48 protein-coding genes and 3 pseudogenes (2 of these 51 only partly in view) are annotated in these 57,671 nt (G+C 63.7%); 28 read left to right on the top strand and 23 right to left on the bottom strand.

Annotated elements, in window-relative coordinates:
• Positions 1–999, top strand: the 3' portion of a protein-coding gene (locus tag ACNJX9_RS21955) for a two-component system sensor histidine kinase NtrB (protein WP_057756646.1). It extends 171 nt beyond the left edge of the window; 999 of the gene's 1,170 nt are visible here — the last part of the coding sequence; its start codon lies off the left edge, out of view; its stop codon occupies positions 997–999.
• 9 nt (positions 1,000–1,008) lie between these two features.
• On the top strand, positions 1,009–2,451 hold the full coding sequence (gene ntrC, locus ACNJX9_RS21950) for a nitrogen regulation protein NR(I) (protein WP_057754959.1): 1,443 nt from the start codon (positions 1,009–1,011) through the stop codon (positions 2,449–2,451).
• Between the two features lie 188 nt (positions 2,452–2,639).
• On the opposite strand, the gene ACNJX9_RS21945 is transcribed toward ntrC, so the two are convergent.
• A complete protein-coding gene (locus ACNJX9_RS21945) occupies positions 2,640–2,786 on the bottom strand; it encodes a hypothetical protein (protein ID WP_439404128.1) in 147 nt (48 codons plus the stop codon).
• Between the two features lie 175 nt (positions 2,787–2,961).
• Between ACNJX9_RS21945 and ACNJX9_RS21940 the strand changes: the two genes are divergently transcribed.
• Genes ACNJX9_RS21940 through fabI form a run of 4 tightly spaced genes read left to right on the top strand, consistent with a single transcriptional unit; the run spans position 2,962 to position 8,178 of the window.
• Positions 2,962–5,184, top strand: coding sequence for a DUF3141 domain-containing protein (locus ACNJX9_RS21940; protein WP_439404127.1), 2,223 nt, complete (start codon positions 2,962–2,964; stop codon positions 5,182–5,184).
• Between the two features lie 29 nt (positions 5,185–5,213).
• Positions 5,214–6,173, top strand: coding sequence for a phosphate acetyltransferase (locus ACNJX9_RS21935; protein WP_439410103.1), 960 nt, complete (start codon positions 5,214–5,216; stop codon positions 6,171–6,173).
• A 5-nt stretch (positions 6,174–6,178) separates the two neighbouring features.
• Entirely contained in the window at positions 6,179–7,393 is a 1,215-nt protein-coding gene (locus ACNJX9_RS21930; protein WP_439404126.1) for an acetate/propionate family kinase, read from the top strand.
• Entirely contained in the window at positions 7,390–8,178 is a 789-nt protein-coding gene (gene fabI, locus ACNJX9_RS21925; RefSeq protein ID WP_220006847.1) for an enoyl-ACP reductase FabI, read from the top strand. The genes ACNJX9_RS21930 and fabI overlap by 4 nt, the downstream gene beginning before the upstream one ends.
• 6 nt (positions 8,179–8,184) lie before the next feature.
• Here fabI and ACNJX9_RS21920 read toward each other — a convergent pair whose 3' ends face one another.
• From ACNJX9_RS21920 to ACNJX9_RS21900, 5 genes are all read right to left on the bottom strand, one after another.
• Positions 8,185–8,643, bottom strand: a complete 459-nt coding sequence (locus tag ACNJX9_RS21920; RefSeq protein ID WP_057754968.1) for a MaoC family dehydratase — start codon at positions 8,641–8,643, stop codon at positions 8,185–8,187.
• A 12-nt stretch (positions 8,644–8,655) separates the two neighbouring features.
• Entirely contained in the window at positions 8,656–9,306 is a 651-nt protein-coding gene (locus ACNJX9_RS21915; protein ID WP_057754971.1) for a 3-oxoacid CoA-transferase subunit B, read from the bottom strand.
• A 3-nt stretch (positions 9,307–9,309) separates the two neighbouring features.
• Positions 9,310–9,957 carry a CoA transferase subunit A gene (locus tag ACNJX9_RS21910; protein WP_439404125.1) on the bottom strand — a complete coding sequence of 216 codons (648 nt, stop codon included), beginning with the start codon at positions 9,955–9,957 and terminating at the stop codon, positions 9,310–9,312.
• A gap of 93 nt (positions 9,958–10,050) precedes the next feature.
• Positions 10,051–10,647: a hypothetical protein gene (locus ACNJX9_RS21905; protein WP_439404124.1), complete on the bottom strand. Its 597-nt coding sequence runs from the start codon at positions 10,645–10,647 to the stop codon at positions 10,051–10,053.
• A complete protein-coding gene (locus ACNJX9_RS21900) occupies positions 10,644–11,570 on the bottom strand; it encodes an alpha/beta fold hydrolase (protein ID WP_439404123.1) in 927 nt (308 codons plus the stop codon). Before ACNJX9_RS21900 ends, ACNJX9_RS21905 begins: the two co-directional genes overlap by 4 nt.
• A gap of 125 nt (positions 11,571–11,695) precedes the next feature.
• Between ACNJX9_RS21900 and ACNJX9_RS21895 the strand changes: the two genes are divergently transcribed.
• From ACNJX9_RS21895 to hflX, 7 genes and pseudogenes are all read left to right on the top strand, one after another.
• On the top strand, positions 11,696–14,203 hold the full coding sequence (locus ACNJX9_RS21895; protein WP_439404122.1) for an alpha/beta hydrolase: 2,508 nt from the start codon (positions 11,696–11,698) through the stop codon (positions 14,201–14,203).
• A 9-nt stretch (positions 14,204–14,212) separates the two neighbouring features.
• On the top strand, positions 14,213–15,076 hold the full coding sequence (locus tag ACNJX9_RS21890; RefSeq protein ID WP_057754982.1) for an alpha/beta fold hydrolase: 864 nt from the start codon (positions 14,213–14,215) through the stop codon (positions 15,074–15,076).
• 16 nt (positions 15,077–15,092) lie between these two features.
• Positions 15,093–15,263, top strand: coding sequence for a hypothetical protein (locus ACNJX9_RS21885; RefSeq protein WP_439404121.1), 171 nt, complete (start codon positions 15,093–15,095; stop codon positions 15,261–15,263).
• Positions 15,264–15,599: 336 nt separating this feature from the next.
• A pseudogene (locus ACNJX9_RS21880) lies at positions 15,600–18,019 on the top strand (ATP-binding protein).
• Between the two features lie 17 nt (positions 18,020–18,036).
• On the top strand, positions 18,037–19,407 hold the full coding sequence (gene ntrX / locus ACNJX9_RS21875) for a nitrogen assimilation response regulator NtrX (protein ID WP_057754991.1): 1,371 nt from the start codon (positions 18,037–18,039) through the stop codon (positions 19,405–19,407).
• 245 nt (positions 19,408–19,652) lie between these two features.
• Positions 19,653–19,901 carry an RNA chaperone Hfq gene (gene hfq / locus ACNJX9_RS21870; protein WP_007591126.1) on the top strand — a complete coding sequence of 83 codons (249 nt, stop codon included), beginning with the start codon at positions 19,653–19,655 and terminating at the stop codon, positions 19,899–19,901.
• A gap of 11 nt (positions 19,902–19,912) precedes the next feature.
• Positions 19,913–21,295, top strand: a complete 1,383-nt coding sequence (hflX, locus tag ACNJX9_RS21865; RefSeq protein ID WP_439404120.1) for a GTPase HflX — start codon at positions 19,913–19,915, stop codon at positions 21,293–21,295.
• 99 nt (positions 21,296–21,394) lie between these two features.
• On the opposite strand, the gene ACNJX9_RS21860 is transcribed toward hflX, so the two are convergent.
• Positions 21,395–21,853 (bottom strand): GNAT family N-acetyltransferase, encoded by a 459-nt coding sequence (locus tag ACNJX9_RS21860; RefSeq protein ID WP_057754997.1) that lies wholly within the window; start codon positions 21,851–21,853, stop codon positions 21,395–21,397.
• A gap of 14 nt (positions 21,854–21,867) precedes the next feature.
• Complete coding sequence (mazG, locus tag ACNJX9_RS21855; protein WP_439404119.1) at positions 21,868–22,686, bottom strand: nucleoside triphosphate pyrophosphohydrolase; 819 nt, start codon at positions 22,684–22,686, stop codon at positions 21,868–21,870.
• A gap of 128 nt (positions 22,687–22,814) precedes the next feature.
• Here mazG and queC point away from each other — a divergent pair, with 128 nt between their 5' ends.
• Positions 22,815–23,528 (top strand): 7-cyano-7-deazaguanine synthase QueC, encoded by a 714-nt coding sequence (queC, locus tag ACNJX9_RS21850; RefSeq protein ID WP_439404118.1) that lies wholly within the window; start codon positions 22,815–22,817, stop codon positions 23,526–23,528.
• A gap of 113 nt (positions 23,529–23,641) precedes the next feature.
• Here the strand turns inward: queC and ACNJX9_RS21845 are convergent, their stop codons facing one another.
• The 4 genes and pseudogenes from ACNJX9_RS21845 to nthA form a co-directional block, all read right to left on the bottom strand.
• The gene (locus ACNJX9_RS21845; RefSeq protein ID WP_057755008.1) at positions 23,642–24,019 is read right to left on the bottom strand and encodes a nitrile hydratase accessory protein; all 378 of its coding nucleotides are present in this window, start codon (positions 24,017–24,019) and stop codon (positions 23,642–23,644) included.
• Positions 24,019–24,285, bottom strand: a complete 267-nt coding sequence (locus tag ACNJX9_RS21840; protein ID WP_439410102.1) for an SH3-like domain-containing protein — start codon at positions 24,283–24,285, stop codon at positions 24,019–24,021. The genes ACNJX9_RS21845 and ACNJX9_RS21840 overlap by 1 nt, the downstream gene beginning before the upstream one ends.
• A pseudogene (gene nthB / locus ACNJX9_RS21835) lies at positions 24,222–24,650 on the bottom strand (nitrile hydratase subunit beta); the annotation flags it as partial. The gene ACNJX9_RS21840 and the pseudogene nthB, both read right to left, overlap by 64 nt.
• A gap of 23 nt (positions 24,651–24,673) precedes the next feature.
• Positions 24,674–25,303: a nitrile hydratase subunit alpha gene (gene nthA, locus ACNJX9_RS21830; protein ID WP_057756652.1), complete on the bottom strand. Its 630-nt coding sequence runs from the start codon at positions 25,301–25,303 to the stop codon at positions 24,674–24,676.
• Between the two features lie 239 nt (positions 25,304–25,542).
• On the opposite strand from nthA, the gene ACNJX9_RS21825 reads away from it, so the two are divergent.
• The 3 genes from ACNJX9_RS21825 to ACNJX9_RS21815 all read left to right on the top strand — a co-directional run bounded on the left by ACNJX9_RS21825 (position 25,543) and on the right by ACNJX9_RS21815 (position 29,149).
• The gene (locus tag ACNJX9_RS21825) at positions 25,543–27,018 is read left to right on the top strand and encodes a DASS family sodium-coupled anion symporter (protein ID WP_439404117.1); all 1,476 of its coding nucleotides are present in this window, start codon (positions 25,543–25,545) and stop codon (positions 27,016–27,018) included.
• A gap of 357 nt (positions 27,019–27,375) precedes the next feature.
• Entirely contained in the window at positions 27,376–28,494 is a 1,119-nt protein-coding gene (locus ACNJX9_RS21820; RefSeq protein WP_439404116.1) for a methionine ABC transporter ATP-binding protein, read from the top strand.
• Positions 28,484–29,149 carry a methionine ABC transporter permease gene (locus ACNJX9_RS21815; protein WP_057755023.1) on the top strand — a complete coding sequence of 222 codons (666 nt, stop codon included), beginning with the start codon at positions 28,484–28,486 and terminating at the stop codon, positions 29,147–29,149. The genes ACNJX9_RS21820 and ACNJX9_RS21815 overlap by 11 nt, the downstream gene beginning before the upstream one ends.
• Here ACNJX9_RS21815 and ACNJX9_RS21810 read toward each other — a convergent pair.
• Positions 29,124–29,687, bottom strand: coding sequence for a helix-turn-helix domain-containing protein (locus tag ACNJX9_RS21810; RefSeq protein ID WP_439410101.1), 564 nt, complete (start codon positions 29,685–29,687; stop codon positions 29,124–29,126). The genes ACNJX9_RS21815 and ACNJX9_RS21810 overlap by 26 nt on opposite strands.
• Positions 29,688–29,880: 193 nt before the next feature.
• On the opposite strand from ACNJX9_RS21810, the gene ACNJX9_RS21805 reads away from it, so the two are divergent.
• Positions 29,881–30,696 (top strand): hypothetical protein, encoded by an 816-nt coding sequence (locus ACNJX9_RS21805; RefSeq protein ID WP_439404115.1) that lies wholly within the window; start codon positions 29,881–29,883, stop codon positions 30,694–30,696.
• A gap of 63 nt (positions 30,697–30,759) precedes the next feature.
• Here ACNJX9_RS21805 and ACNJX9_RS21800 read toward each other — a convergent pair whose 3' ends face one another.
• Entirely contained in the window at positions 30,760–31,446 is a 687-nt protein-coding gene (locus ACNJX9_RS21800; RefSeq protein ID WP_439404114.1) for a c-type cytochrome, read from the bottom strand.
• A gap of 136 nt (positions 31,447–31,582) precedes the next feature.
• Here ACNJX9_RS21800 and ACNJX9_RS21795 point away from each other — a divergent pair, with 136 nt between their 5' ends.
• Positions 31,583–32,341, top strand: coding sequence for a CBS domain-containing protein (locus ACNJX9_RS21795; protein ID WP_439404113.1), 759 nt, complete (start codon positions 31,583–31,585; stop codon positions 32,339–32,341).
• 42 nt (positions 32,342–32,383) lie between these two features.
• Here the strand turns inward: ACNJX9_RS21795 and ACNJX9_RS21790 are convergent, their stop codons facing one another.
• Both ACNJX9_RS21790 and ACNJX9_RS21785 read right to left on the bottom strand, forming a co-directional pair.
• Positions 32,384–32,521: a hypothetical protein gene (locus ACNJX9_RS21790; protein WP_157083700.1), complete on the bottom strand. Its 138-nt coding sequence runs from the start codon at positions 32,519–32,521 to the stop codon at positions 32,384–32,386.
• 22 nt (positions 32,522–32,543) lie between these two features.
• On the bottom strand, positions 32,544–32,846 hold the full coding sequence (locus ACNJX9_RS21785; RefSeq protein ID WP_057755035.1) for a hypothetical protein: 303 nt from the start codon (positions 32,844–32,846) through the stop codon (positions 32,544–32,546).
• Between the two features lie 372 nt (positions 32,847–33,218).
• On the opposite strand from ACNJX9_RS21785, the gene ACNJX9_RS21780 reads away from it, so the two are divergent.
• Positions 33,219–36,272, top strand: a complete 3,054-nt coding sequence (locus ACNJX9_RS21780) for an ATP-binding protein (protein ID WP_439404112.1) — start codon at positions 33,219–33,221, stop codon at positions 36,270–36,272.
• An 18-nt stretch (positions 36,273–36,290) separates the two neighbouring features.
• On the opposite strand, the gene ACNJX9_RS21775 is transcribed toward ACNJX9_RS21780, so the two are convergent.
• Positions 36,291–39,638 (bottom strand): hypothetical protein, encoded by a 3,348-nt coding sequence (locus ACNJX9_RS21775; RefSeq protein WP_439404111.1) that lies wholly within the window; start codon positions 39,636–39,638, stop codon positions 36,291–36,293.
• Between the two features lie 807 nt (positions 39,639–40,445).
• Positions 40,446–40,652, bottom strand: coding sequence for a DUF1622 domain-containing protein (locus ACNJX9_RS21770; protein WP_439404110.1), 207 nt, complete (start codon positions 40,650–40,652; stop codon positions 40,446–40,448).
• A gap of 346 nt (positions 40,653–40,998) precedes the next feature.
• Here ACNJX9_RS21770 and ACNJX9_RS21765 point away from each other — a divergent pair, with 346 nt between their 5' ends.
• On the top strand, positions 40,999–42,000 hold the full coding sequence (locus ACNJX9_RS21765; RefSeq protein ID WP_439404109.1) for a bifunctional enoyl-CoA hydratase/phosphate acetyltransferase: 1,002 nt from the start codon (positions 40,999–41,001) through the stop codon (positions 41,998–42,000).
• Positions 42,001–42,059: 59 nt separating this feature from the next.
• Here ACNJX9_RS21765 and ACNJX9_RS21760 read toward each other — a convergent pair whose 3' ends face one another.
• The 3 genes from ACNJX9_RS21760 to ACNJX9_RS21750 are packed head-to-tail and all read right to left on the bottom strand — an operon-like array spanning position 42,060 to position 47,087.
• Positions 42,060–43,280, bottom strand: coding sequence for an ABC transporter permease (locus tag ACNJX9_RS21760; protein ID WP_439404108.1), 1,221 nt, complete (start codon positions 43,278–43,280; stop codon positions 42,060–42,062).
• A 1-nt stretch (position 43,281) separates the two neighbouring features.
• Positions 43,282–46,065 (bottom strand): ribosome-associated ATPase/putative transporter RbbA, encoded by a 2,784-nt coding sequence (rbbA, locus tag ACNJX9_RS21755; protein ID WP_439404107.1) that lies wholly within the window; start codon positions 46,063–46,065, stop codon positions 43,282–43,284.
• Positions 46,062–47,087: an HlyD family secretion protein gene (locus ACNJX9_RS21750; protein ID WP_439410100.1), complete on the bottom strand. Its 1,026-nt coding sequence runs from the start codon at positions 47,085–47,087 to the stop codon at positions 46,062–46,064. The genes rbbA and ACNJX9_RS21750 overlap by 4 nt, the downstream gene beginning before the upstream one ends.
• A gap of 397 nt (positions 47,088–47,484) precedes the next feature.
• On the opposite strand from ACNJX9_RS21750, the gene ACNJX9_RS21745 reads away from it, so the two are divergent.
• The gene (locus ACNJX9_RS21745) at positions 47,485–49,623 is read left to right on the top strand and encodes a DUF3141 domain-containing protein (RefSeq protein WP_439404106.1); all 2,139 of its coding nucleotides are present in this window, start codon (positions 47,485–47,487) and stop codon (positions 49,621–49,623) included.
• 46 nt (positions 49,624–49,669) lie between these two features.
• On the top strand, positions 49,670–50,098 hold the full coding sequence (locus tag ACNJX9_RS21740) for a hypothetical protein (RefSeq protein WP_439404105.1): 429 nt from the start codon (positions 49,670–49,672) through the stop codon (positions 50,096–50,098).
• Between the two features lie 398 nt (positions 50,099–50,496).
• Here ACNJX9_RS21740 and ACNJX9_RS21735 read toward each other — a convergent pair whose 3' ends face one another.
• The gene (locus ACNJX9_RS21735) at positions 50,497–51,129 is read right to left on the bottom strand and encodes a hypothetical protein (RefSeq protein ID WP_439404104.1); all 633 of its coding nucleotides are present in this window, start codon (positions 51,127–51,129) and stop codon (positions 50,497–50,499) included.
• A 260-nt stretch (positions 51,130–51,389) separates the two neighbouring features.
• Between ACNJX9_RS21735 and ACNJX9_RS21730 the strand changes: the two genes are divergently transcribed.
• The 5 genes and pseudogenes from ACNJX9_RS21730 to ACNJX9_RS21710 all read left to right on the top strand — a co-directional run bounded on the left by ACNJX9_RS21730 (position 51,390) and on the right by ACNJX9_RS21710 (position 57,359).
• Positions 51,390–51,680, top strand: a complete 291-nt coding sequence (locus ACNJX9_RS21730; protein ID WP_439404103.1) for a phasin family protein — start codon at positions 51,390–51,392, stop codon at positions 51,678–51,680.
• A 67-nt stretch (positions 51,681–51,747) separates the two neighbouring features.
• Positions 51,748–51,963: a hypothetical protein gene (locus ACNJX9_RS21725; RefSeq protein ID WP_439404102.1), complete on the top strand. Its 216-nt coding sequence runs from the start codon at positions 51,748–51,750 to the stop codon at positions 51,961–51,963.
• Between the two features lie 786 nt (positions 51,964–52,749).
• A complete protein-coding gene (locus tag ACNJX9_RS21720; protein ID WP_439404101.1) occupies positions 52,750–53,781 on the top strand; it encodes a TRAP transporter substrate-binding protein in 1,032 nt (343 codons plus the stop codon).
• 45 nt (positions 53,782–53,826) lie between these two features.
• A pseudogene (locus tag ACNJX9_RS21715) lies at positions 53,827–55,685 on the top strand (TRAP transporter large permease).
• 24 nt (positions 55,686–55,709) lie between these two features.
• Complete coding sequence (locus ACNJX9_RS21710; protein ID WP_439404100.1) at positions 55,710–57,359, top strand: acyl-CoA synthetase; 1,650 nt, start codon at positions 55,710–55,712, stop codon at positions 57,357–57,359.
• 79 nt (positions 57,360–57,438) lie between these two features.
• Here the strand turns inward: ACNJX9_RS21710 and ACNJX9_RS21705 are convergent, their stop codons facing one another.
• On the bottom strand, positions 57,439–57,671 hold the end of the coding sequence (locus ACNJX9_RS21705; protein WP_439404099.1) for an MBL fold metallo-hydrolase. The gene runs 565 nt beyond the window's last position; only the last 233 of its 798 coding nucleotides appear in the window; its start codon lies beyond the right edge, outside the window — the gene reads right to left on this strand; it ends in the stop codon at positions 57,439–57,441.

Genomic DNA, 57,671 nt, shown 5'->3' with positions numbered 1-57,671 from the left:
GAGCTGGTGCCGTTCGGCAGCCCCTTGCTGGCGCTGATCGACCAGGTGCGGTCGTCGAACTCGCCGGTCAACGAATACAAAGTCGATCTGGGCACGCCGCGCATGGGCGGCGATCGCCAGGTCGATCTGCATGTCGCCCCGCTCACCGAGCGGCCCGGCCATATCGTCGTGATGCTCCAGGAGCGCTCCATCGCCGACAAGATGGACCGCCAGCTCACCCACCGCAGCGCTGCGCGCTCGGTGATAGCGCTAGCAGCGATGCTCGCGCATGAAATCAAGAATCCGCTCTCCGGCATCCGCGGCGCGGCGCAGCTCCTGGAGCAGCAGGCATCCTCGGAAGACCGCATGTTGACCCGCCTGATCTGCGACGAGGCCGACCGCATCGTCACGCTGGTCGATCGCATGGAAGTGTTCGGCGACGAGCGCCCCGTGGTGCGCGGTCCCGTCAACATCCACTCCGTGCTCGATCACGTGAAGCGGCTGGCCCAGTCGGGCTTTGCCCGCAACATCCGCCTCATCGAGGACTATGATCCTTCGCTCCCCCCGGTGCTGGCCAACCAGGACCAGCTGATTCAGGTGTTCCTCAATCTGGTGAAGAATGCCGCGGAAGCCTTGATCGACGTCCCCGACGGCGAGATCCAGCTTACCACCGCGTTCCGCCCCGGCGTGCGCCTGTCAGTTCCCGGTCAAAAATCCCGGGTATCCCTGCCGCTCGAATTCTGCGTGCGGGACAATGGACCAGGCGTGCCGGACGATCTTCTGCCCAATTTGTTCGACCCGTTCGTGACCACCAAGCAGACCGGCTCTGGCCTCGGTCTTGCTCTGGTCGCCAAGATCGTCGGCGATCACGGCGGCATCATCGAATGCGAGTCTCAGCCGCGCAAGACCACCTTCCGCGTGCTGATGCCGATGTACTCGACATCGGTCAAACACACAGATCACAGCAGTCGCGACGGCTCTGCCGGGAAGTCGTCGTCTGCATCACAGGGGGCAAAATGAGGATTAACAATGCCCGCAGGTAGCATTCTCGTCGCTGATGACGACACCGCCATCCGCACGGTTCTAAACCAGGCACTTTCCCGGGCCGGGTATGAAGTCAGGCTGACCGGCAACGCCGCCACGCTGTGGCGCTGGGTCAGCCAGGGGGAGGGCGATCTCGTCATCACCGACGTGGTGATGCCGGACGAAAACGCCTTCGACCTGTTGCCGCGGATCAAGAAGATGCGGCCGAATTTGCCGGTCATCGTCATGAGCGCGCAAAACACGTTCATGACGGCGATACGCGCCTCGGAGCGCGGCGCGTATGAATATCTGCCAAAGCCCTTCGACCTGAAGGAGCTGATTGCCATCGTCGGCCGCGCGCTCGCGGAGCCGAAGGAACGCGTCGCGACAGCTGACGATGACGCAGAGATGGAGGCGATCCCGCTGGTCGGCCGCTCGCCGGCGATGCAGGAAATCTACCGCGTGCTCGCGCGTCTGATGCAGACCGACCTCACCGTGATGATCACGGGCGAGTCCGGCACCGGCAAGGAGCTGGTGGCGCGCGCACTGCACGATTACGGCAAGCGCCGCAACGGGCCGTTCGTCGCGGTCAACATGGCGGCGATCCCGCGCGACCTCATCGAATCCGAGCTGTTCGGCCATGAGCGCGGCGCCTTCACCGGTGCCAACACGCGGGCGTCCGGCCGGTTCGAGCAGGCCGAGGGCGGCACGCTGTTCCTCGACGAGATCGGCGACATGCCGATGGAGGCGCAGACCCGCCTGCTGCGCGTGCTGCAGCAGGGCGAATACACCACGGTGGGCGGCCGCACCCCGATCAAGACCGACGTGCGCATCGTTGCGGCCTCCAACAAGGATCTGCGCGTCTTGATCCAGCAGGGTCTGTTCCGCGAGGACCTGTTCTTCCGCCTCAACGTCGTGCCGCTGCGGCTGCCGCCCTTGCGCGAGCGCATCGAGGATCTTCCGGATCTCGTGCGTCACTTCTTCGCGCTCGCCGAGAAGGACGGCTTGCCGCCGAAGAAGCTCGATGCGCTGGCGCTGGAGCGGATGAAGCAGCACCGCTGGCCCGGCAACGTGCGCGAGCTGGAGAACCTCGCCCGTCGCCTTGCCGCGCTCTACCCGCAGGACGTGATCACGGCGTCCGTCATCGACGGCGAGCTGGCGCCGCCTTCGGTCAGTCCGGGGGCCGCGGTCCAGCAAGGTGTCGACAATCTTGGCGGCGCGGTGGAAGCCTATCTCTCATCGCACTTCCAGGGCTTCCCGAACGGCGTGCCGCCGCCCGGCCTCTATCACCGCATCCTCAAGGAGATCGAGGTACCGCTGCTCACGGCCGCGCTCGCCGCGACCCGCGGCAACCAGATCCGCGCCGCCGATCTGCTCGGCCTCAACCGCAACACGCTGCGGAAGAAGATCCGGGATCTCGATATCCAGGTGTACAGGAGCGGGGGCTAGTCCCAGCGACAAACGCCGTGCGCATTTGCGCAGGAGTGGCTCAGCTCCCTACCACAGCGGAGCTGAGCCTGTCCGGATCGCGCTGGCTGTTCGTGGCAGGCGCGGAGGACAGAAGTCCTGATAGGGCTGATATGTTCCGCTAGAACATTCGAATTGTCGTCATGCCGTCGCAGCACGCCACCTCGCGCCTATCTGAGCAGGCGCGCTGCAACTGGCTGGATATTGGCCATCTCCACGGCCGGGTCCTGCCTGCTTGGCCCGTTGACCAGGAGGTCAGAGGCCACGATCAGCAGCAACACCGCCGAAACCATCGTTGCGAGGAAGAATCTGTCCATTCCGGTTAAGCCGGAAAGGCTGCAATCCGTTCCCGCCGTCGACCTCGGTCTTCTTGCCTCTTCTTAACAGGGTTCCGCGTAGCGGCGGCGCGCGCAAGTCGCCCACCGTTGACCTATGTCAACGTGAGCCATGGCGGCTCGCCTTGAATGACCTCGCACCACGACGAGGTCGAACATGGCAATGGAAAATTTGAAGCTGCCTGATGGTCCCATGTCAGGGCTGGTCGCCTCGGCCGTGGAATATCTGGTCGATGCCGGCCAGCGCAGCGTGCTGTTCCTGGACATCATGCGCCAGCGGGGCGACCAGTATCGCGAGCATGTCGCGCAGACCGCACCGCATGTGCTGCAATATGCTGCCGAATTAATCACCGACGGCCGCACGCTGGATGAGCCCGTCAATTACGCGCTGGTGCGCATCGTCCCGCCCAAGGACGTCACGATCGACATGACCCGGCGACCATTCGTCGTGGTCGATCCGCGCGCAGGCCATGGCCCCGGCATCGGCGGCTTCAAGGCGGACAGCGAGATCGGCGTCGCGATGAAGGCCGGGCATCCCTGTTATTTCATCGGGTTCCTGCCCGAACCCATGCCGGGCCAGACGATCGAGCGCATCGCGCGGGCGGAAGCGAAGTTTCTTGAAACTGTCATCAACCGTCACCCCGAGGCCGACGGCAAGCCCTGCGTCATCGGCAATTGTCAGGCCGGCTGGGCGGTCATGATCCTGGCATCGCTGCGGCCGGAACTGTTCGGTCCGCTGATCATTGCCGGCGCGCCGCTCGCGTATTGGGCAGGCGTCCACGGCAAATATCCGATGCGCTATTCGGGTGGCCTGTTGGGCGGAAGCTGGCTCACCGCGCTCGCCAGCGATCTCGGCGCCGGCAAGTTCGACGGCGCCTGGCTGGTGCAGAATTTCGAGAACCAGAACCCCTCGAACACGCTCTGGACCAAGCAATACAACGTCTATTCCAAGGTCGACACCGAGGCCGAGCGCTATCTCGATTTCGAGCGTTGGTGGGGGGGCCACGTCAACCTCAATGCGGAAGAGATCCAGTTCATCGTCGACGAACTCTTCATCGGCAACAATCTCGCGGCCGGCCGCATCGAGATGTCCGATGGCCAGAAGGTCGATCTGCGCAACATCCGTTCGCCGATCGTGGTGTTCTGCTCCAAGGGCGACAACGTCACACCGCCGCAGCAGGCGTTGGACTGGATCCTCGACTGTTATGCCGATGTCGACGAGATCAGGGCCTATGGCCAGACCATCGTCTACACCGTTCACGACAGCATCGGCCATCTCGGCATTTTCGTGTCCGGCGGCGTCGCCAAGAAGGAGCACGCCGAATTCTCCAGCAACATCGACCTGATCGACGTGCTGCCGCCCGGGCTCTACGAGGCGACGTTCGAGGCGAGGGGCAACGAGACGCTCAATGCCGATCTTGCTGCCGGGCAATGGGTGATGCGCTGCGAGGCCCGAACGCTCGACGACATCAGGGCCATGGGCGGCAATTCCCCCGAGGACGAGCGGCGGTTCGCGGCCGCCAAGCGCGTCTCCGAGCTCAATCTGGCGGCCTATCAGAAGTTCGTGCAGCCCTGGGTCAAGAAGATGGTGACGCCGCAGGTGGCGGATTGGGCACGCAACATGCATCCGCTGCGGATGCAGTACGAGGCGTTCAGCAGCAAGAATCCCTGGATGTCCACGGTCAAAGCGGCCGCCGATCGTGTCGAGGATGAGCGCAGGCCGGTGTCGAAGGACAATCCGTTCCTGGCCTTCCAGGAGCAGATCTCCAAGCAGATCGTGCACGCGCTCGATAGCTGGCGCGACACCCAGGAGGCGCTCAGCGAGACCATCTTCCTCAATGTCTACGGCTCACCCGCGCTCCAGGCCGCGGTCGGCATCGATCCCAATTCCGTGCCGTCACGCCGCCGCGAGATGTCGGACGAGCATCGCGCCATGCTCGAAAAGCGCATTGCGGAATTGAAGGCGAAGATCGGCGAGGGTGGTCTCCGTGAAGCCTCCATCCGCGCGCTGCTCTATGTCGGCTCCGCGCGCGGCATGGTGGACGAGCGCAGCATCGAGGCGCTCCGTCAGGTCAGGCGCGACCATGCCGGCCCCCGGATGACGCTGTCCGAATTCAAGATGCTGGTGCGCGAGCAGTTCTTCATGCTGCTGCTGGACCGGGAGGGCGCGTTGGCGGCCATCCCAAGCCTGTTGCCCGCCGATATGAACCAGCGGCGCACGGCCTTCGCGGCGATTCGCGAGGTGTTGTCGGCGAGCGAGGACATCACCGGCGAGCGCGCCAATCGCTTGAAGCGTGTTGCCGGGCTGTTCGGCCTGGACGAGGAGGGCGAGACAATGTCGAACGTCGCCCCTTTCGACTCGCAGGCACGGGCGTCGTAGCGCGGATTGGCGGAAACGGGAGCGACATGATGTCGGCGGATACGATGCACAAGACCGGCAGCAAGTACGACCGGCTGATCGCGGCGGCGCAGGCGGTGCCGGCGACACCGACCATCGTCGTGCACCCCTGCGACGAGACCTCGCTCCGCGGTGCCGTCGACAGCGCCAGCGCGGGCATCATCCGGCCGATCCTGGTCGGGCCCGAAAAGAAGATCAGGGACACGGCCGCAAAATTCGACCTCGACGTGTCCGGATTCGAGATCGTCGACGCCGCGCACAGCGAGGATGCGGCGGCCAAGGGTGTCGAGCTGATCCATGCCGCCAGGGGCGAACTGCTGATGAAGGGCAGCCTGCATACGGACGAGCTGATGCGCGCCGTCACGGCGAAAACGGGCGGCCTGCGCACCGACAGGCGCATCAGCCATGTCTTCGTCATGGACGTGCCTGCCTACGCCGAGACGATTTTCGTGACCGATGCCGCGATCAACATCTTCCCCGATCTCGATGCCAAGCGCGACATCATCCAGAACGCGATCGATCTCTACAACCAGGCCGGCTTCGGCAAGACGCCGCGGGTTGCAATCCTGTCGGCAGTCGAAACGGTCACCTCGAAGATCCCGTCCACGATCGAGGCCGCGGCGCTCTGCAAGATGGCCGATCGCGGCCAGATCACCGGCGGCATGCTCGACGGCCCGCTGGCATTCGACAACGCCATCGACCCGGAGGCGGCGCGGATCAAGGGCATCGTCTCCGAGGTGGCGGGACGAGCCCAGATCCTGATGGTTCCGGACCTCGAATCCGGCAACATGCTGGCCAAGAACCTCGCTTATTTCGCCAAGGCCGATGGTGCCGGCATCGTGCTGGGCGCACGGGTGCCGGTCGTCCTGACCTCGCGCGCGGACTCGCCGCGCGCGCGCATGGCGTCCTGCGCGGTCGCAGCGCTCTACGCATCAGCCCGGCGCCAGCAGGCGCCGACAGTCGCCGCGTGACCGCCATGGACACCATCCTCGTCGTCAATGCCGGCTCCTCAAGTGTCAAGTTTCAGGTCTACTCGATCGAAGGCGAGGCCAGGCTGCGCCGGCAGATCAAGGGGCAGATGGACGGCATCGGCAGCCGGCCGCGCCTGCGCGCCGGCGACGCCGGCGGGCAGTCTCTGGCCGATCGCGCCTATCCGATCGAGGCCGTGCCCGATGTTCCCTCGGCAATGGCCGTTGCCGGAGACTGGCTGCGCAACGAGCTCCAGGTCACGCCCATCGCGGTCGGTCACCGCGTCGTGCATGGCGGCCCGGACTATTCAAAGCCGGTCCTGATCGACCATGGCGTCGTGTCCCGTCTCGAACGATTTGTTTCTCTGGCGCCGCTGCACCAGCCGCACAATCTCGCACCGATCCGCTCATTGCTGGCGAATTTTCCGGAGCTGCCGCAGGTGGCATGCTTCGACACCGCCTTTCACCGCAACCATGATGCCGTCGCAGATCACTATGCCATTCCGCATCAGCTTCACGCCGAGGGCGTCAGGCGCTACGGATTCCACGGCCTGTCCTACGAGTACATCGCCCGAACGCTGCCGAGCCTCGCGCCCGCGATCGCCAAGCGGCGCGTGATCGTCGCTCATCTCGGCAGCGGCGCCTCGATGTGCGCGCTCAAGGAGGGCCGCAGCGTCGAGAGCACCATGGGCTTCACGGCGCTGGACGGCCTGCCGATGGGAACGCGACCCGGACAGATCGATCCCGGCGTGCTGCTTTATCTGATCTCCGAGAAGGGCATGCAGCCAGCGAAAGTGCAGGACTTCCTCTACCGCGAGTGTGGCCTGAAGGGCCTTTCCGGCATCAGCAACGACATGCGCGAGCTGGAGGCCAGCAACGATCCGCAAGCAAGGCTCGCCATCGACTATTTCGTCTACCGCATCGCCCTCAACGCCGGAATGCTGGCGGCGGCGCTGCAAGGGCTTGATGCCTTCGTGTTCACCGCCGGTATCGGCGAGAACTCCGCATCGATCCGCGCGCGCGTTGCAGCCAGGCTCGAATGGCTCGGCGCGGTGCTCGATGCAGGCGAGAATGCCCGCCATGCGCGCCTCATCTCCCATGCCGACAGCCGCATCCCCGTCTATGTCGTTCCGACCGACGAGGAGCTGATGATCGCCCAGCACACGCTGTCGCTGCTGATGAACGGCCAATCGCACAACACAAGATCTGAGAGGGTGTCATGATCCCCGTATTTCCGGACAGCAAGGTGGCGCTCAAGGGCAAGAAGGGGCTGATCGTCGGCATCGCCAACGACCAGTCGATCGCCTGGGGATGCGCGCGAGCGTTCCGCGCGCTCGGTGCGGATCTCGCCGTGACTTATTTGAACGACCGCGCCAAGAAACATGTCGAGCCGCTGGCCCAGGCGCTGGAGGCGCCGATCTTCATGCCGATGGACGTGATGGCCGAGGGCCAGACCGAGGCGGTATTCGAGCGCATTGCGACCGAGTGGGGCCAGCTCGATTTCCTGCTCCATTCCATCGCCTTCTCGCCCAAGGAGGCGCTGCATGGCCGCGTCGTTGACGTCGGTCGCGACGGCTTCCTCAAGACCATGGACGTCTCGTGCTGGTCGTTCATGCGGATGGCCCATCTCGCCGAACCCTTGATGAAGAACGGCGGCACGCTGTTCACCATGACCTATTACGGCAGCCAGATGGTGGTGGAGAATTACAACGTGATGGGCGTCGCCAAGGCCGCGCTCGAAGCCTCCGTCCGCTACATCGCGGCCGAGCTGGGTCCGAAGGGCATCCGCGTCCACGCAATCTCGCCGGGACCGCTGGCGACCCGTGCTGCGTCCGGCATTCCTGAATTCGACGAGCTGATGGACAAGGCGCAGTCAAAGGCGCCATCGCGCAGCCTCGTCAGCATCGACGATGTCGGCAATGCCACCGCTTTCCTCGCGCTCGACGGCGCCAAGCTGATCACCGGCGGGGTGCTCTATATCGATGGTGGCTATCACATCATCGATTGAACGCGCTCAACGATAATGCAAGGCGATGAGCTCAGCGACGCAGGCGGGCCTCTTGCCGCCCTCGATCTCAATGACGAGGTGATAGTTGACGCGCAGGCCGTCCGGCGGCACATCCTCGGCTTCCGCAACGGTGACGCGGCCGCGCAGCTTTGAGCCTGCCGGAACCGGTGCCAGATAGCGGATGCGATCGGCGCCGTAATTCAGCGTGTTGCGCAAACCTTTCAGGCCGATCACGGAGCGGATGAAGAGGGGCGCGAGCGCCAGCGAGAGCAGGCCGTGGGCGATGGTCTTGCCGCCAGGCATTTCCTTAGCCGCGCGTTCCTGATCGACATGGATCCATTGCTCGTCGCAGGTCGCCGCCGCGAACTGGTTGATGCGATCCTGCGACACCTCGACCCAGTCGCTGACACCGATCTCGGTCCCGATGGCGGATTTGATGTCGTCGAAATCGCTGAATATCCGCATGGCCTGGCCTCGTCAGATCTTCATTTCCGGCACGGTTTCAGGGATCGCGAGCTCGGCTTCGGTCACCGCCAGGACCTCACCGGCGGTGACGCCGGGAGCGGTTTCCAGCAGAGTTGCCTTGCCGTCGGGAAAGCCGATCACCGCCATGTCGGTGACAACCAGATCCACGGGCCGTGCCGAGGTCAGCGGCAGCGTGCATTTGGCGACGATCTTGGACTTGCCCTTGGCCGCATGCTGCATGGCAACGACGACGCGCTTGGCACCCGTCACGAGATCCATCGCGCCGCCCATGCCGGGCACCATCTTGCCCGGGATCATCCAGTTGGCGAGATGGCCGGAGCTATCTACCTGGAGGCCTCCGAGCACGGTCACGTCGACATGGCCGCCGCGGATCAGCCCGAACGACATCGCGCTGTCGAAGGTGGCCGCGCCCGGCAGCGCACTGATCGGACGGCCGCCGGCATCCGTGAGCGTCGGGTGCTCCATGCCTTGCTCCGGAATTGGGCCGGTGCCGATCAACCCGTTCTCGGATTGGAAGAACACTTTGAGATCGGATGGGACGTAGTTTGCGACCAGGGTCGGGATTCCGATGCCGAGATTGACGAGATTGCCGCTTCTCAGCTCCTTGGCGACGCGCCGGGCGATGATGATCTGCGGGTCCATGTGTCACCCGTTGGTGATGAGGTAGTCGACGAGCGGTGCCGGGGTCACGACGTGATCGGGTGCGATGACGCCGACGGGCACGATGTTCTCCGCGGTGACGATGACCGTGTCGGCGGCCATCGCCATGACGGGATTGAAATTGCGCGACGTCAGCGCGTAGGCGAGGTTGCCGAGATAGTCGGCGAGGAATGCGTGCACCAGCGCGAATTGCGCCCGCAGCGCGGTCTCCAGCAGGAATGGCTTACCGTGGACCTCGATCTCACGCTTGCCTTCCGCAACCAACGTGCCGACCCCCGTGGGGGTCAGAACCCCGCCGAGACCGCATCCGCCTGCGCGAATGCGCTCGACGAAGGTACCCTGCGGGACGAGATCGACGGCGATCTGGTTCGCCAGCATCTGTTGCTGCGCCTTGGGATTGAGGCCGATATGGGTGGCGGTCAAGCGAGCGACCAGCGCCGCATCGAACAGCTTGCCGACACCCTTTCCCGGGGTGGCCGCATCATTGCAAATCAGGGTCAGCCCGGTCTTCTTCTGCCGCACGAGTTCGTCGAGCAGGCGTTCCGGCGTTCCAACGCCCATGAATCCTCCGACCATGAGGCTTGCACCGGCGGGGATCATCGCAACTGCTTCTTCGATGGAAACGGCCCTCATCGATGGAACTCCGATCGCGGAAGCGGACAGTGGTGATGGACTGATGTTCCGGGACGGCAGATTGCCATCGTTGATCTGCGTCAAGGCTTCCGGTCATTCGCGTGGGTCGATGCCGATGCTTGCCAGCATCTCGCGCCAGAGCCTGCGCACCTCATTGTGCCGCTGCTCCAGCGCCGCGCTGACGGCATCGCGGAAGGGCAAGAGCTCAGGCCCTTTCAGGAACAGGATTTGCGCCTGGAGCAAGCGACCGCTCTCGAACTCGATGCGCCGCAGCGCCAGGACGAAGGGATCGGCCGGGCTGGCCTCGGTCGGCAGCAGCGCTGCCGGGCGAATGGCGGCGTGAACGGCGTGCGCAAGCGTGGCGAGATTGACTGATGGCGCAAGGCTGCGATCCCCAGTCAATCCGGTTGGTGGAGGAAGCCAGGCCGCCTCCCACGAAGCGGCCATGTAGCCCAGGGCGATATCCGGCACCCAAATGGTCGCGCGCTGCAGCAACGAGACGATCTCGGACTCGCGATAGAACTGCGCGTTCAATTCGGTCTGCCAGGCAGCCTCGATCCTTAACGGCAGCGCCAGAGCAAACTGCCGTGCGAGCGCGCCATGCGCCGAGATCAGGAAGGCAGCCACGCGCGTTTGCTGCTGCGGCGGCACCCGACCGTCAGCCTCGAGCGGTCCGAGGAAGCCGCTCATGGCGAGGGCCTCTGCACGGGAATCGCGCGCAGATGGTCGTAGCCGGCCGGAAACGGCGAGAGCTCGCCGCCGGGCTCGCCAGGCGCGATCAAGACGGCCTTGTTGCCCTGCCAGCGCCCGGCCAGCACGTCCTCGGCAAAGCGGGCGAGCAGGTCTGCGGTGAGCGCTCCCTTCTCGAGGGTGAAGGCGTGATAGGCCTCCGGAATGATCACCAGCGCACTGTCGGGGATTTCGACGCGAAGCGTCTCGTGCAGGCAGCGGGGAGTCAGGAAGTCGAATTCGCCATTCAGGATCATGGTCGGGACGGCGATGGACGAGAGCTGGGAGGTGATCGGATGGAAGTCCAGAAAGGATTCCATCAGGTTTTGCAGGGCATAGACGTCGTTGACGAGCCAACCCTGCCGCTTGACGCCGTCGAGCTTGTCCAGCAGCGGCTTCAGCCACCGGTCAGACAGGTTCATTGGCAGCAGCAGGTCCTGCAGGTAGCTGGTACCGCCGAGGATGAGACCGGTACGCAGCGCGTTGCCGATCAAGAGCAGCTGCGGCGACAGCTCGGCAAAACAGCTCATCGGCACCAGCCCGGACAGACGCTTGCCGTGTTCGATGGCATAGCGCAGCGCGATCAGACCGCCGAAGCTGATACCGCTGAGGAACACGGGTCCGTCGCCGAGCGTGCCGATCAGTCGGTGGAGCACGGCGACATGATCGTCCTGATTGATGAACAGCGCCGGCTTGTCCGAGACGCCCTGGCCGAGCAGGTCGAATGTGGCGACGCGAAAGCGCCGGGCCAGCAGCGCATCACGGTAGGCTGCCCACAGCTCGGCATATTGCGTCAGCCCATTCACCAGCACATAGGCGGGAGCGTCTGCCGGTCCGTCCAGCTCATAGCGGATCCGGTACGAGCCGTGACTGAGGAAGGGCATTGCGTTCGCCAGCAGTTTTTGACTGCGCGATCCTTCATCCGACGCGCCGCATTCCATTGAGTTAGATCAAAGCTCGCCTGATCGAGCTGTCTAGCGTCCCCTCAAAATGCAAGGGAGGCTCCATCATGATCGGGAATGGATTCGCAAGGCACAGCCTCGTCGGCCTCATCCTGCTGCTCGTCGGCACATCGCTCGCAATTGCACAACCTTTCACGCGGCGTTCGTCGCAAATGCAACATGATGGTTTGAAGAAGACCTACGAGATCGCCAACTTCAAGATTGGCGGCAAGTATGATCTGTCCGATCCCTCGAAATTTGAGCTCGGCGGCGAGGGCGGCGTCACGCTGGAATCGCTCGGTGCGGGTAAGCTGCACACCAGCTACATCGCGATCGGCAACGCGCGGCGCAATGCGCAGGGCGAAATTACCAATGCCGTCGTCGTCAATTCCTACTATTCCGGCGATTCCACCGACATGTATGAGCAGTGGGTCAAAGGTGCGCCACTGTCGGGCGGCGTCCCGATCATCGGACCGGGCCGGCCGATCGACACCGATCGCTATTACGTCATCATGGTCGATCCGCTCGGAACCTGGGGCGCCAGCAAGCCGTCCGAGGGTCTCGGCATCAAGTTTCCGCAATACAGCTACTACGACATGGTGCAGGCAAACTATCGCCTGCTCCGCGACGAGCTGAAGGTCGCGCGCGTTGCGCTCGTGACCGGTGTCTCCATGGGCGGCACGCAGACCTATGTCTGGGGCGTGATGCATCCGGAATATGTCAGCGCGATCATGCCGATCGGCGGCACCACGCAGTCCGATGGCGACGACCCCGTCGGCAACTGGACCTTCCAGATGATGACTGCCGCGATCCAGGGCGATCCGGTCTGGCAGGCGACCAAGGGCGACTATTACAACCTGCCCAAGGAGAAACATCCGGTGCCGGGCGTCGCGTTCGGCTGGTCGATCCTCGGCATGACGGGTTACGATTTTGCCTATCGCACGACCCAGAACTGGGCCGCGGTACAGCCGGAAATCTTCTACTGGGATCCGCCGAACGAGAAGGCGGGCCTGAACGTCACCAATCGTGCCAAGCTCTATGACGCCGTCGATCTCGTCTTGCGCAACCGGGTCGGCGAGACCCACAACATCAATCCGTATCTCGGCCGTATCCAGGCGCGCACGCTGGTGATGCACATCACCAATGACCTCTGGCTGAATTTCAAGCTGGCACAAAAGGCAGTCGATCGCGTGCCGGGGGCGGACCTGATCGCGCAGGAAAGTCCGGTCGCCCATTACGGCGTGTTTCCGATCATCAACCAGCGCAAGAACGATCCGAAATTCGTCGCCTTCATGGACGACGTGGCCGCGCTCGATCGCGCCCAGCTGTTCGTCGACAAGAATTATCGTGTTCCTGGAGTCGCCGAGAAGATCGATCCGGGCAAATCCTTCTGGAAGGACTTCGTCACCTATCCCTATCCGGTCAAATACGCCAACGCCAAGGACAAGATCGGCAATACCTGGCAGATCGGCTACATGGATGAGTATGCCGGCACCGACAAGGACCCGAAGGTCCTCGTCATCATCCATGGCAAGGGCGCCTTCGGCGGGCACTACGGCAACATCATGCAATACGCGCTGCGAAGCGGCCTGCGCGTGATCGTGCCTGACTTGCCGGGCTACGGCATGTCGGGGCCGGGCAATCTCGACAAGAGCCCGGCGCGCACCATGCAGGACATGCGCGAGACCATCTACGATCTGGTCGTCAACCAGCTCGGCGTCAAGAAGGCCTATTATCTCGGCCACTCGCTCGCGGGCCAGTTCGTCATGGGCTATGCGCTGACCTGGCCGGACGCGGTGCAGGGCCTGGCGCTCGAAGCGCCGTCGGGTCTCGAGGAATATCCGCGCGACATCACAATCGCGAAGGACAAGAAGGCACCTTTGTTCCAGCCGGGCCTCGGCCGCGACTTCGACAAGTGGAAGCAGATCTGGGACCAGACCGGAATCCTGGCCGCGGAGAAGGCCCGTGACGAGCAGGGCATTCGCGACTTCTTCTACTTCAAAAAGCGTGATCCCGACACCGGCGTGGTGTCGGCGGCGAAGAGCGGCTACTTCTTCAGCGACAGCGAATATGCCCGCTTCCACACCGAACAGCGCGTCGGGCTCACCAGGGGCAATCCGAAAGAGCTCGAGCAATGGTGCAACGTCTTCATCTTCGATATCTACACGATTGGATCAGAGCTCCAGCAGGATGATCCGAAGAACCTTTACGAGCGGGTCACGCAGATCAAGGCGCCGATTTTCCTCGCGTTCGGCGACAAGGAGCCGTTCATCCCGACGCCCGCTTTCAACGGGCTGACCGATCTCGGACGCGACGTCATCACGCCCTTCATGACGCGCATGACCAACGCCGGAAACCGGCCGATGCTCAAGATCTACCCGGAGACCGGACACTTCATCCACACCGACAATCCGGTGGAGTATTCGGCCGATGTCGTCGACTTCGTGACCAGGGGACGAGTGGATACGTCATCGCCACTCGGCACCGACCGCATGATCAAGGGCGCCGTCGCCTCGGCCATCCCCGTGGCGCCGACCCCACCTGGCGCGGCGCCGACGGCAGGGTTGAACAAATAGGATGATCTGATGCCGCGGGTGCAGGCGGGTGCAGTCCAGCTTGGCTGGCGGGAGTGGGGGCAGGGCGACGTCACCGTCGTCTTCATCCACGGCAATCTCGCCAGCAAGGACTGGATCGAGCTCGCCGCGCCGCTGTTTCCATCGGGTCTTCGCGTTGTGGGAATCGACTGGCGCGGCTGCGGCGACAGCGACCGTCCCAAGGCCACGGCAGATTATTCCAATTACTCCATGCAGCAGCATGCCGACGACATGCTCGCCGCGCTCGATACGCTGGGCGTCGGCTATTGCCATCTTGCCACGCATTCGACCGGCGGCATCATTGCGGCGCGTATGCTGCTGGCGCAGCCGCAGCGCTTTGGCCGCGTGTTCGCGCTCGATCCGGTGACGCCGCTCGGCATGGTCTTCAATGCCGATCAGATCGGCCTGTTTCGGGCGATGATGGCGAGCAAGGAATTGACGCGGACGATCATGGCGACCGCGGCTTCCTCGCTGTTCGTGCCGGAGAGTATGGCGCCAAACATGATCCCGCAATTTCGCCAAGGTCTGGGAGACATCCAAGCGCTGTTCGATCGCATCATCGAGCAGACCTTCAGCGTCTCCGAAGGCATCTGGATTGGAACGCCGGTGAATCTGACGCGCGAAAAAGAGAGCCGCGAGCTGGAACGGCGCATGCCGGAGCTGCGCCACCCGCATCTGGTCTTGTGGGGCGAACGGGACGGCTGGATCGCGCCGGCCGATCTTCGTGCCATGACTGCGGCGATGCCGGATTGCCGTCTCGTGATCGTGCCCGGCGTCGGGCATTCGATGAACCTCGAGGTCCCCGCGCTCTATGCCGGCTATTTCGGCGCCTGCTTCGGCGGACTTGCCGCATAACGAAGGGAGTGATGCCATGGCTGAAATCAAAAAACTCTCGGTCGAAAAGACGATCGAGAAGCTGCGCGGCGCCGATCAGCGAGTATCCAGGGATCAGCGGCTCGAGGCAAAGACCGACGAGCTGAACGAGGAGATCAGGCGCATGAGGGCTCAGCGAAAACGCCTCGATCGGCGCAAGCAGGATTGAGCTGGCAGCGCCGGGGCGATCAGCTGACATCACCGAAGCGGGGATGTCCTCCGGGTCACCGGGGTCTTGACCTGCGCGGGCCGCTGGTCCGCGGCGCCGTTACGGACCACGGACGGACCCCGTTCCACCGCGGCTGCCGGCGAGGGGCACCCACAGCGAGAAGCTCTCGAATCCCGACCTCCCGTTTTGGGAAATCGTGGCTAAAAGAAGAAGTTGAATTCGGTAAGCCGCTGAGATCGCGTGGCTATTTGACACTGTCGCGTCTCAGCAACAATGTGGTAGGAATACATCAGTTTCCGCCCAGCGCGGACCCACGTTTTCAGCACCATTGCCGGAATGACCAGCGCAGACACCTCGGCCGCATCCTTTGACACGGCCCCAGCCGAAGAGCCCCGGCGCTGGTCCGCGCGACGCTGGCTGGCACCATTGCGGTGGCCCTGGCGCTGCTCTCGGCGCTCCTGACTTTCCTGGTCCTGACCGGTCTGGCCAAGATCGAGCCGACGCCGGAAGTGGTGCGCTCGTTCTACCTGATCAATGCCGGCACGATTTTGCTGCTGGTCGGCATCATCGTCCGCGAGCTCTGGCAGCTGATCCTGGCCCGGCGGCGGGGACGGGCGGCGGCGCGCCTTCATGTCCAGATCGTCAGCCTGTTCTCGATCGTTGCCGTGCTGCCGGCGGTGCTGGTCGCCGTCGTCGCCAACGTCACCATCGAGCGCGGTCTCGACCGGCTGTTCTCGGGACCCACCAAGGAAGTGATCCAGAACTCGCTGACGATCGCGCGGGCCTACATGAACGACCATGCCCAACTGATCCAGGGCGACATTCTTGGAATGGCCAACGACATAGCTCACGCGCGGCCGCTCTATGATCAGGATCGGCGGTCGTTCCGCGAAATTCTGACGGCCAGCGCCGCGTCCCGCAACTTGCCGGGCGCGATGATCATCGACAAGAGCACCAACATCCTGGAGTCCGCCGACACCGGCATGCGGCTGACCTATTCGCCGCCCGCGCCGGAATTCCTCAGCAACGTCAAAGAGACCGAGCCGGAAATCGCGATCCTTCCGGACGCGAGCTCCGTCGCTGCCGTGATCCGCCTGCGCGCCTTCAACGATACGTTCCTGTATGTCGCCCGTCCGCTCGACCCGAACGTGGTCAGTCAGGTCAACCAGACGGAGATCAGCGTCGCCGAATACGCCCAGATCGAGTCGCGCCGGCTCGGCATCCAGGTCGCGTTCGCGCTGATGTTCGCGGTGATCGCGCTGACCATCCTGATGGCTTCCGTGCTGATCGGCCTCAACTTCGCCAACTCGCTGGTGGCACCGATCCGGCGGCTGATGAATGCGGCCCACACGGTGTCGACCGGCGATCTCCATGTGAAGGTGCCCGTGCATCAATCGGAAGGCGATCTCGCTCAGCTTGGCGAGACCTTCAACAAGATGACGCAGGAATTGCGCAGCCAGCGCGACGAGCTCGTCAATGCCAGCGACCTGATCGACAGCCGCCGCCGCTTCATCGAGGCGGTGCTGTCCTCGGCCAGCGCCGGCATCATCGGCGTCGACACCTCGGGCAGCGTCGGCATCCTCAACCGCTCCGCCGAGAAGCTGATCGGGCATTCCGAGGCCGAGACGCTCGGCCATCCGCTCTCCGACGTGCTGCCCGAGCTCGACGAGATGATGAAGGCGTCGCGGGAAGGCACCCAGCGCCTGGTGCAGGGCCAGATCACGATCACGCGCGACGGCACCGAGCGCAATCTTTCGGTCCGAGTCAGCGCCGAGAAGAACCAGCCGCACGACAGCTACATCATCACGCTCGACGACATCACCGAGCTGGTCTCGGCGCAGCGCACCTCGGCCTGGGGCGATGTCGCCCGCCGCATCGCCCACGAGATCAAGAATCCGCTGACACCGATCCAGCTCTCGGCCGAGCGCATCCGCCGCAAGTTCGGCAAGGACATCACCGAGGCCAAGGACAAGCAGATCTTCGACCAATGCACCGACACCATCGTGCGCCAGGTCGACGACATCAGGCGCATGGTCGACGAATTCTCGCGCTTTGCGCGGATGCCAAAACCCGTGATGGAAGGCGAGGATGTCGCCGACACCGTGCGGCAGGCCGTGTTCCTGATGAAGGTCGCCCATCCCGAGCTCGATATCGAGGTCGAGTTCAAGAAGGATCCGCTGCGCGCCCAGTTCGACCGCCGGCTGATCTCGCAGGCGGTCACCAACATCGTCAAAAACGCCACGGAGGCGATCGAGCAGGTCCCGCCGGAAGAGCTCGGCAAAGGCCGCATCGACGTCGTGGTGTCGCGCGAGGGCGACGACGTCCTGATCGATGTCATCGACAACGGCATCGGCCTGCCCAAGGTTGCGCGCTCGCGGCTGCTCGAGCCCTATGTGACGACGCGTGCCAAGGGCACCGGCCTTGGCCTTGCCATCGTTGGCCGCGTGCTGGAAGACCATGGCGGCCGCATCGAGCTGAAGGACGCCTCCGACTTCCGCGAAGGCCAGCGCGGTGCCTGGATGCGCATGCGCTTTGCGATCTCCGGACAGGCCAAGAAGGCCGAAGGTGCCGAGCCCCGGGCAGCGGTGACGGACATCGCCAAGGGCGCAACCACGCCCGAAATCAGGGAAACGGCCCCAAATTACGCCAAGGACTCTGCTACGGCGCAGGCAACAAAAGAGCCAGCGGCCGAAACCAAAGAGCCGGCTGAAAAGACCAATGATTCAACGAAAATCGAAGCCTCAACAGGCAGCTGAGAAGACAGGCGCGACCCATGGCAAGTGAAATTCTGATTGTCGATGATGAGGCCGATATTCGGGATCTCGTTGCGGGAATCCTCGAAGACGAGGGTTTTGTGACGCGGACCGCGCGCGACAGCGACTCGGCGCTGGCCGAGATCGCCAACCGGCGGCCGCATCTGGTGTTCCTCGACATCTGGCTGCAGGGCTCCAAGCTCGACGGCTTGCAGCTGCTGGAGCAGGTCAAGAAGGACAATGCCGATCTGCCAGTGGTGATGATCTCCGGTCACGGCAACATCGAGACCGCCGTCGCCGCAATCAAGCGCGGCGCCTATGATTTCATCGAGAAGCCTTTCAAGGCCGACCGTCTCATTCTGGTCGCCACCAGGGCGCTGGAAAACTCGCGCCTCAAGCGCGAGGTCAAGGAGCTGAAGCAGCTCGCGCCGAGCGCAAGCTCGCTGGTCGGCCGCTCGCCGAGCATGAACCAGCTGCGCCAGACCATCGAGCGCGCCGCCAAGGCCAACAGCCGCATCCTGATCGTCGGCCCCGCCGGCGCCGGCAAGGAATTGACCGCGCGCACGCTGCATATGGCCTCGGGCCGCGCCGACGGCCCCTTCGTGGTCATCAACGCCGCGGCGATCACGCCGGAGCGCATGGAGCACGAGCTGTTCGGCGTCGAGCAGTCCAACGGCGAGCATCCGCGCAAGCCCGGTGCGCTGGAAGAGGCCCATGGCGGCACGCTGTTCATCGACGAGATCGCGGACATGCCGCGCGAGACCCAGAACAAGATTCTGCGCGTGCTGGTCGAGCAGTCGTTCCAGCGCGTCGGCGGCACCGCCAAGGTGCAGGTCGACGTCCGCATCATCTCCTCGACCGCGCGCAACCTCGAAGAGGAGATCGCGGCCGGCCATTTCCGCGAGGACCTCTATCACCGGCTCTCGGTGGTGCCGATTCGCGTGCCCGCGCTGTCGGAACGGCGCGAGGACATTCCTGAATTGATCGACTATTTCATGGAGCAGATCTCGGCCGGCAGCGGCCTGCCGAAGCGGCAGATCGGCCAGGACGCGATGGCGGTGCTGCAATCACATGTCTGGCCGGGCAATGTGCGTCAGCTCCGCAACAACGTTGAGCGAGTCATGATTCTGGCCGCGGGCGGGCCGGAGGTGATCATCACCGCCGACATGCTGCCCCAGGACGTTGGCTCGATGGTGCCGGCGATGCCGACCAGCAACAATGGCGAGCACATCATGGGCCTGCCGCTGCGCGAGGCACGCGAAGTGTTCGAGCGCGACTATTTGATTGCCCAGATCAGCCGTTTCTCAGGAAATATTTCTCGCACGGCCGAGTTTGTTGGCATGGAACGGTCGGCGCTACACCGGAAGTTGAAGGCGCTCGGGGTCGGCTAAGCTGGACGCCGCGGCCGCACTTGCTGGGATATCTGGGAAAAATCATCTATTTCCGTAGTTTTTCGGAGAAATAGGGCGCGTCGTGCCGCGCGAAGCGGCTTGCCTAAAATGTCCACCTGTCCTCTAATCGACCAGCCGTTCCTCCGAGGGGGATCTCATGAGGAGCGGCAACCGGAGGAAGGCCCAATTTGAAAACAGGGTCGCTTCCGGTGCAATAAAAAGAAACTCAAAGCGAGAAAAAAACAATGGCGGCAGACCGCGCACAAAACCTACAGGACACCTTCCTCAATCACGTTCGCAAAACCAAAACGCCACTGACGATCTTTCTGGTCAACGGAGTGAAGCTCCAGGGCATCGTGACCTGGTTCGACAATTTCTGTTTGCTGCTTCGGCGCGACGGTCATTCGCAGCTGGTCTACAAGCACGCGATCTCGACCATCATGCCAGGCGCTCCGATCCAGCTGTTCGAAGGCGGCGAGGATCAGCCGGCTTGAGAGTGATCTGATTGGAACCCCGCAATTTTGACGGGGAGGCCGACCGTCCGCGGTCGGCCGGGGCTAAACAAACGGGGCGGGTGCTTGTCGTCGGCCCCTATTTGCGAGCGCGCGCGGGAAGTGCCGACGCGCAATCGGAGAGTCATGTTCAGCGTGACGCGGAGGCCCGGCTCGATGAAGCCGCAGGCCTCGCGCGCGCGATCGACCTCGTCATTGCCGATGCCATCATCGCGCCGATCAGCCAGATCCGGCCTGCGACCTATATCGGCAAGGGCAAGGTCGAGGAGATCGCCGCGCTCGCCAAGAGCCTCGACGTCGAGCTCGTGGTGATGGATTGCGCGCTGGCACCGATCCAGCAGCGCAATCTCGAGAAGGAATTGCACGCCAAGGTGCTCGATCGCACCGGGCTCATTCTCGAAATTTTCGGCCGCCGCGCCAAGACCAAGGAAGGCGCGCTCCAGGTCGAGCTTGCCCATCTCAATTATCAGCGCTCGCGCCTGGTGCGATCGTGGACCCATCTTGAACGCCAGCGTGGCGGCTTCGGCTTCATGGGCGGCCCCGGCGAGACCCAGATCGAGGCCGACCGCCGCCTGATCCAGGAGCGCATCACCAAGCTCGAAAGCGAGCTGAAGAAGGTGCAGGCGACGCGCCGCTTGCATCGCGCCGGCCGCCAGCGCGTGCCTTATCGGGTCGTTGCGCTGGTCGGCTACACCAATGCCGGCAAGTCGACGCTGTTCAACCGCCTGACGCGTGCCGACGTGCAGGCGGCCGACATGCTGTTCGCCACGCTCGATCCGACCCTGCGTGCGCTCAACCTGCCGCATGGCGGCAAGGCCATGCTGTCGGACACGGTCGGCTTCATCTCCAATTTGCCGACGCAGCTCGTCGCCGCCTTCCGCGCCACGCTGGAGGAGGTGCTGGAGGCCGATGTCATCCTGCACGTCCGCGACATCTCGCATGAAGATGCCGAGGCCCAGCAGAGCGACGTCGACGCGGTGCTGCGCCAGCTCGGCATCAATCCTGATGACTCAGGCCGCATCATTGAGGTCTGGAACAAGATCGACCGCTACGACGCAGAGCAGCGGGAAGAGCTTCTGAATATCGCCGCGCGCCGGCCGGAAGATCATCCCGCGATGCTGGTCTCGGCCGTGTCAGGCGAGGGGATCGACGCGCTGCTCGCCGCGATCGAAGAACGACTCGCCGCCAAGCGCACCACGCTCGATCTCTCCATCGACGCCGCCGACGGCGCCGGAATCAGCTGGCTGCACCGCAATTCCGAGGTGCTGGCCAAGGAGCTGCACGACGGCCGCTTCGACATGACCGTGCGCGTGGACGAGACCAAGCGCGACATCGTGGTGAACAGGTTTGATGCGGTGCCACGCCTGTCGGCGTGAGTCGGACGTAGCCCGGATGGAGCGCAGCGCAATCCGGGATATCACGACACGGAGAGACCCCGGATTGCGCTGCGCTCCATCCGGCCTATGCACCGAACATCACCGCGACAGATCGAGGCTCATGAACTGGTTGTGCGGGCTCGCCTGATAGTCGGCGAACGGCGCACACGAGACGAAGCCGGCGCTGCGGTAAAGCGCGACGGCGGGCGCGTGCAGCGGCGCCGTGCCCGTCTCCAGGCTGAGACGCGCATATCCGCGCTTGCGGCCTTCGGCAATGATGTGGTTCAGAATCGAGCGCCCGGCTCCGGTCCGGCGTGCGGCAGGCGCGGCACGCATCGACTTCACTTCGCCGTGCCTCGCGTCCAGCTGCTTCAGAGCCCCGAAGCCGGCCAGCACGTCGCCTTGCCAGGCCGTCCAGAACGTCACTGATGGAGCCGAGAGACCGCTCGCGTCGAGCGCCTGGGCATGCTCGCCCATGACGCTGCGCAGCTCTGCCAGATGATGCGCCAACAAGTCAGCAACGTGAGGTGCCTTCGGATTGTCCTGTCTGATGTCCACTTCATGTCCTCGCGTCAGGTAGCCGTCTTCGCCGCATTCCACAGCGCATCCATCTCCTCGAGTGATGCCTGCTCCAGCGAGCGCCCCTGCGCTTCCAGCGCCCGCTCGATATAGGCAAAGCGCTTTTCGAACTTCGCATTGGTCGCGCGCAGCGCGGCTTCCGGATCGGCGTCGACGTGGCGGGCGAGGTTGACGAGGGCGAACATGAGGTCGCCGGTCTCTTCCGCGATCTCCTGCTTGTCGTTGCGATCGAGCGCGGCCTCGATCTCGTCGGCTTCCTCGCGAATCTTTTGCAGCACGGCGCGCGGATCGTTCCAGTCGAAGCCTACTTTGGAGGCCTTGCGCTGCAGCTCCATCGCGCGCGTCAGCGCAGGCTGGCCGGCCTTGACGCCCGAGAGCAGCGATTTGTGCGACGGCGCTGCCTCCGGCGGCCGGCGCGCGGCGCGCTCGGCTTTCTCCTCGGCCTTGATGCGGTCCCAGACTTCCTTGACGTGATGCGGGGCGAGATTGCCGTCCTTGTCGGCGAACACATGGGGATGGCGCCGGATCATTTTTCGCGTGATGGCCTCGACGACGTCTCCAAAGGAGAACGCGTTCTGCTCAGAGGCCATCTGGGCGTGGAACACCACCTGCAACAGGAGGTCGCCGAGCTCCTCGCGGAGATCGTCGAGATCGTTGCGCTCGATGGCGTCGACCACCTCATAGGCTTCCTCGATCGTGTAGGGCGCGATCGTCGAAAAATCCTGCTCGAGGTCCCAGGGGCAGCCGGTCACCGGCGTGCGCAGCGCCGCCATGATCTCGATCAGGCGGGAAATGTCGCGGGAAGGGCTCATTGCGGGGGCAGTCTCCTGGGTCCAAATCCTTATGCCAAAAGCGCGCCGCCGTTCCCAGCGCCGCGGGGCGGAACAGGCCGATTTCCACCGATTGGCTGATACGCCCCGCAAGTGCTAAAGCGCGGCCCATGAGCGACACATTTTCATCCCAGACCGCCCTCGTGCTGTTCTCCGGCGGCCAGGATTCCACCACCTGCCTTGCCTGGGCGCTGAGCCGCTTTGCGCGCGTGGAGACGCTGGGGTTCGAGTACGGTCAACGCCACGCCGTCGAGCTCGACTGCCGTGACCGGCTGTTCGAGGGCATCAAGGACCTTCGCGCCGATTGGGCGGCAAAACTGGGCGAGAGCCACACCCTGTCGATCCCGACGCTGGCGGCCGTGTCCGAGACCGCGCTGACCCGGGACGTTGCGATCGCGATGGGCGCCGACGGCCTGCCCAACACCTTTGTGCCCGGCCGCAATCTGGTGTTTCTGACCTTCGCCGCGGCGCTGGCCTATCGGCGCGGCATCACCCACATCGTCGGCGGCATGTGCGAGACCGACTATTCCGGCTATCCCGACTGCCGCGACGAGACCATTCGGGCAATGCAATCAGCGCTCTCGCTCGGCATGGCGCGAGCCTTCGAGCTGCACACGCCGCTGATGTGGATCGACAAGGCCGCGACGTGGAAGCTCGCGCAGGACCTCGGTGGCGACGCGCTGGTCGATCTGATCCGCGAGCAGTCGCACACCTGCTATCTCGGCGAACGCGGTGCGCGGCATGAGTGGGGATATGGCTGCGGCGAGTGCCCGGCGTGCAGTTTGCGGGCGAAGGGGTGGCGGGAGTTTGTGGCGGGGAGGTAGTTCCGCCGTCATTGCGAGCGAAGCGAAGCAATCCATAATCTTCCCGCGGTGACGGTCTGGATTGCTTCGTCGCAAGAGCTCCTCGCAATGACGAGTTCGGGGCGCGCGCAGGCCTACCGAAAATCCTCGTCCCTCAGCTCGATCGGCCTACCATGCGGCGTGCGATCCGCGGCGTGATCCCACGCGTCGCGATAGCGGTGCAGTGTGTCCATCGACGCGACGCCCTTGCTCGCGACGAGGCCCTCCAGCGTGGCGAGCCAGTGCAGATAATAGGTCTCGCCCGTATCAGGGTCGCCCGCTTCCTGCGCGCGCTTGATCTCGGAGGCCAAGGCCGCAGCCCATTCGGGCCAGGTGAACACGCCGTGGTCGTGCAGCGTCAAGGCCATGGCAAAGGCCTGCGCTTCCCAGGGCGCGCGGAACACCGGGCCGTCGTCGTCACGCGGAATGCTTGGAATCGCCGCGGTCGCGGCGGCAGCAGCTTCACTGCTCATCAGGCCGGGTCCAGATAGGGCTCGAACGCGTCGATCGAGACCTTCAGGGTCGGATCACCGTCCTCCCCCCAGAGATCGCGGCCGTCGAACACGACGGTGTAGAGCCATTGCGGGTTCTCGCCGCGCTCCATCGCCGCCGTGTCGGGAAACACGTGGCAGCCGTGGTTGAGCTCGACACGCCGACATGACCGCGGACATAGCGCGGCAGCCGCGTATGCGTGGTCGGATGAATGTTCTTGGCACGCACGCGGTCGCCGATGTTGAATTTGGCGGGCGCAGGCGCTGGGCGGGCAAACTTGCCGCGTACCATGATGCGCTCGACCTGACCGAGATCGAACTTGCCGTGCTTGAGCGCCTTGCCGGGCTGCATCGCATGGCCGGCGGCGACCTCCTCGCGGGTGAGGTAGCCCTTCTCGATCAGCATCTCCTCAAGGCCGAGGAACCACTTCTTGTAGTAGGAGCTGGAGAGGTAGACATGCGGCGGGATCGTCTCGCGATAGAAGCGCGAGGTGTCGATGTTGAAGGCGCCGGCCGCGCCCATCGCGCGCACCATCGCCAGCACCCGGGACTCCCATTCTTCATGGAAGACAGGCTCGTTCGGCTCGGGCTCGACCTTTCCAAAGCCGTCCATGCCGCCCATGTCGTGCACGCCGTTCACGACGGAGCTCCTGGCGTCCGGGGGAAGCCGGTGCCGATCATGGAGTCGCGGGTCACGAGCTCGGCAAGCTGCTCCTCGCTCCAGCCTTCCGTGCCCGCGGGGCGCATCGGCAGCACCAGGAAACGCGTCTCGGCGGTGGAATCCCACACCCGGATCTCAATGTCCTTGGGCACACTCACGCCGAAATCGGCGAGCACGCCGCGCGGATCCTTCACGGCGCGCGAGCGGTAGGGCGAAGCCTTGTACCAGACCGGCGGCAACCCCAGCATTTCCCAGGGGTAGCAGGAGCACAGCGTGCACACGACCATGTTGTGGCGCGTCGGGGTATTCTCGACCACGACGAGATGATCGCCGACGCGACTGACATGGCCGAGCGTGCCGATCGCCTTGCTGCCATCCTCCAGCAGCGCCTGTTTGAACGCCGGATCGGTCCAGGCCTTGGCGACGACGCGCGCGCCATTATGCGGGCCGATCTTGGTCTCGTAGGCCTGGATGATGGCGTCGAGCGCAGCCGGCTCGACATAGCCTTTCTCGGTCAGAACAGTCTCGAGCGCGCGCACGCGCAGCTCGGTCTCGGACAGTTCCGAATGGTCGTGATCGTGATGATGGTCGTGATCTTGGCTCATGGCGGCAAGATAGGCATTTTGGTCGTTCGCTGTCGAGACCCGGCGGTGGGCCGTCGTGCCGGGGAACACGCTCGCCTTCGCGGCGCAGAATAGGTGCGGAAAACCGTTCTGCCGGACGAGAGGAGGTCCGACCTCGATTTCAGGCCATTGATCGCGCCACCGACAATCCGTATACGCCGCGCTGGGACAATAGCGGCTGGCCAACCAGCCCGCAGACGTGGTGTCAGGGGGGAGCACGCATGACCGCCAATTCGCAGCCATCCGAGGCGACCGGGTTTCGCTGGAAACTTGTCGCGCCGCTGGTGGTGTGGCTCGCGATCTATCTGTGGCCGGTGCCAGCGGGTCTCAACGTCAATCAGTGGCACTATTTTGCGGTCTTCGCCGCTGTCATCACCGGGCTGATCCTGGAATCGATGCCGGTTGGCGCAGTCGGCCTGATCGGGCTGACGGTCGCGGGTGTCGCCGGCTATATCGATCCCGATCCCGGCAAATCGCTGCGTTGGATGCTGGCGGGCTTTGCCGAGAGCACGGTGTGGCTGATCGTCGGCGCCTTCGTGTTCTCGATTGGCTATCGCAAGAGCCAGCTCGGCCGGCGCATCGCGCTGGTGCTGGTGCGGCGCCTCGGCACCAACACGCTCGGGCTCGGTTATGCGGTTGCGATGTCGGACTTCCTGCTGGCACCGGCAACGCCCTCCAACACCGCACGCAGCGGCGGCATCGTCTATCCCATCATCAGCAACATCCCGCGCATCTATGGTTCGGAGCCGGGGCCGACCGCCGGCAAGATCGGCACCTATGTGATGTGGACCGCGTTCGCGGCAACCGCGATCACGAGCTCGCTGTTCTTCACGGCGCTGGCGCCGAACGCGGCCGCACTGGCGATCGCCAAGAAGACGGTTGGGGTCGACGTGAGCTGGGGCCAATGGTTCATCGGCTTTGCGCCGCTCGGCATTCTCCTGATGGTCCTCGTTCCGCTGCTCAGCTATCTGATCTGCCGTCCGGAGGTGAAGCGCAGCCCTGAGATCTCGGAATGGGCCGCGAAAGAGCTCGCAGAGATGGGCCCGATGTCGCGCAACGAGTGGATCATGCTGGTGCTGATCGTGCTCGCGATGTTCCTGTGGATCGCCGGCTCCAGCCCGGACATTCACATCCCCTTGCTGGGCTCGAACTTCGTCAATGCCACGACCGTCGTGTTCATCGTGATCTCGCTGATGCTGGTCACCGGCGTGATCGAATTTGCCGACATCGTCAGCGAGAAGAGCGCGTGGGAGGTATTCTTCTATTTCACCTCGCTGTTGACGCTGGCCTCCGGCCTCAACGAGATCGGCTTCATCAAATGGTTCGCCAATGAATTCGCAAAGCCGCTCATAGGGCTTTCGCCGTCGACCGCGATGATCCTGCTGGTCGCGCTGTTCTTCTGGATCCACTATTTCTTCTCGAGCATCACCTCGCACGCGGCGGCCGTGCTGCCCGTCGTGCTCGCGGTCGGCACCGGCATTCCCGGTCTGCCGGTGACGACGCTCGCCATGCTCTGCATGTATTCGCTCGGCCTGATGGGCGTGATCTCGCCCTACGCCACCGGGCCGGCGCCGATGTATTACGGCAGCGGCTATATCGGGAAGGGCCAGTTCTGGGGTTTTGGCCTGATCTTCGGGGTGCTCTATTTCGCCGGGCTATTGGTCATCGTGCTGCCCTGGCTGGCCATGGTCCGGTGAGCTTTCCCGCAGATTGATACCCCCTCGGCAGGAGAATTTTCTTCCCCTGCGGGGGGATTGGGAAAACTTCGCCCAATCCCCCGCAAATATCTGAAATTGCAAGAAAGACTGGAAAGGGCGATGGTCTGCTGCAATGCAGCGTCGCCACCGGCCGCCTGCTTTGGTTCCACCCATCGTCGCTCGGATCGCGACGTGGCCCCGCCTGCGCCTTTCGCCCGGGCGGGCTAAATATCCTTCCATGAAAGCCGCTTCCATGAATGCGCACCCATCGCTGCTGATCTCGCTCGGATCGCGACGTGGCCCCGCCTGCGCCTTTCGCCCGGGCGGGCTAAATATCCTTCCATGAAAGCCGCTTCCATGAATGCGCACCCATCGCTGCTGATCGGCGAACCGGTCAAAATCCAAGATGGCTCGGCTCAGCCGCACGCGATGGTCCGCTTCGAGACCGTCGCGAAGACCTATCCGGCCTATCGCGGCAAGCCCGGCGTCGTCGCGCTGCAGGGCATCGATTTTTCGATCGCGCGCGGCTCCATCACCGGCGTGATCGGTCGTTCCGGCGCCGGCAAGTCGAGCCTGGTGCGATTGATCAACGGGCTCGAAAAGCCGAGCACGGGCCGCGTCGTGGTCGACAACAGGGACATCTCCGCGCTCACGGGCCGCGAGCTGCGCCTGGCGCAGCGCTCGATCGGCATGATCTTCCAGCACTTCAATCTGCTGTCCTCGCGCACCGCCGCGGACAACATCGCGTTGCCGCTGGAGATCGCCGGCTGGTCCAAAGCCGACATCAAGGCACGCGTGACCGAATTGCTTGCGCTGGTCGGCATCGCCGACAAGCACGACCGCTATCCGTCAGAGCTGTCAGGTGGCCAGAAGCAGCGTGTCGGCATTGCCCGCGCACTGGCGACGCGGCCCAGCGTGCTGCTGTCTGATGAGGCGACCTCGGCGCTCGATCCGCAGACCACGCGCGCGATCCTCGATCTGCTCGCGAATATCAACCGCGAGCTCGGGGTGACCATCGTGCTGATCACCCATGAAATGTCCGTGGTGCGTCAGCTCGCCAGGGATGTCGTCGTCCTCGATGCCGGCCGCGTGGTCGAGAGCGGCCATGTCGCCGACATCTTCACCCATCCCAAGCATCCGATCACGCAATCATTCCTGGCTGAGGTCACCGGCGACAGCCTGCCGGTCTCGCTGGCCAGCCGGATCGTGCAGGAGCCGGGCAGCCACGCCGTGATTCGCGTTCAGGTGCGCGGGGCAGGGGCCGGCGATACGCTGATCGCGCGGCTTGCCCGCGAGCTCGGCCTCGACGTCTCGCTGCTGTCGGCGCGGATCGATGAGATCGGCGGCCAGCATGTCGGCTCGCTCGTTCTGGCCATTCCTGTCAGTGATTCCGGCGGCGAGGGCGCGACGACGAGCACGCTGGCCTGGCTGTCTCAATATCAAGTCTCGGCGGAGCGTCTCGGCTATGTCGCCTGAACTCATCAACCTGATCATCCAGGCCACCTTCGAAACCCTGTTCATGGTTGGAATCGCGGCGGCGCTCGGCACTCTGTTCGGCCTGCCGCTGGGCGTGTTCCTGGCGACCAGCCGCAAGGGCGAGCTGTTTGCGGCCCCTGCCGTCAACGCAGCCCTTGGCATGGTCGTCAACGCGACCCGCTCCACGCCCTTCATCATCCTGGTCGTGGCCATCATCCCGTTCACGCGTCTCATCGCCGGCACCTCGATCGGATCGACGGCCGCGATCGTGCCGCTGACGATCGCCTCGACGCCGTTCATCGCGCGCCTGGTCGAGGCTGCGATCCGTGAAGTCGATGGCGGCCTGATCGAAACCGCGTCCTCGTTTGGCGCGTCACCAATCCAGATCGTGTTCAAGGTGCTGATCCCCGAGGCGCTGCCCGGCCTGCTGCTGGCGCTCACCCTCGCAGTGGTCAGCCTGCTCGGCTACTCCGCCATGGTCGGCGCGGTTGGTGGCGGGGGTTTGGGCGATCTCGGCATCCGCTACGGCTACCAGCGCTTCATGCCGGAGATGATGCTGGCCGTGGTCGTCGTGCTGATCGCCCTGGTGCAGCTGGTGCAGAGCGCAGGCGACTATCTGGCGCGGCGGGTCAATCGCCGGCTGCGGCACCGCTGAGATAATGAACCGGCGGAAGGTCGATCGACGCCGGGCCTGCGACGAGACTGTCGAGGTCAACCAGAAACAGATCGGCCATATGGGTGAGCTGGTGCAGAGGAATGCTGACCTCGCCACGCTCGGCGCCTGAGATGAACTCGGGCGAGACGCCAACGAGGTCCGCAATCTGGGCCTCGGTGTAGCCCCGCGCCTCGCGCGCACCCTTCAGCTGGGCCCCAATGTGCCGCCGGTGCAGGGCCTGCTCTTCCTCGGTCATCATCAGGGCCTGCTCGTCGGCGCTCGCGACGCCATCGGCGAAGGCGACACCGAGCAGCCGCCGCTTTTGCCACGCCACCCGGCAGGCCTTGCGCAAGCCGTCGGCGAAGATCAGTGTGGCCTCTTTCGGAAACGCCAGCGACCAGTCGAGCTTCAGCCGCGCGCCGGTGCCGGAGACATCCGCGATGGTGCAGGGGATGCTCACGGTTCCCCTGGCGCCTTCGAACTCGATGATCCCGGTTCTCGCCGTGGATTGCCGGGCCGCAGCGCGCAAGTCACCCATCAAGTCGCTCATGGAGCCCCCGAAAGCATTGCAGCGGATTTTACCGCCCGCCTTCCCGGCGCTCAATCGAACCCGCCCGCCATGGTGAAGGATTGGTTCTCCGCCGCAGCAGGGCACGCCGGCACGGATGAACCTTCCGGGCCAACCCGGTCACCAAGACTGAAGATCGCCCTTCAGCCTTCTGGACAATTCGATGAGATCACTTGCCTTGCTCTGCCTGCTTGCCCTCGCCACGCCGGCCCACGCAGCCTCTTCCGAGCAGCACTATCTCGATCTGCGCGACCGCTACATCGCGAAGTTTTCGAAGGCCAAGGAGAGCGAGGAGACCAGCAGGCAACACGATGTGGCGCTGGGCGAACTGACCGGCGTGCTGCGCGGCCTGATCGGACCGGTCGCGATCAAGGGGCTGCCCGCGGAGGGCAAGTCGAACGTCGACACGCTGTTCAAGGACGACATCGGCTTTGGCCATCTTGACGGGCTCGCTTTCGCCACCGCGGGCGACAAGCAGCAGGCCGTGGTGACGACGACCACGCTGCTCAAGCGCTGGCTTGCCGACCACCGCAAGGATCCGATGCCGCAAGAGATCGACGCGGCGTTCAGGTCCGACACCTTCTACTATGCCGCCATCCAGGACGCTGCCTTCGCCAAATATGCCGAGCTGCCCATCACCAAGCCCGCATCCGTCAGCACCGCGGTCGCGGTGCTCGGCGTGCGCGGCAATGGCGATTTGAAGGGTCCGCCGCACGAGATCGACGTGGTCGCGATCCGTGGCGAGAAGGTGTTCTTCCTCGCCGCGAGCGAGGCCGTCAAGACGGCCGAGATTCCGACCTGCGAGAAGGTCTGGAAGCAGATTATGGCCAGAAAGACGCCGGAGGATGCCATGGCCCGGGAAGACCAGGCGATGGCGGCCTATACCAAGTGCTTCGCCAAGGAGGCGCCCAGCCAGAGCTGGTTCACCGCGGCGGTCAAGACGGCGCAGGGCCAACTCGAATTGCTGCCGTTGCGCTAGCCGCATCGGCTGCAGATCGCAGCCTCGTGCGAGCATGGTGCCGCCCGGACAGGTGGCCGCATTTCAGCGCCGCTGGTCAGCTCGCAACGTCTCCAGATAGGCCACGACGGCTTCGACCTGGGACTCGGTGAGCCTCGGATTCGGCATGGCCTGGTCTGGTCCCAGTCGCCGATGGCCTGACGTCAGGAAATGCCGCAGGCCATCCGCGGAGAAGGAGGGCCGGTTGATGATCTCCGGGAAAGCTGGTGGGGACGGGCGAAACGCCGGTGCTTCCTTGGCAGCGTCGGCGACGACGTGGCACGTCCCGCAAGTGGCGTTGGCAATCGCGCGCCCCTCGGACACCTGGTCGACAAACAGCTGATTGGGAACGGGCAGGGTGAGCGGGATCTGCATGACGATCCAGGCATAGCCGCTGCTGCGGTGGCAGCCGTTGCATTCGTTTGTCAGCCCGGCATAGGATGTCATGAACGCGGGGACGTCCTTCGATTGGAGCGCCTGGCGTACGGCCCGAATCTGCTCCCTAGCGCGATCGGCTTGTGACGGGTTCGCCAGCAACCTGCCGGTGGCTTCAAGGTTGGCCTCGATCTGTTGAAGCTCGTAATTCGCCAGACTCCAATTGCTGAGCTTGCCCGCAAACCAAAGCTTGGCGTGCTGCAACTGAAGTTTGGTCATGAGGTCGGACAGCGCCGCCGACACATCGGAAGGCGCCGCGACGCTGGAGGCGGACAGCGCAAGGATGATCGCACCCAACAGAACCGTTCGTAAGCGCATGTTCGAAATGTTCCGATGTTGATATCCAGCATGGCACCACGCACCGCACGGGCGTTGATCCGGATCAAGACGTGGTTTGTCACGGCAAATACCTGTTTGTCTCTCGGAGGACGACATGCGCGCGCACCAGATCATGTCCAGACGCGTTGTGACGATACGGCCGGACGCGCCGGTCGCCGATGCCATCAAGGTGATGCTTGCCCATCACATCAGCGGCCTGCCGGTGGTGGACCCGGCCGGGACGCTCGTCGGCATCCTGTGCGAAAGCGATTTCCTCAGGCGGCCTGAAATCGGCACGGCGCACGAACGCAACCGTTTGCTCACGATGTTGCGCGGAGCCGATCGCACTGCAGCCGAATTCGTCAAGGAGCACGGGCGCACGGTCGAACAGGTGATGACCCGCCAGCCGGTGTCGACCACCGAGCAGGCGCCGCTTGTGGAAGTTGCCGACATGATGGAGCGACGGCATCTCAATCACGTGCCGGTCATGCGCGGCGAGCGCATCGTCGGGATCATCACCCGATCCGACTTCCTGTCCGCGGTTGCCGGCCCGCTGACCAGCGCTTCCGGCTACTCCGGGGATGACGGCCAGATTCGTCGCTCCGTCCTCGCCGCGCTGGCCGGGACACCGTGGCAGCCGGTCTGCTTGAACGTCAGCGTGAAGGACGGCATGGTCACGCTGCGTGGCGTGGTCAGGGGTGAAAACGCGCATCGGGCAGTCATCGTGGCCTGCGAGAACGTTGCAGGCGTTCGCGCGGTGGAGGACCGGCTTTATCTCCAGTCCGACCGACCGGATCCCGAGGACGATTACGGCGGAGGCGATTTCGTGTCGCTGCAGGTGGAGCCATCCACGCTGGACGACGAGCCATTGTAGTCAAAGCGCGCACCCGGCAATCGCCGGGGGCCTCTCAAGAATTTACCTGCCGCGCACGCGGCGGTTTCCGGATGGCACGATACGCTTGGCCAATCGGCCGATCGACGAGGAGACGAGTGCGGTCTCAAGCACTCCGTAGAGCGCGAGTACCATCAATGCCTTGATCGCTTCGTTGGTCATTCGGTGCCCTGCGTCAAATGATCTAGATCGGATGCTTCTCTGGTCGGGTCAGTACGGTCAACGTGTGGTCGGGATGAGGCTTGTAGACGGTCCGGGTCGCCGTCGCTTGGGCACTGACTTCCGGACGAGCCAGGCGCGCAGTCAGCGTGATCGCCATCATGGCGATGCTGCCGACGAGCACCAGGACGACCACCTTCAGATGGGTCGTCTTATCGACGGTGTAGATCGAGTGATTCACTGCAGGCTCCATCGTCAACGAGCCGAATTCGTGCTGCTGATGAACCTTTAACGCATCCGTCGGAAGGCCGAAATTCGGGCGGTTCACCTAAGGAAATATCCGTAAGGCCGCATGGAAGAGGGCGCCGGGGCTCGCGGCTGCCCGGCGTTGGCGTCGAGCGTGACACTCGGCATCGTGTCAGCCTTGCATCGGTCGTGCCCGGGCATCGCGCCGGTCGCCGCGGTCAGGAGACTGTTTCTGGCCGCTCAGTAGGAGACCTCACTCGGGATCACGCAGGTTTTAAACGGGTGGGTTGGTTTCAAGGCGGTCTATCGCTTGCGAATGCCGCCGCGCGAGATTTACCTTTGTGATCCAGGACGCTAGCCGGCAACCCATGGGCGTGTATGATGCCTTGCGGCATCCGGTCTGGCGCCAGTTGGGCCGTGCTTGCTGTTTGGCAACGAGCCGGCCTCGACAGCGATGATCACGCAGACCCGCGACCTGAAAGGCGAACGTCATCGACTGACGGTGCTTTTCTCCGACCTCGTCGGGTCCACCGCGCTGGGCCGGGATATCGAATCGGAACACCTCTCCGAACTGTTGGGCCAGCTCAGGGACATCTGGCATCGCGCCGTGGCCAAGCATGGCGGCCGGGTTATCAGGACCCAGGGAGATGGTGTCCTCGCCGTGTTCGGCTATCCCAGGTCGGGTGAGGACGACGGTCGTCGTGCAGCCGAAGCCGCCATCGATATTCACCGGTGGGTCGGGCTGTTGCGCCACGATAGCGTGCCGCCGGCCCTGATGCCGCTTCGCATGCATTCGGGCATCCACGCCGGCACCTTGCTCTTGATGGAGGGGGATATCGAGTCCGGCCGATATGACCTGGTCGGCGATGTCGTGAACACGGCGGCGCATCTGTCGCGTCGGGCTGCGCCGGGCGAGATCCTCGCCAGTCTTGATTCCCTCGGGCCGCATGCGAATTTTTTCGAGCTCGGCGGTCCGATTCAGGTGCCCGATGCGGGGCCGGAGATGCCCCAGGCGCGCGCGGTGCTGCGACGAAGCATGGTGACCCGGCGGTTTGACGCAACGTCCCGGCGCGGCTTGACGCCCTTCGTTGGGCGCGACGAAGTATTCGATTTTCTGACCGGCTTTCTCAGCGAACCACACCCGGCCTCGCGACGTTGTGCGGTCGTCGTCGGCGGTCCTGGGCTTGGCAAGACGCGGCTGCTGGAGGAGGTGCTGCGAGACTGCGATACCGACCAGTTCAAGCTGCTGCGGGGCAGTTGCGAGAGCTATGTCGGTGCCGAGGTGCTGCAACCGTTTCTGCAGATGCTGCGCGCCTCATTGGGGATACGACCGGAAGCATCGATCGCCGATGCAGACGAGACCGCCCGGGACGCCCTGCAGCCATGGCTCGCCCAACTCGGTCCACGCGCGGAGACGATCATCGCACTGGCCTCGACCGGGGCTGATGCGCGCGGCGGACAGATGACCGTCGATGGCGTGGTCGGTGACCTGCTCGGGTTCTTTACCGTCTTGTCCGCGCAGGGACCATTGGTGCTGGTGATCGACGATTGGCAATGGTCCGACGACGCGAGCCGGCAGTTGCTGGAGAAACTCCTGCAATTGCCGAATGGACCGCGCTTCATCCTCGCCACCCGGCCGCGCGACGACGGCACCGAGTGGATTTCCGGCGCGCCGCACCTGCTGCTGAGGCCGTTTGCGGGAGGAGAAACCGACATCGCCGTACGACGCTGGGTGCCGCAAGCCGACCCCTTCCTCGTGGCCCGGGTTCACGCCTATGCCGGCGGGGTGCCACTGTTCATCGAAGAGCTGTGCCATTCCATCGCTGCCAACGACAATGATTCGTTCGAAATGCGCAGCAAGCAAGGCGGATGGATCGCCACCCTGGTCGCTTCGCGCCTGGCGCGCCTGCCGCCCGATCAGGTGAAGGTGGTCCGCGCCGCCGCGGTGATCGGAAACACGGTACCGAAAAGTCTGCTCATTGCGGCTTGCGGCAGCGAGCCCGACCCGGCGACGTTGCGGGGATTGGCCGATGCGGATTTTCTCTTCGCCGATCCGGCCGGGGACGCCCTTCGCTTCAAGCACGGCATCACGCGGGACGCTGTCTACGACACCATCACCCTGCACGAGCGTCAGGCCTTGCACCAGCGCATTGAAGCCAGTTTGCTGGCACGGTCCGAGCAGGCCGACCGCGAAGACACGCTGGAAGCCCTGGCCTACCATTCGCGCGGCGCAGGCCATTGGGAAAACGCGGCCCATTATGCCGAACGCGCCGGCGACAAGGCCATGGCGGCCTTCGCCTTGGACCTTGCCGGGTCCCAGTACAAGGCTGCTATGGATGCGCTGGATCGCGTGCCGGATCGCTCGCGCCAGCAATCCCTTCGCTGGTGCTTGCTGGCGAATAAACTCGGCATGGCCAACATCTTCGATCCGCTGTCGTTGACCGACGATACCAGCGTGTTCGAACAGGCGGTCGCCATCGCGTCATCGCTCGGTGACACCGGCGCGACGGCCAGCGCCTATCAGTGGCTTGGCTACATGTGTTACGGCTTTGGCCGCTTTCGCGAGGGTGTGACACACACACGAACGGGACTGGAATGGGCACGCAGGCTCGGCGACCCCCGCCTGATCGCCCGGACCGAAGCCGTGCTGGGCCAGATTCTCGCTGCAAGTTGTCAGTACGACCAAGCCACCGCCTTGATCGACGCTGCCATCTCGACCACGCGCAGCCGCCGCCATGGCGCCATCGCCGTCGGCTCGGCCTATTCGCTGTCGTGCAAGGGCAGCATCCTGGCCGATCGGGGCGATTTCGAGGGTGCCCACGAGTGCTTCAACGAAGCGATGAGCCTGGTCGAAGGGTCGACCCATCCGGTCGTCAGCTCGGTGCGCAATTGGGTCTCGGTCGCGTTGGTCTGGCAAGGCCGCTGGCAGGAGGCGGAGCAACTGGCCGTGGAGGGCGCCCGCGCCGCCGAGACCATGCGCAGCCTTTTGATGCTGACGGCGTGCCGCGCTGCGTCCGGCTTTGCCCGCTGGTCCATGACCGGCGATGCCGATGGCTTGCAGCAGCTGCGAAACGCCGCGCAATGGATGGAGCGACGCAACTTCCACTTCTACACCTCGGTTCAATATAGCTGGCTGGTCGAAGCGGCGGCGGCCGAAGGCGACGTCGAGACAGCACGGCGGTACGCAGCCCATGTGCTGGGCCGCGCGCGCGAGGGCGAGCGGCTGGGCGAGGCAATGGCCTGCCGCGCGCTTGCGAAGCTCGCGGCGCGACGCGGGGATTTTGGACGTAGCCGGCGCTGGTTGCTGCGCGCCGAAACCTCCGCAGGCTGGCGCGGCTCGCTGCGCGATGCCGCTTTGAATCTGGCTGCGCACGCCGAGCTTCTCGCGTTGCAAGGGCAGGGCGAGGCGGCGCGGAAGACTGCAACCGAGGCTGCCGAAAAGCTCCGCGCGCTTGGCATGCACTGGCACGCGGACCAGACGATCCGCGCCTTGGCCGGCGCGCCTTAAGCGTCCTGCATCTCGGGTTCAGCCCTGCTGCTGGGGCGGCACCCTTCCAGTCATGCTCACAGACAGTGGAATAGGGCCGGGGCGCAACGGCAGCGTCGTTTCCACCAGCGCGCTGAAGAAACCGAGCATCACCGCCAGTGCCGGATCTGCTCCGGGACAGGAATGCGTTGGGTGACCTGCGACCCTGCGGTTGCCGCCGAAGGCGTGATAGATGTCCTGACGGCCTTCGACGAGGTTCTGCTGGGTGGCGGAGACCGCGCCGGCGACGACGATGTCCCCGGGCCTGACCTCGACCTGGTGCCCGTCCTTTCCTCGCATGTGCGTGACGATCGCGGTGCGCCAGATCAATTCGGGCACGGCGCGCAGCTGCATGGCCGGGATGAAGTCGTCTCTCAGCCGGTTGAGAGCATCGGTATAGTCGGCCGCCACGGTGCCGGCGTAGCGCGCACGCAAGGCCCACAAATTTCCTTCGCGCAGCCATTCATTCAATATCCTGCGCATGTTGCCGTCGGTGGTCGGAATGAAGCCCATCATGGCGCCCGCGATCGTGCGCGCCACGAACGGGACGTCGCCCGCAGCGCGCGGGGAATCGAGGACGGCTCGGGTCACGGGAGCCGTGATCGTCGACTTGAACTTGTCGAGAAAATCGATCATGGCGCTGCGTACGGCGGTGCCATGCGCGGCACCGACCGCTTCAACTTCCTTGTTCGGATGGGGCTGGAAGATGTAGCGCGATGGCGACAGGAAATGGCCGGGATAGAAGGGGGGATCGCCCGCCTTCCAGTCCCAGCGGTAGCCGCCGCGACGGAAGTAGCCGCCATTCTCGCTCAAGCCGAACCACTCTTCGCAGAAGGCGCCCAGCAGCGGATTCACGAGCTCGTGCCCCTCGACGGTCAGGTCCCAGCTCGATGCGCCGTCGGCAGCGGCATAGCCAATCGTCTGCTTGACCATGAAGCCAAGCACCTGCTGCGTGACCTTGCGCGCCATCTCGAATGCGCTCCGCTGGTCGAGGGCCATGATCGCGGCGTTGCAGATCTCGGATTCCTGCTCATAGGCATGATCTTCCTGTCCGGCGTCGCGGCCGAGATACAGAATGCCGAATGACCGCTGCATGCGGGGCAGGTAGCCGGTGATCGTCAGCTTGGTGCCTGAATCGGCAAAGACTTGCTGCACCTCCTCGCGGTCGGCCACGAGGACCCCGAACGGCGTGCGGAGGACGCCGCCGTGGCGCTCGCGGATTGCAGCCCAGATCGATGCGTTGACAAAATGCGAGGCCGAGTCCGGATCTTCCAGCGCCGTTTTCCACGCCGCCATCGCCGCGGCTTCGCCTAGCTGGCTCTCGATCTCACGCAGCCGTGCGATCGCTTTTTCGCCGTCGTCCACGCTCCACGTCACCAGCGGCTTGCGGCCCTGGGCCGCCGCCCATTGCTGCAGGCTGGCGAGCGCCTTCTTCGATGGCGCGAACAGATAGGTTCCCCATTCCAGGCGGACGAACGGGCGAGGCTCGTCGTGGAGTCGATCGGACCCGTCGAGCGGCATATGAACCGTCTTGCCGCCATGCTCGAAACGGAAATGTCGGAGCCGGCCCGGCTCGGCGAGGCCGAGGAACGGATCGCTCTCCCCGGAAAAGGCGCCCGAGCTGTTGCCTCCGACGAGCCAACTCTGCACCACCTCGAACTGCTCGCCGAGGCTGGCGTTGTAGGCCATGAAGACGAGCCCGCGTTCCTGCTGTAGCGCATCCTTGGCGGCTTGCGGGTCATCGCGCTTGATGGGCGGTCCGTAGGACATGCCGCGCCTGACGATGCGGGGCGGCCGGGCGCCGGCATCCGCCGGTGTGATCGTGAGCCGCGGATTGGCACGGCGTATATGGGCGTGATAGGGGCACGATTGGGCCTGCGTGTCGCCATCATAATTGAAGTCATTGCCCTGCGGCTCGGTTGGCGGATTCGGGATGAGGGGCTGGCCAGCCTTTTGATGGCCGGTAGGCCAGCGTCCCATCATCTTGGCGAGAAGCATCTCGCGCGTCAGGGGCGGGGCGGAGCCACCGGCAACGGCCTCTGTTGCCTGGCGCGCGTCGCGAAGGACCTGTTCGAGCTGTTCCACGTCCTGCCGCAGTTTGCGTAGCGCCAGGAAGCTGCCGTCGCGAAGGAACGCATGAATGCGATTGGTTTCGTCGCCGAACGGGGCCTTCTCGTCGGCCAGGTTCGGGTAGCCACACAGGATTTCGCCGAGATGCACCTGGTTGGAATAACGCGAGCCGGCATCGCTTTGCCGCAGCACAGGGTTCGAAGTGCCGTCGGTGAAACCGAAATGGTCCTGCACGTTGCCCGCCGCATCGCGCTGGCGCTGCATCCACTGGATCGAGAGCGGCTTGACGCCGGGATCCACGTCGACCAGACGCTTCATCTCGGTCATCAGCGCTGCTCTGGTCTCCGCCATCGGCGTCGCCGTGGACAAGTGGCGCAGCTGGAGCACCGCATGGACGGCGCTCATGTTGATGCGCGGCGCCGGGTCATCCTCGCGCAGGTCCGGCGCCTCAATGCCGAGCGCCCAGTTGCTTGCCGGCAGGCGCCATCGCTGGGGATGATTCCAGCGCACGTCGCCGAGCAAACCGGCGCGTCGTTCCATGCCCTGCACGAATTCTTCGGGCAATGAGCGGACCTCATCATCGGACAGTCCGGCGTGACGCAGTCCCTCGACCGTGAAGGCGATATTGGTGACGATCTGCCCCGGGGTCGGAGCATCCGCTTCGGAGGTCACCTGAAGCACGTTCAGAAACGCCGCCAATGCGGCCGGGGTCGCGAACTGCAACAGCAGCAGGCAGCCGTGATCGGAATCGGGGTAGGCGGTCAGGATCCCGCCCTGCACGTTGCCCCGATCCTGCAACGGCGGCTCTGCCGGCAGCGCGAGGGGAAGGTTGCGCCGCGGCGCCGCGATGTTGGGCGGGGTCATCAGCCAGCGCACGGCCTCTTCATAACGCAGGAGGGCGCGCTTGATGCCGTCGCCGTAGGTGGCGCTGTCGTTCAGCATCAGCACCAGTTCCGGCAGCAGCTCATGCGCCGCGCGGTGCAGGGTCTGCCCATCGTGCGTGCCGGGCGGATAGAAATCGGCCAGGTGGTACAGCGCGGCCAGCGCGCGTATGCCGTGATAGAAAGCGGGCCGACCGGCAGCCGCAATCGTGAGCGGCTTGCTGAAGCCGGCATTGGTGGGATCGGCGCCGATCGCTCCGTCGACCTCGAATATGGAGCGCCGCGCAATATCTTCGGGGGAGGGAATTCTGATCCGGGTGACGATCTGGTCTGCATCAGTGCCCGATACGCGCCGATAGACGCGCTCCTCCATCCGCAGAAACCGCGTGTCGTCCACGGTCAGGTCGGGCGTGGCGTAGAGAAAGTAGGCCTCCGACTGCCTGCTCTTCAGCCAAATGCCCCAGTCCTCATAGGTGTTCTCATAACCGAGCACATAGCCCTCGGTGTTGCAGAAGATAAGATCGAGCAGCCGCGCGGCCTTCTGCCAGATGACGCGGACATAGGCTTCCCAGGAGCCGTCGAATGTCGCGGTCAGGAGCACATAGTCGACGGCGTCCACTGCGTCGTCCTCCGGCTCGAGCACTGCGACTCCCACCGAGTGGATACGCCCGACACGATCCACTGAATCGGACAGGACGCGGGCGAGTTCGTATTCAAACGCGCTTGCCCGGCCGCCATTCAGCGCGCGCAGGACATATTTGGCGCGTGTCTTGTACGTCGTCGCGTCAAGGGACGGCACGAACCCCTTCTTGATCGGAGCCAGCACCCTGAAGTCCGAAGTGCCGCTCATGCTGCCCGTCTTGATCGTCAAATCGCGCCGCATGTCCTGTGCCTCCCCTGGTGGCTGGCGGCCGAACTGTCGTCGCGGCCCCGCCAAAAATACACCTAATGCGTACTTATTATGTCATCACATCTAAAGGTTGCATGAAATCGGCAGGCTCGACCATAAGAATCTTGCCCCATGCCTTCGGTCGCCAAGGCCGCAGCTCCTCAACCCCAAGTCGCTATTCCAACTTTGCTGTTCCGGCGCCAACGATTCTATGAACTGGCCCACACTTTCGAACTTTCATTCGAGGTGCGGAGAGCCCCCGGTCGCACGAGCCTGTCGAAGGGGCTTCCACTCGGGAGGGCGCCCAACCGGGCCTTAGCTTCCAACAGCTTCCGGAGAGCTTTGCTGGCGCTCGGTCGCGCGCGCCGACACCGGCTCGTGCTGCCAGGGCTCGCGGCCCTCGATCTCGAGCGTCAGAGTCCAGCTCAGGAAGGTGCGGATCACAACGAGGCCGGCGAGCAGGCCGAGGCTCAAGAAGGTCGGCTCGATAGCGATCGATCCTCGGATCGTCCTGCGTACCACTGATCGAGATCAACGAGCCGCGACCGGTCAGAGGTTTTTGATGGAGCGTGTGAAGGCGGCCCGTCACGCGGGAACTGCGCCGGATTGCATTGACCCACATCAAGACCATCGACGTCCGCCGGCTTAGCATTGTGCACGCGGAGGATGTTGGCGATGAAAGCCTGTCCCTGCCCAATGCGAAGAATTTGCCGGAGCAATGAAACTACCAGATGGAATTCGCGCCACCGTCCTAGTCCTTACTTCGCCGAAGCCTGGTGGTTGATCATCGAGGCAATCTGGATCCCGAGACCGACGCCGGCTCGCCAAAAAGCGTCGTGACCGGCCAAGTCTCGCCAAGGGAGTGATCATGGAAGATCAAGCAGAAACGACAGAGCGGCCTCGATCCGCCCTGCCGGAGGTCTCGAGCACGCAACAGGATCGTTATCACGAACTGTTCAAGCACTGCGCGGAGCTCGAACCTGTTCACGCCGCGGTTGCTGATCCCTGCGATCGCGCCTCGCTTGAGGCGGCCATCCGCGCGTCGGAAACCCGGCTGATCAATCCGATTCTGGTCGGTCCCGAAAAGAGCATTCGTTCGGTCGCCGAGGCGTCCTCATTGGATCTAACGGCATGCGAAATCGTCGATTGCCCGGCCGGGGCTGCGGCAGCAGCCGCAGCGGTGGCGCTTGCAAGAGAAGGCAAGGTGGAAGTCATCATCAAGGGGAGCTTGCGGGCAAACGAATTGTTGCATGAAGCTGTCATGGCCGGGACAGGTCTTCGGACCGAGCGGCGCATGAGTCATGCCTTCGTCATGGACATACCAAGCTACGCGAGTCCACTCATCATCACCGATGCCGGCATCAACATATTTCCGAGCTTGGCCGAGAAACGCGACATCTGCCAAAACGCGATAGATCTGGCGAACGTCCTTCGTTTCGATGAACCAAGGCTTGCGATACTCTCGGCGGTCGAACACGTCACCAAGAAGATCCCGTCGACCGTGGAAGCGGCTGCGCTGTGCAAGATGGCGGATCGGGGACAGATTTCCGGCGCCCTGGTCGACGGCCCGCTTGCGTTTGACACCGCGGTGAGCGCCGAGGCTGCCCAGCAGGAGCATATCTCATCGCCAGTGGCCGGCAGAGCGAACATTCTGCTCGTGCCCGATATCGAATCCGGAAACATGTTGGTCAAACAGCTGATGTTCATGTCGGGAGCCGTTGGCGCGGCAATAGTGCTGGGAGCCCGCGTTCCGATCGTCTTGACAAGCAGTTCGGACAAGCTGCGGACGCGCCTCGCTTCAGCAACCGTTGCCTTGCTGCTGGCCCATGCCAAACGTCGGTCGATGCGTGTCCTGCCGGCGGCCGGATAGCTCTTGACCGGCATTGCGGGGCCTGGCGCCGGGGAGTGATCAGACGGTCTGTCGGCTCCTCAGCCGCTAAAAATCACGCGGCGGAAGCGGTACAGGGCAACACTAAAAAGGACACAGCCGATCGCGGCTATGGCAACGATCTCCGGCCAGACAGCGTAAGCATCTGCGCCCCGGTAAAGCACGTCCTGCGCAAAAATCACGAAATGTGGTGTCGGGCTGATGACCAGCATCAGGTATTTCAGCCAGACTGGCATGCTCTCCAGAGGCGTCGTGCTGCCGGAAAGCAGCATCATGACCAGCAGCACCGGGATCGAGAGCAGGCCGAACTGGGCCATCGTCGAGGCGATGGTGCCGAGCGCAATCCCGAGTGCGGCGACGGTGAATACGTAGACGCACGCGCCGCCCAGGAATAGCAGACGCGATCCGGCGACCGGCACTTGCAGCCACCACTCGACGACAAGTGCTAGTGATATGGTCGTCGAAAGCACGATGACGACGCCGTTCGCGAGGATCTTGGACAGCATGATCTCGGTCGGAACGACGGGCATGACGAGCAGATGTTCGACGGTGCCTTGCTCGCGTTCGCGGATCAGGGCGGCCCCGGTCAGCATCACCGTGATCATGGTCAGGTTGCTGACTATACCCATCACGGACGTGAACCAGCTCGACGTCAAGTTCGGATTGAACTTGACCTGGGTGACCAGCTTGAGCGGGGGCATGGCCAGCCCCTCGCGCCCGGAAATGAAATCCAGCACGTAGTTCGTGATCACGTTCTGGATATAGGTCATGCCGTTGAAGGCTTGGGCGGCGGCCGTGGCATCGACGTTGATCTGCACCGTGGGTTGCCGACCCTCCAGAATATCCTGCTGAAATCGAGGAGGAATCTCGATCGCGAAGATGACGCGTTGCGAGTTCATGGCAGGGTCGATTTCGGAAGGCTGCAGCTGCAGCACCCGCTTGAAGGTGGGGGGTGTCAGGCCATCGCCGATGCGGCGTGAAAGATCGGAGCGATCCTCATCGACGATTCCAACCGCAAGGTTGGTCGCCTCGGTCGAGGCGCCGGTTGCGGCAGCGTGGATGGCAATGGTGAAGGACCAGACAACGAGCGCCAACATGATCGGGTCGGAGCGGAAGCTGCGCAGCTCCTTGATCGTCAAGCGGAAGATGTTGGTCAAGTGCAGCCGGAGCTTGGCAAGCCGTTCTCCGTGGAGCTCGGCCGGCGTCCCCGACTGCAGCGTCGACCGTTCTCGCGAGTCTGCTCCGCCGCGCACCATCGACATCTCAGGTCTCCTGCTTCCGGAGGAAGAAATGAGCGGCTGCGAAGAATCCGGCCGCGAACACCGCAAGGATGAGCGCGTTGAACCCGAGATCGGAATAGGTCAGCCCTTTTGTGAAGGTGCCGACGCTGATCGGCTGGAACCAGGCCGCGGGAAAAGCCAGGCCGATGGCCCTGCCGGCGCCGGTGAGCGACGACACCGGCACCAGCAGGCCCGAAAAATTCGTAACCGGGATGATGGAGAGGACCGTGGTTGCAAACACGGCAGCGACCTGGGTTTTCGTGAAGGTCGAGACCAGTTGCCCGAAACCGCAAGTCGAGAAGACGTAGAGCAGGGCTCCTAACGTGAGTGCTCCCAAAGACCCCTTGACCGGTACGCCAAAAACAATGAGGGCCATCAGGACCAGGATGACGAACGTCAGCATTCCGACCACGACATAGGGGAACTGCTTGCCGAGGAGAAATTCAAACTTGCTGATGGGCGTCGATCGAAAATTGGCGATCGATCCGGTCTCCACCTCGCGCACCACGCCGATGGTTGCCATGATGGCGGGAATGAGAACGAGCATGATCACGATGACGCTCGGAACCATGGAAAAAGCACTCTTGAAGGCCTGGTTGTAGCGGAAGCGGTTCTCGATTTTCACGCTGCCCAGGCGGATGTTGCTTGGCGGATTGGGACCGAAGCGTTCCGTCACGAGGTCCTGCGCGTACCGGATCAGCAAGCCGGTCACGTAGCCTTTGGTCGTCTCGCCCCGGAATGGCATGGCGCCGTCGATCCAGAATGCCGCCTCCGGTGGATGAAGGTTGGCGAGATCGCGGCCGAACCCGGCCGGAATTTCGACCGCGACCGCCAGTTCACCGCTCCGCATGCGTCGCTCCAACTCCGCCGTCGAGCCGATCGGAGGACGCTCGGAGAAGTAATGCGACCCGGAGAAGCTTTCGAGCAGTCTGCGGCTTTCAGGAGTCTGGTCCTGATCGAAAGCTGCATATTTCAGGTTCTCGACGTCGAACGTGATGCCATACCCCATCGCCAGCATGAGAATGACGGGGCCGACGAACGCGAATGCCAGCCGGATGGGATCGCGCAACAGCTCCATGGTTTCGCGCCGCGCATAGGCCCACATCCGTCCAGGATCGAAGCGTCTCGTCGAGCGGGTCCCGCCGACCGGGGGCGATGCCAATGGCATGGGAGCCGCGGCAGCTTCCGCGGGTGCTCGCACCGGCGACGGTTCGGATGTCTTGTCCTTGGCGGCTCCGCCAGCCTCCTCCAGATAGGAAATGAACGCGTCTTCCAGAGAAGCGCTGTTTCGGCTCGCGACCAGTTCCTTTGGTGCCCCGACCGCGAGCACCCGTCCCTGATGCATCAGCGAGATCCGGTCGCAGCGCTCCGCTTCGTTCATGAAGTGCGTCGAGAGGAAAATGGTGACGCCGTCCTTGCGCGACAGATCGATCAGGGTGCGCCAGAAAGCGTCCCTGGCGACCGGATCGACGCCCGACGTGGGCTCGTCGAGAATCAGCATGAGCGGCCGATGCAGCACGGTAACGGCAAGCTGCAGCCGCTGCTTGACTCCAAGAGGCAGGCTTTCCGGCTTGGCGCCGTCCACATCCTTCAGATCATATTTGTCCAGCAGCTCGCCGATCCTGGCGTCGATCTCGTCCGCTGGCAGATGATAGAGGTGGGCGTGCAGTTCGAGATTCTGCCGCACGGTCAACTCACCGTAAAGCGAGAAGGCCTGCGACATGTAACCGACGTTCTGCCGCGCTTCCATGTCATCGGCCGCCATCGGTTTCCCGAACAGCTTGGCCGAACCCTCGGTCACGGGCAGAAGCCCCGTCATCATTTTCATCGTGGTGGTTTTTCCGCAGCCGTTGGAGCCGAGGAATCCGAAAATCTCGCCGCGCCCGATGCTGACGCTCACATGATCCACGGCGACGAAATCGCCGAACCGGCGCGTAAGCCCTTGGGTCTCGATCGCCGCCGTGTTGTCGTCGCTCTCGGTGCGCGGCGGTACGATGACCTCCTGATGTTGGCCACGCTTTTCCGGCGGGAGCAGGGCAATGAAGGCTTCGTCGAGGCTGCTCTTGCTTGCCTTGGCGAGGATCTCCTTCGGGGCACCCTGGGCGATCACCGTGCCGTCATCCATGGCAGCGAGCCAGTCGAATCGACTGGCTTCGTCCATGTAGGCCGTTGCGACGATCACGCTCATTTGCGGACGACGGGCGCGGATTGAATCGATCAGCTCCCAGAATTGCCGTCGCGAGAGGGGATCGACGCCCGTGGTCGGTTCGTCGAGAACGAGGAGATCGGGATCGTGCATCAGGGAGCAGCAGAGGCTCACCTTCTGCTTCATGCCGCCCGAAAGCTTGCCGCACGGTCGATCGCCGAAAGGGTCGAGGCCGGTGGCCTTGAGCAGCTCATCGATGCGGGTTCGGCGCTCGGCGGCGCCCTGGCCGAACAGGCGGCCGAAGAAGTCGATATTGTCGAAAACGCTCAGGGTCGGGTAGAGGTTGCGGCCGAGCCCCTGCGGCATGTAGGCAATGCGCCCGTAACTCGCCCGGCGATGTTGCTCGTCCGCCATGTCGCCATCTAGCACCGTGACCTTGCCGGCTTGTATCTTTCGCACTCCGGAAATGAGGGCGAGCAAAGTGGATTTGCCGACGCCGTCGGGCCCGATCAGCCCGGCCATGCAGTTGGCGGGAATGTCGAGCGTGAGATCATCCACCGCCTGTGTCTTGCCGTAGCGGTGCACGACGTGCTCGACTCGAGCGACAAAGGTTCCGGTCATTGCGGGAGCTTTACTTCAAGCTCTTTGGGCCACGCGGTTCTCGGGTCCGTGCGCACGAAGGCGAGACCGCGGACGCCCGTTTTTACGAACTTGTGATACTGGTCCAAGACCTTCGGATCGCCTTGGAGTTTGACGCGAAACATCAGCTTCTCACGCTCCTCGGTCGTTTCCACGCTCTTCGGCGTGAACTGCGCCTCGGTCGCAACGAAGCTGATCGTGTTGGGCAAGACGTATTGCGGCACCGGATCAAGAATGGTCCTGGCCTCATCGCCGATCATGAGTCGGCCGGCCTGTTCGGCAGGCAAATAGATCGTCATGTAGACGTCTCTGAGGTCGAGAATCGTCATAATGCGCTGGCCCGAGGACACCACTTCCCCGGATCGAGCAAGTCGATATTGCACGCGTCCGCTCCTGGGTGCGACCAGCGCAAGATCGACAATGATGGATTGAAGCCGTTCGACCTCGGCTTCGGCCGACTTGATCGAAGCTTCGGCCGCGTCGCGCTCGGCGTTGGCCGCAACGAAGGCGGCGTCGGCCGCTTCGAACCGGTTGCGCCGCTGATCGACAACCTGCTGCGCGATATTCCCATTTTGCAGCAGCGTCTTTCCGCGCTCGTAGTCGGTCCTGGCGAACGTCAAATCGCTGTTGCGCTGCGCGATCAGAGCGATAGATTCCGCATGGGCTTGCCTTGCTTTCAGCACCTGGGCCTGCGCCGATCGCAGTTGGGCTTCCGTTTCCGGTGACGAGATGGTGGCAACAACCTGGCCGGCGGTGACCTCATCGCCCTCGTCGACGGACAACGTCGCGAGGCGACCGCCATTTTTGGCGGCGACGTCCACTTGGGTGGCCTCGATACGACCATTCGTCTTCACGATGCCGTCGGGCATGTCGCGACCGCGCAGGTGATTGATCAGCGTTTCTACCGCTTTCTTGGCGTCGGCAACGGGATTCGTCGGCTTCTCCTCGGCGCTGGCGCTGCCGATCGCGATGAGGGCGGAAATGCCAAGGACGGCCATGAGCATGACCGTGAGCGTCTGGAGCAACCCTCGTTCGCGCCGAAGCAAATTATGTGCGGACACGATACCTCTCCTGTAACCCGACAACCGATTTCACCAATTGCAATCGAGAATGCGCCAAGCGCGCGAGCCTGGTTTAGTTCTCAAGCGATAGGAACTTTGGCAGCAAACTGCCCTCGGCATGTTGATCCCAATCAAAGCACCGCGAACGAAACGGAGATACACATCTCAGAGCCGCCTCGGCGAGCAGACCACACCGAGAGTCTAAGCCATGACAGATGCGAGCTCACTTCAAGTGCTGAGGCCGCCGCGCGTCTTAGAGGACGTCTTTAGCCAGATAGGACAAGCAGCGCCGACGGCTCTTCGTGAAATTGGCACGCATGTGCGGGCTTGGGAAAAGTCGATGCCATCCAATGCCGTTACCGACTATGCGCGCGACTTTTGGCAGAGATCCATTCTCTTCCTGGACATCCTGCGTGAGCGTGGCAACCAGCACGAGGACATGGTGACCCATGGCGCCACGTCTGTCCTGATCTACGACAGCGAGCTGGTGATCCGAGGCGACGAGCTTCCTCATCCGGTCAACTACTCCCTGCTGCGCATCATTCCACCGGCGGGTGCCGAGATCGATGACCGCAAACGTCCGGTCTATGTCGTCGACCCGCGTGCTGGACAAGGTCCCGGCATCGGGGGCTTCAAACAGCTGAGCGAGATCGGGGACGCATTCAAGGCCGGACATCCGGTCTACTTCGCCGGCTTCTCCGCTACGCCCGTCGAGGGCCAGCGCATCGAAGACGTGGCTCGCGCCCATACCATCTTCTTGAAGAGGGTGGCAGACCTGCATCCCCATGCACTCGGCAAGCCGTTCGTGTTCGGCAATTGTCAAGCAGGCTGGCATGCGATGCTGGCCGCCTGCATGCGCCCCGATCTGGTCGGTCCGATCGTCGTGGCGGGTACACCGCTGTCCTATTGGGGCGGCGTGCACGGCAAGAATGCCATGCGCTATCTCGGCGGCTGGTATGGCGGAAGCTGGCTCGATCGCATGATGAGCGACATGGGAAACGGCATCTTCGACGCCGCATGGCTGGTCGCCAATTTTGATAATCTCAATCCGGCGAATACGTTCTGGACCAAGCAATACAACGTTTGGGCCAATCCCGAGCAGGAGAGAAGCCGCTATCTGGAGTTCGAGAAGTGGTGGGGTGATTTCGTCGTCTTGCGCGGGGAAGAGATGCAATGGATGGTCGACAATTTGTTCATCGGCAACAAGCTTTCGACGGGTCAGATCGTGACCAGCGAGGGAATTCGGCTCGACCTGCGGGAGATCAAGGCGCCGATCGTTTGCTTCTGTTCCCACGGTGATAACATTACGCCGCCGCAGCAGGCGCTCGACTGGATTCTGGACAACTATCGAAGTGTCGACGAGATTCGGGAATGTGGCCAGCGGATCTTCTATACGATCGATGCCACCGCAGGCCATTTGGCGATCTTCGTGGGCACCAAGATTGCGGCAAAGGATCATGCTCAATTCATCAACAATATGGAGCTGATCGATGCGATGCCGCCGGGGCTCTACGAGATCGTGATCACGGAGAAGCCCACAGGCGAGGGAGAAGCCGTCGATTACGATCTCGCTATCGAAGAGCGCGGGCTCGACGATATCCGCGCGCTGGGCTGCAATACGGGAGAGGACGAACGCGAGTTCGCTGCGGCCGCGCGCATCTCCGAACTGAACAACGCTCTCTATCAGACCTTCGCCCAACCGTGGGTCAAGATGGTGAGCGGTCCGCAGGTTGCGCGCGCCGTGATTGAGCTGAACCCGTTGCGGGTCGGCTATTCCTTCTTCTCGGACAAGAACTTCATGATGCGGCTCGTTGCGCCCATGGCCGAGCAGGTCAAGGTGGAGCGCAGCCCCGCGTCGGCGGACAATCCGTTGTTTGCCATGCAGCGGCAGTTTTCGTCGGCGATAGTCCAGGCGCTGAACTTGCTGCGGGACGTGCGTGATGAGCATGTCGAGCGCAGCTTCCACGCCATCTATGGCTCGCCTCTGGTTCAGGCAATTTGCGGCATTTCGCAGAACGACGGACCACCGCGTCCTCGGCCGGGATTATCGCCTTCCGTCCTGACGGCTGCCGAACGGGAGCGGTCGCGGCTCAGAGGAAAGATTGGCGAGGGGACCCCGATGGATGCAGCCGCTCGCGTGCTGGTCTACGTCGGAAAGGGCCAGCATCGTATCGAAAGGAGCACATTCGATGCCCTTCGCAAGCTGCTTCTGGCGTATCCGCATGTCTCGGAAACGGAGTTCAAGGCCGCCGTGCGCGAGCAGTGGGCGATCCTGGCCGTGGATGAGCCGGCTGCGATGACGGCCTTGGCGCAGCTGCTGCCGCCGGAGCCCGAGGCGCGCCGGGAGTTCTCGGACCTCGTCCAAAAAGCGTTGCCGGTGATGGGTGAACTCAATGTGGAGGGTCAACGGCGCCTCCGCAAAGTCCTGCACCTGCTGGGTGCGGACGACGAGGTCGGGCAGGAGGTGGCCGCGGAATGAGCGGCTGGATTGATCGCATCGGAGTCGGTGCGGCGGAAACGACGCCATGAGTCCGGCCTATATCTCGGCGCTTTCGGCGCTCTTCGGCTCACTGATCGGTGCGTTTGCCTCGGTGGCAACGACTTGGCTGACGCAGCATCACCAGGATGAGACCAGGCGACTGGCCCAGCAGAATGCTCGTCGCGAGCGCGTCTTCGTCGAATTCATCGACCTGTCTTCCAAGGCCTTCGTCGACGCATTGCAGCAAACCTCCATCGGCGACGCCAAGCACGTCATGTCTCTTTACGCGACCATGGGAAAGCTGCGGCTGTTTGCATCCATTCGGACGATAGAAGCCGCCGAACGGGTGATGGACCGGATCATCGCGACCTATTACTCGCCCGGACTTGATACGCAGACAAGACCCGAACTCGACCGCAAATCCGATGTTCTCCGCGAATTTGCGGAATGCTGCCGAGCCGAGCTGCGGCCCTGAGTGGCCGGGGACCAGAGAACCGAGGGGTAGCGCACCGCCACCAGACCCAAAAGGGTCATTGCGACTGCATCAAGGGTGCGCGCTCAGGGCCGCGTCAAGCCGCCCAGGGCAGGTGGCGATTGACGGATCTTCAAGGGCGCCTCGACCTAGTCCGAAGCTCCGAGCGGCGGCCGCTAACCTGCCGTGGGAACAGGGCAGCAATTCTTCCCTTTGAGGGCGCGGCGGGCAGGCGATGTGCCTTGCGCAAATCTCCACGCTCTGGCGGCGGTTTCTGAACGATCATCCCGGTCTATGCGATCGTCGGCAAGCTGCGGCTGTTTGCGTCCGCGCGAACAGTCGAGGCCGCCGAGCAGGTGATGCAACGGATTGTGGAGACGTCCTATGCTTGGCGTATCGTCTCACCAGCCATGATCGAACCAGCTGAGTTGCGAATGTCGCGTCTGCGCCGGTCGGGCCCAGCTGGCTTCGGGCATTCCAGCGGCTTGCCTCTGCCGGCGCGGCGTCCATTGGGCGAAGCTGTCGCGGCTGCGGGAGTCCGGCGGCCCGAAGTTCGTCCACGACCAGTCGGATCCGCGCGCGTCCGGCCGCTGCGCGTAGGCGGGGCGGGGACGCCTGCTCCGAAGGCGGGTTGATCTGCCGGGTGCCTGCATCTTTGTTTCAGCTATGCGCACGTCACCTGAATCCTTTGCAACGGCTGCAAGGGAAGCAGAACCGGCGGGAGCAGCTTTTTGCTCAACTTGTGGGGACAGTGATGCCAGGGAATCTGCGGCCGGCTGTGATGGCGGGGCGGGCAGCATGATGGGCTGACCGGTCTCGATGATGATGGGTCCCGGTACCTTCAGTTCTGAGTAGATCCGTATCTTCGGAAGCGGCGCCTCGGAATGATTGCTCTCGACGGCGGCTTGGCGGGGAGTGAGCGCGTCAAGCGCAAAGAGAAGCGCCAGCAACCCTCCGCCGACGAGCAGGAAATACCGCTTCAGCGGTATGACGTTGTCGATCAGCCCACGCTGGTGACAGAGGATCCTGCTCACGCTGCACCGTCCCTAGCACCGGAACGCGGGTGGCATCAGCCGGCAGTCGACGGCGGCCGCTCGCGGCCTCGATGAATCATGGCTGGTCCGCTTCGCTCTCCGTCCGCCGGCCCGCCGCAGTCAAGCCGATAAAGCTAGGCGCAGACCGAGCATGCATTTGAAATCTTGCGCAGTTCCAGCCGAAGCTGCATTGACCTGAGTCAACACGCATCGGGAAATGCCGCCCTATTTTTTGCCATCGTCAACCTGGAGGGCATCCAATGCCACATGAAGCATCGGCGACCCCGACCTTTTCGTTCTCGCCTCCCGACTGGCTTAAGACCTTCAATGGCAGTGCAAAGCTTCCCTATACGGCGATATCGAAGGAGGTTTGGGGGTTCGCCGCCTCGCGCCTTCAGGACCAGGCTGAGTATTTGAATAAGCTTGCCAAGTGCGACGACGCCGTCGAGGCGATCAAGTGCCATTTCGAGTTTGCGCAGCAATCCTGGTCGCGCTCGGTCGGCGACGTCGCCAAGTTGTTCGAGCATCTACGAACACCGTCGGGCTCTTGAACATGCGTCTGGGGAGCCGGGTGGCGGGAGCGCCAGCGCGATCTGCCCGCCTCGAGAGGGAACGGATATGCTCTATACGATTGTCTTTGAAAGCAGGGCGACGCGTGCCCTGTCGGCAGCGGATGCGAAGACCGCACGGCAGGCGCTTGCGTTGGCGGAGGCTCTTCGGCTCTCCGGAGAAATAAAGTACATCAAAACGCTTCAGGAAGGCGAATTCGGCGTTGAGATGCTGCGGCTGCTGGCCAAAGAGGAGTGCGAGGAACTGCCGATCGCACCAGGCTGAGCAGCGCCCTGGTGCGGCGACGCCCGAGGCACAGAGAGCCGCGAAGCGGACTTCCCGGCCGACCGATCAGCCGCCATCAACCACTGAAGATCACGCGGCGAAAACGATACAAGGCGATGGCAAAGAGACCCTGTCGTGCTTCTCGCAGATGCTTGGCGTCGATGGAGCCTAACTGCGTCGGTAGCGGCTTCGATGGGTCGATAGAGGAGGCACACATGATCGAGTTTTCCGCGCGTCCGCTCGCAGGCAAGAAGGGTCTCCTCGCGTGATGGTCTGGTCAACCGTCCGGCACAACGGCCTGCCGAGCAGGCCGGTGCCTGGCGAGGCACCTGCGCTGCGCTTACAACGATGCGTACCGGACGGCTGCAGCAGCGCGCCTTTTGGTGAGGCAGCAGCTCGCAGCCAAGGGAGGGAGACTCGAACCCAGCGCGAAGGACTCAGATCCAACCAATCGACAGGTTACCCGGGGTCCATATCCGTAATTCGCATAAGGTATATTATGGAATATATTTATCTCGAATTAGATCAAATGTTTAGGACGAATTGCTGCCACGCTGCCTTCGCTCCAACGTCAATTTAGGCCTCCGCTCTCCATGCTTGACGGCTACTGTGCATGGGGTTGTTTTCGCGTTCTGGATCGCGGCTGCCCCACATCGAAAGCCGATATTGCCGTGACCCTGTCCGGCTGCAATAAGCGAGCTCCACGAGATCGCAGATGACTGCCGACCAGACGTCCGTATAGGTTTGCGTCTCACAACAAGAACAAACTTCCGAGGAAGCAGACCCATGGTCCTTTCAACGCGTTTTTCCCGCCGCACGCTTCTCAAGGCCACCGCCGCGACCGCCGTTTTTGGCGGGGTCAGCGCGCCCTATGTGGCCCGTGCCCAGGCCGCCGCGTTCTCCTACAAATACGCCAACAACCTGCCTGACTCGCACCCGCTGAACGTCCGCGCCAAGGAGATGGCCGCGGCGATCAAGAGCGAGACCGGCGGCAAGTTCGACCTCCAGATCTTTCCGAACAACCAGCTCGGCTCCGACACCGACATGCTGAGCCAGATCCGCTCCGGCGGCGTCGAGTTCTTCACGCTGTCGGGCCTGATCCTGTCGACCCTGGTGCCGGCCGCGTCCATCAATGGCATCGGCTTCGCATTCCCGGACTACGACACGGTCTGGAAGGCCATGGATGGCGAGCTCGGCGCCTTTGTCCGCGGCGAGATCAAGAAGGCCGGCCTCGAGGTCATGGACAAGATCTGGGACAACGGCTTCCGCCAGACCACGTCGTCGACCAAGCCGATCACCGGACCCGATGACTTCAAGGGGTTCAAGATCCGCGTGCCGGTGTCGCCGCTGTGGACCTCGATGTTCAAGGCGTTCGACGCCGCGCCCGCCTCGATCAATTTCGCCGAGGTCTATTCCGCGCTCCAGACCAAGATCGTCGAGGGCCAGGAGAACCCGCTGGCGATCATCTCGACCGCCAAGCTCTACGAGGTGCAGAAATACTGCTCGCTGACCAACCACATGTGGGACGGATTCTGGTTCCTGGCCAACCGCAGGGCCTGGGCCGCGCTGCCTGACGACATCAAGACCATCGTCGCCAAGAATATCAACGCGGCCGCCCTCAAGGAGCGCGAAGACACCGCCAAGCTGAACGCCAATCTCCAGCAGGAGCTGGCGGGCAAGGGCCTGGCCTTCAACCAGCCCACGGTCGCGCCATTCCGCGACAAGCTGCGCTCCGCCGGCTTCTATGCCGAATGGAAGGGCAAATATGGCGAGCAGGCCTGGGAGCTGCTGGAAAAGGCCGTCGGCAAGCTGTCGTAACGCGTTGGGGCCGTCATGGCTCAGGTCGAGGCTCAGGTGACCGAAATGGTGGGCGAGGTGGCTGGTCAGCCCCCTCGCCGATCTCAGTTGCTGGCTTCGCTGGAGCGCATCCTCGGCCTCGCCGTCGAGATCCCCGCGGCGATCCTGGTCGTCGCCGAGATCGTGATCCTGTTCGCCGGCGTGGTCGCGCGCTACGGCTTGCACCGGCCGCTGATCTGGTCGGACGAGCTTGCCTCGATCCTGTTCCTGTGGCTGGCCATGCTTGGCGCGGCAGTGGCGTTCCGCCGCTCCGAGCATATGCGCATGACCGCGATCGTCGCCAGCGCCACGCCTGCGATGCGGGCCTGGCTCGATCTGGTGGCGGTCTCTGCCGCGCTGGCTTCCTGGCGATGATCGTCTGGCCGGCCTACGACTACGCCTACGAAGAGAGCTTCATTACGACGCCAGCGCTGCAGATTTCGAACATGTGGCGCGCCGTCGCGCTGCCGGTCGGGCTCTGCCTGATGGCGGCATTCGCGCTGCTGCGTCTTTTGCGGGCGGCCGACTACCTGAAGGTGCTGACGGCCGCAATGTCGGTCGCGCTCGTGGTCGGGCTGTTCTGGCTGGCACAGCCCTACCTGCGGCCGCTCGGCAATCTCAACCTCGTGATCTTCTTCGTCGGCGTCGCCGGCTTCTGCGTCTTCGCCGGCGTTCCCATTGCGTTCGGCTTTGGCCTAGCCATCTTCGGCTATCTGGCGCTAACCACGCACACGCCGGTCATGGTGCTGGTCGGACGGATGGACGAGGGCATGAGCCACCTCATCCTGCTGTCCGTGCCGCTGTTCGTGTTCCTGGGGCTCCTGATCGAGATGACCGGCATGGCCCGGGCCATGGTGGCGTTCCTGGCGAGCCTGCTCGGCCATGTCCGCGGTGGCCTGCACTACGTGCTGGTCGGCGCCATGTACCTGGTGTCCGGCATATCAGGCGCCAAGGCCGCCGACATGGCTGCGGTCGCGCCCGTGCTGTTCCCGGAGATGAAGCAGCGTGGCGCCAAGCCCGGCGATCTCGTCGCACTGCTCGCGGCGACCGGCGCCCAGACTGAAACCATTCCGCCGAGCCTGGTGCTGATCACGATCGGCTCGGTCACCGGCGTGTCGATCGCCGCCCTCTTCACCGGCGGCCTGCTGCCAGGCGTCGTGCTCGCGGTCACGCTCTGCATGCTGGTGTGGTGGCGCTACCGCCATGAGGACATGAGCCATGTCCGCCGCGCAACCGCGTCCGAGATCGGCAAGACCTTCGTCATCGCCCTGCCCGCGCTCGCGCTGCCCTTCGTGATCCGCTACGCCGTCGTCGAAGGCATTGCGACAGCCACCGAGGTCTCGACCATCGGCATCGTCTATGGCGCCCTCGTCGGTCTCGTCATCTACCGCCGCTTCGACTGGCAGCGGCTGTTTCCGATGCTGGTCGAGACGGCGGCGCTGTCGGGCGCGATCCTGCTGATCATCGGCACGGCCACCGGCATGGCCTGGGGCCTGACGCAATCAGGCTTCTCGCGCTCGCTGGCATCCGCCATGACCGGATTGCCAGGGGGAGTTGCGAGCTTCATCGCCGTATCGATCCTGGCCTTCACCATTCTCGGCAGCGTGCTGGAGGGCATCCCGGCGATCGTGCTGTTCGGGCCGCTGCTGTTTCCGATCGCCCGCGCCGTTGGCGTGCACGAGGTGCACTACGCCATGATCATCATCCTTGCGATGGGTATCGGGCTATTCGCGCCGCCGTTCGGCGTCGGTTATTATGCTGCCTGTGCCATCGGACGCGTTGAGCCCGCCGAGGGCATCAGGCCGATCTGGGGTTATCTGCTGGCGCTGCTGGTGGGATTGATCGTCGTCGCGGTGTTCCCCTGGATCTCGATCGGATTCCTGTAACGCATGGCGTCAAGGAGGGTGTCGATGAGTGAGCGGCAGAACCAGTACGATATCGGCCTCGACAAGACCCCCGCCAATTATGTGCCGCTGTCGCCGCTGAGCTTCCTCGCGCGCAGCGCCGGCGTCTATCCCGATCACATCAGCACGGTCTATGAGGGCCGCAGCTTCACGTGGAGGCAGACGCATGAGCGCTGCAAGCGCTTTGCCTCCTATCTTGCCAGCAAAGGCATCGGCGTCGGCGACACCGTCGCTGCGATGCTGCCGAACACTCCGGCAATGAACGAGGCGCATTTCGCAATTCCCATGACCGGCGCTGTGCTCAACGCTCTCAACATCCGCCTCGATCCGCCCTCCATCGCCTTCCAGCTCGACCATGGGGCCGCCAAGATCATCCTGGTCGATCCTGAATTTTCAGGCGTCATCACCGATGCGCTGGCGCAGATGACCGGGCCAAAGCCGTTCGTGATCGACGTCGACGATGCCGCGTTCAAGGGTGGCAAGCGCATCGGCGAGATCGAATATGAAGCCGCCGTCGCGCAAGGCGATCCGAACTTCACGGCAATCCTGCCAAGCGACGAATGGGACGCGATCGCGCTGAGCTACACCTCGGGCACCACCGGCAATCCCAAGGGCGTCGTCACCCATCATCGCGGCGCGTATCTCAACGCCGTCAGCAACATCCTCGCCGGCAATCTCGGCCAGCATCCGGTCTATCTCTGGACCCTGCCGATGTTCCACTGCAACGGCTGGTGCTTCCCCTGGACGATCGCGGCCGCGGCCGGCATCAATGTCTGCTTGCGCAAGGTCGAGCCGACCAAGATTTTCGAGCTGATCAGGCAGCACGGCGTCACCCACATGTGCGGCGCGCCGATCGTGTACAACACGCTGATCAATGCGCCCGATGCGCCACGGGGCAACGCGGCACGCCGCGTCGTCGGCCTCATCGCCGGCGCAGCGCCGCCGGTCGCGGTGTTGGAAGGCGCCGAAAACATCGGCATCAAGCTCACCCATGTGTATGGCCTGACCGAGGTCTACGGCCCCGCGTCGGTCTGCGCCGAGCAGCCGGGCTGGGACGAGCTTGCGCCTGCCGAGCGCGCCCGCATGAAGCGCCGCCAGGGCGTTCCCTACCCGCTCGAGGAAAGCGTCACCGTCATCGATCCGCAGACCATGCAGCAGGTCCCGCGCGACGGCGAGACCATCGGCGAGGTGATGTTCCGCGGCAATATCGTGATGAAGGGCTACCTCAAGAACGAGAAGGCGACCAAGGAAGCCTTCGAGGGCGGCTGGTTTCACACCGGCGATCTCGGCGTGCTCGACGAGCACGGCTATGTCATCATCAAGGATCGCTCCAAGGATATCATCATCTCCGGCGGCGAGAACATCTCCTCCGTCGAGGTCGAGGACATCCTCTACAAGCATCCGGCGGTGCTGTTCGCCGCGGTGGTGGCAAAGCCCGATCCGAAATGGGGCGAAGTGCCCTGCGCCTTCGTCGAGCTGAAGGACGGCGCGAGCGCGACCGAGGCCGAGATCATCGCCTTCTGCCGCACCCATATGAGCGGCTTCAAGACGCCGAAGGCCGTCGTGTTCGGACCGATCCCGAAGACGTCGACCGGCAAGATCCAGAAATTCCTGCTGCGCAACGAAGTTGGGTCGGCGAAGGCGATCTCGACCTAATTGGCGTCGGGTTCGCAGGCTGTCGAGACTATAGTGCGCGGCCATACCCGCAAAGCCGCGGTGCGCTACGCCTGGTAGGTCAATGTGTCTGCAGCTGCAGGCCGTCATAGGCCGGCACCACGCCTGCGGGCAGAGTCTGCCGGATCACCTCATAATCGACGTCCGCCGTCATGTTGGTGATCACGGCGCGCTTCGGCTTGAAGCGCTCGATCCACGACAAAGCGTCGTTGATGCTGAAATGGCTGACGTGGCTGGTGTAGCGCAGGCCGTCGACGATCCAGAGGTCGAGATTTTCCAGCGCGCCCCAGCTCT

This window comes from Bradyrhizobium sp. BLXBL-03, assembly GCF_051853015.1.
GTDB lineage: Bacteria > Pseudomonadota > Alphaproteobacteria > Rhizobiales > Xanthobacteraceae > Bradyrhizobium > Bradyrhizobium manausense.
The sequence above is the reverse complement of the archived record's forward strand: the minus strand, read 5'-3'. Positions and strand labels throughout refer to the sequence as shown.

Bases quoted from the DNA above. Each gene is read 5' to 3' on its own strand.
- ACNJX9_RS21810 (WP_439410101.1), bottom strand. From the start codon at position 29,687: ATGGGTGACTTGCGCGCTGCGGCCCGGCAATCCACGGCGAGAACCGGG.
- ACNJX9_RS21710 (WP_439404100.1), top strand. From the start codon at position 55,710: ATGAGTGAGCGGCAGAACCAGTACGATATCGGCCTCGACAAGACCCCC.
- ACNJX9_RS21920 (WP_057754968.1), bottom strand. From the start codon at position 8,643: ATGCGGATATTCAGCGATTTCGACGACATCAAATCCGCCATCGGGACC.
- ACNJX9_RS21790 (WP_157083700.1), bottom strand. From the start codon at position 32,521: ATGACCAACGAAGCGATCAAGGCATTGATGGTACTCGCGCTCTACGGA.
- ntrX (WP_057754991.1), top strand. From the start codon at position 18,037: ATGGCAAGTGAAATTCTGATTGTCGATGATGAGGCCGATATTCGGGAT.
- ACNJX9_RS21940 (WP_439404127.1), top strand. From the start codon at position 2,962: ATGGCAATGGAAAATTTGAAGCTGCCTGATGGTCCCATGTCAGGGCTG.
- ACNJX9_RS21720 (WP_439404101.1), top strand. From the start codon at position 52,750: ATGGTCCTTTCAACGCGTTTTTCCCGCCGCACGCTTCTCAAGGCCACC.
- ntrC (WP_057754959.1), top strand. From the start codon at position 1,009: ATGCCCGCAGGTAGCATTCTCGTCGCTGATGACGACACCGCCATCCGC.
- ACNJX9_RS21760 (WP_439404108.1), bottom strand. From the start codon at position 43,280: ATGTCGATGGTGCGCGGCGGAGCAGACTCGCGAGAACGGTCGACGCTG.
- ACNJX9_RS21750 (WP_439410100.1), bottom strand. From the start codon at position 47,087: ATGCTCATGGCCGTCCTTGGCATTTCCGCCCTCATCGCGATCGGCAGC.
- nthA (WP_057756652.1), bottom strand. From the start codon at position 25,303: ATGAGCCAAGATCACGACCATCATCACGATCACGACCATTCGGAACTG.
- ACNJX9_RS21935 (WP_439410103.1), top strand. From the start codon at position 5,214: ATGTCGGCGGATACGATGCACAAGACCGGCAGCAAGTACGACCGGCTG.
- ACNJX9_RS21765 (WP_439404109.1), top strand. From the start codon at position 40,999: ATGGAAGATCAAGCAGAAACGACAGAGCGGCCTCGATCCGCCCTGCCG.
- ACNJX9_RS21895 (WP_439404122.1), top strand. From the start codon at position 11,696: ATGATCGGGAATGGATTCGCAAGGCACAGCCTCGTCGGCCTCATCCTG.
- ACNJX9_RS21930 (WP_439404126.1), top strand. From the start codon at position 6,179: ATGGACACCATCCTCGTCGTCAATGCCGGCTCCTCAAGTGTCAAGTTT.
- ACNJX9_RS21820 (WP_439404116.1), top strand. From the start codon at position 27,376: ATGAATGCGCACCCATCGCTGCTGATCGGCGAACCGGTCAAAATCCAA.
- ACNJX9_RS21890 (WP_057754982.1), top strand. From the start codon at position 14,213: ATGCCGCGGGTGCAGGCGGGTGCAGTCCAGCTTGGCTGGCGGGAGTGG.
- rbbA (WP_439404107.1), bottom strand. From the start codon at position 46,065: ATGACCGGAACCTTTGTCGCTCGAGTCGAGCACGTCGTGCACCGCTAC.
- mazG (WP_439404119.1), bottom strand. From the start codon at position 22,686: ATGAGCCCTTCCCGCGACATTTCCCGCCTGATCGAGATCATGGCGGCG.
- ACNJX9_RS21905 (WP_439404124.1), bottom strand. From the start codon at position 10,647: ATGAGCGGCTTCCTCGGACCGCTCGAGGCTGACGGTCGGGTGCCGCCG.
- queC (WP_439404118.1), top strand. From the start codon at position 22,815: ATGAGCGACACATTTTCATCCCAGACCGCCCTCGTGCTGTTCTCCGGC.
- ACNJX9_RS21900 (WP_439404123.1), bottom strand. From the start codon at position 11,570: ATGCCCTTCCTCAGTCACGGCTCGTACCGGATCCGCTATGAGCTGGAC.
- ACNJX9_RS21805 (WP_439404115.1), top strand. From the start codon at position 29,881: ATGAGATCACTTGCCTTGCTCTGCCTGCTTGCCCTCGCCACGCCGGCC.
- ACNJX9_RS21745 (WP_439404106.1), top strand. From the start codon at position 47,485: ATGCCATCCAATGCCGTTACCGACTATGCGCGCGACTTTTGGCAGAGA.
- fabI (WP_220006847.1), top strand. From the start codon at position 7,390: ATGATCCCCGTATTTCCGGACAGCAAGGTGGCGCTCAAGGGCAAGAAG.
- ACNJX9_RS21945 (WP_439404128.1), bottom strand. From the start codon at position 2,786: ATGGACAGATTCTTCCTCGCAACGATGGTTTCGGCGGTGTTGCTGCTG.
- ACNJX9_RS21825 (WP_439404117.1), top strand. From the start codon at position 25,543: ATGACCGCCAATTCGCAGCCATCCGAGGCGACCGGGTTTCGCTGGAAA.
- ACNJX9_RS21845 (WP_057755008.1), bottom strand. From the start codon at position 24,019: ATGAGCAGTGAAGCTGCTGCCGCCGCGACCGCGGCGATTCCAAGCATT.
- ACNJX9_RS21885 (WP_439404121.1), top strand. From the start codon at position 15,093: ATGGCTGAAATCAAAAAACTCTCGGTCGAAAAGACGATCGAGAAGCTG.
- ACNJX9_RS21815 (WP_057755023.1), top strand. From the start codon at position 28,484: ATGTCGCCTGAACTCATCAACCTGATCATCCAGGCCACCTTCGAAACC.
- ACNJX9_RS21730 (WP_439404103.1), top strand. From the start codon at position 51,390: ATGCCACATGAAGCATCGGCGACCCCGACCTTTTCGTTCTCGCCTCCC.
- ACNJX9_RS21910 (WP_439404125.1), bottom strand. From the start codon at position 9,957: ATGAGGGCCGTTTCCATCGAAGAAGCAGTTGCGATGATCCCCGCCGGT.
- ACNJX9_RS21795 (WP_439404113.1), top strand. From the start codon at position 31,583: ATGCGCGCGCACCAGATCATGTCCAGACGCGTTGTGACGATACGGCCG.
- ACNJX9_RS21725 (WP_439404102.1), top strand. From the start codon at position 51,748: ATGCTCTATACGATTGTCTTTGAAAGCAGGGCGACGCGTGCCCTGTCG.
- ACNJX9_RS21780 (WP_439404112.1), top strand. From the start codon at position 33,219: ATGATCACGCAGACCCGCGACCTGAAAGGCGAACGTCATCGACTGACG.
- ACNJX9_RS21915 (WP_057754971.1), bottom strand. From the start codon at position 9,306: ATGGACCCGCAGATCATCATCGCCCGGCGCGTCGCCAAGGAGCTGAGA.
- ACNJX9_RS21740 (WP_439404105.1), top strand. From the start codon at position 49,670: ATGAGTCCGGCCTATATCTCGGCGCTTTCGGCGCTCTTCGGCTCACTG.
- hfq (WP_007591126.1), top strand. From the start codon at position 19,653: ATGGCGGCAGACCGCGCACAAAACCTACAGGACACCTTCCTCAATCAC.